Annotated in this window: 43 protein-coding genes; 28 read left to right on the top strand and 15 right to left on the bottom strand. The window is 68.8% G+C overall.

All coding sequences use genetic code 11. The annotated features are described in order from the left end of the window. Window positions 1-11: 11 nt before the first annotated feature. Genes VGI12_03770 through VGI12_03755 form a run of 4 tightly spaced genes read left to right on the top strand, consistent with a single transcriptional unit; the run spans window position 12 to window position 4616 of the window. Window positions 12-1403: a sodium:solute symporter family protein gene (locus VGI12_03770; protein ID HEY2431768.1), complete on the top strand. Its 1392-nt coding sequence runs from the start codon at window positions 12-14 to the stop codon at window positions 1401-1403. A gap of 5 nt (window positions 1404-1408) precedes the next feature. Next, complete coding sequence (locus tag VGI12_03765; protein ID HEY2431767.1) at window positions 1409-2146, top strand: SDR family oxidoreductase; 738 nt, start codon at window positions 1409-1411, stop codon at window positions 2144-2146. 31 nt (window positions 2147-2177) lie between these two features. Further along, window positions 2178-3230 (top strand): tartrate dehydrogenase, encoded by a 1053-nt coding sequence (locus VGI12_03760; protein HEY2431766.1) that lies wholly within the window; start codon window positions 2178-2180, stop codon window positions 3228-3230. Window positions 3231-3287: 57 nt separating this feature from the next. After that, the gene (locus tag VGI12_03755) at window positions 3288-4616 is read left to right on the top strand and encodes an aminotransferase class III-fold pyridoxal phosphate-dependent enzyme (protein ID HEY2431765.1); all 1329 of its coding nucleotides are present in this window, start codon (window positions 3288-3290) and stop codon (window positions 4614-4616) included. Window positions 4617-4703: 87 nt separating this feature from the next. Here the strand turns inward: VGI12_03755 and VGI12_03750 are convergent, their stop codons facing one another. From VGI12_03750 to VGI12_03715, 8 genes are all read right to left on the bottom strand, one after another. Then, a complete protein-coding gene (locus VGI12_03750) occupies window positions 4704-5885 on the bottom strand; it encodes a hypothetical protein (GenBank protein HEY2431764.1) in 1182 nt (393 codons plus the stop codon). Beyond that, window positions 5882-6826 carry a DUF2157 domain-containing protein gene (locus VGI12_03745; protein ID HEY2431763.1) on the bottom strand — a complete coding sequence of 315 codons (945 nt, stop codon included), beginning with the start codon at window positions 6824-6826 and terminating at the stop codon, window positions 5882-5884. Before VGI12_03745 ends, VGI12_03750 begins: the two co-directional genes overlap by 4 nt. Before the next feature lie 45 nt (window positions 6827-6871). After that, the gene (locus VGI12_03740; GenBank protein HEY2431762.1) at window positions 6872-7819 is read right to left on the bottom strand and encodes a GDSL-type esterase/lipase family protein; all 948 of its coding nucleotides are present in this window, start codon (window positions 7817-7819) and stop codon (window positions 6872-6874) included. A 17-nt stretch (window positions 7820-7836) separates the two neighbouring features. After that, window positions 7837-9798 carry an alpha-L-arabinofuranosidase C-terminal domain-containing protein gene (locus VGI12_03735; protein ID HEY2431761.1) on the bottom strand — a complete coding sequence of 654 codons (1962 nt, stop codon included), beginning with the start codon at window positions 9796-9798 and terminating at the stop codon, window positions 7837-7839. Window positions 9799-10026: 228 nt separating this feature from the next. Beyond that, the gene (locus VGI12_03730) at window positions 10027-11058 is read right to left on the bottom strand and encodes an aldo/keto reductase (GenBank protein ID HEY2431760.1); all 1032 of its coding nucleotides are present in this window, start codon (window positions 11056-11058) and stop codon (window positions 10027-10029) included. Window positions 11059-11106: 48 nt separating this feature from the next. Further along, the gene (locus tag VGI12_03725; GenBank protein ID HEY2431759.1) at window positions 11107-11598 is read right to left on the bottom strand and encodes a DinB family protein; all 492 of its coding nucleotides are present in this window, start codon (window positions 11596-11598) and stop codon (window positions 11107-11109) included. Window positions 11599-11618: 20 nt separating this feature from the next. Further along, window positions 11619-13070 (bottom strand): pitrilysin family protein, encoded by a 1452-nt coding sequence (locus tag VGI12_03720; GenBank protein HEY2431758.1) that lies wholly within the window; start codon window positions 13068-13070, stop codon window positions 11619-11621. Continuing rightward, window positions 13067-14413 carry a pitrilysin family protein gene (locus VGI12_03715; GenBank protein ID HEY2431757.1) on the bottom strand — a complete coding sequence of 449 codons (1347 nt, stop codon included), beginning with the start codon at window positions 14411-14413 and terminating at the stop codon, window positions 13067-13069. The genes VGI12_03720 and VGI12_03715 overlap by 4 nt, the downstream gene beginning before the upstream one ends. Before the next feature lie 84 nt (window positions 14414-14497). On the opposite strand from VGI12_03715, the gene VGI12_03710 reads away from it, so the two are divergent. From VGI12_03710 to VGI12_03695, 4 genes are all read left to right on the top strand, one after another. Then, entirely contained in the window at window positions 14498-15664 is a 1167-nt protein-coding gene (locus VGI12_03710) for a pyridoxal phosphate-dependent aminotransferase (protein ID HEY2431756.1), read from the top strand. After that, window positions 15654-17213, top strand: coding sequence for a 4-alpha-glucanotransferase (locus tag VGI12_03705; protein HEY2431755.1), 1560 nt, complete (start codon window positions 15654-15656; stop codon window positions 17211-17213). The genes VGI12_03710 and VGI12_03705 overlap by 11 nt, the downstream gene beginning before the upstream one ends. Window positions 17214-17380: 167 nt before the next feature. After that, window positions 17381-17599: a hypothetical protein gene (locus VGI12_03700; GenBank protein ID HEY2431754.1), complete on the top strand. Its 219-nt coding sequence runs from the start codon at window positions 17381-17383 to the stop codon at window positions 17597-17599. A gap of 10 nt (window positions 17600-17609) precedes the next feature. Further along, a complete protein-coding gene (locus VGI12_03695; GenBank protein HEY2431753.1) occupies window positions 17610-18941 on the top strand; it encodes a M20/M25/M40 family metallo-hydrolase in 1332 nt (443 codons plus the stop codon). Window positions 18942-18952: 11 nt separating this feature from the next. Here the strand turns inward: VGI12_03695 and VGI12_03690 are convergent, their stop codons facing one another. Next, entirely contained in the window at window positions 18953-20923 is a 1971-nt protein-coding gene (locus VGI12_03690; protein ID HEY2431752.1) for a discoidin domain-containing protein, read from the bottom strand. A 431-nt stretch (window positions 20924-21354) separates the two neighbouring features. On the opposite strand from VGI12_03690, the gene VGI12_03685 reads away from it, so the two are divergent. The 9 genes from VGI12_03685 (at window position 21355) to VGI12_03645 (ending at window position 32620) form a co-directional block, all read left to right on the top strand. Next, on the top strand, window positions 21355-23724 hold the full coding sequence (locus VGI12_03685; GenBank protein ID HEY2431751.1) for a PEGA domain-containing protein: 2370 nt from the start codon (window positions 21355-21357) through the stop codon (window positions 23722-23724). A 9-nt stretch (window positions 23725-23733) separates the two neighbouring features. After that, on the top strand, window positions 23734-24660 hold the full coding sequence (locus VGI12_03680) for an energy transducer TonB (GenBank protein ID HEY2431750.1): 927 nt from the start codon (window positions 23734-23736) through the stop codon (window positions 24658-24660). A gap of 46 nt (window positions 24661-24706) precedes the next feature. Beyond that, a complete protein-coding gene (locus VGI12_03675; GenBank protein HEY2431749.1) occupies window positions 24707-25873 on the top strand; it encodes a hypothetical protein in 1167 nt (388 codons plus the stop codon). Window positions 25874-25896: 23 nt separating this feature from the next. Beyond that, window positions 25897-27180 (top strand): M23 family metallopeptidase, encoded by a 1284-nt coding sequence (locus VGI12_03670; GenBank protein ID HEY2431748.1) that lies wholly within the window; start codon window positions 25897-25899, stop codon window positions 27178-27180. Window positions 27181-27308: 128 nt separating this feature from the next. After that, on the top strand, window positions 27309-28526 hold the full coding sequence (locus VGI12_03665; protein HEY2431747.1) for a DUF1015 family protein: 1218 nt from the start codon (window positions 27309-27311) through the stop codon (window positions 28524-28526). Next, complete coding sequence (locus VGI12_03660) at window positions 28523-29773, top strand: NAD(P)-dependent oxidoreductase (protein HEY2431746.1); 1251 nt, start codon at window positions 28523-28525, stop codon at window positions 29771-29773. The genes VGI12_03665 and VGI12_03660 overlap by 4 nt, the downstream gene beginning before the upstream one ends. A gap of 1 nt (window position 29774) precedes the next feature. Further along, complete coding sequence (gene serC / locus VGI12_03655; GenBank protein HEY2431745.1) at window positions 29775-30872, top strand: 3-phosphoserine/phosphohydroxythreonine transaminase; 1098 nt, start codon at window positions 29775-29777, stop codon at window positions 30870-30872. 26 nt (window positions 30873-30898) lie between these two features. Beyond that, window positions 30899-31615, top strand: coding sequence for a hypothetical protein (locus VGI12_03650; protein ID HEY2431744.1), 717 nt, complete (start codon window positions 30899-30901; stop codon window positions 31613-31615). A gap of 144 nt (window positions 31616-31759) precedes the next feature. Beyond that, window positions 31760-32620: a fatty acid desaturase gene (locus VGI12_03645; GenBank protein ID HEY2431743.1), complete on the top strand. Its 861-nt coding sequence runs from the start codon at window positions 31760-31762 to the stop codon at window positions 32618-32620. A 7-nt stretch (window positions 32621-32627) separates the two neighbouring features. Here the strand turns inward: VGI12_03645 and VGI12_03640 are convergent, their stop codons facing one another. Continuing rightward, window positions 32628-33527: a hypothetical protein gene (locus VGI12_03640; GenBank protein HEY2431742.1), complete on the bottom strand. Its 900-nt coding sequence runs from the start codon at window positions 33525-33527 to the stop codon at window positions 32628-32630. Between the two features lie 18 nt (window positions 33528-33545). On the opposite strand from VGI12_03640, the gene VGI12_03635 reads away from it, so the two are divergent. The 4 genes from VGI12_03635 (at window position 33546) to VGI12_03620 (ending at window position 40084) form a co-directional block, all read left to right on the top strand. Beyond that, window positions 33546-34664, top strand: coding sequence for a hypothetical protein (locus tag VGI12_03635; GenBank protein ID HEY2431741.1), 1119 nt, complete (start codon window positions 33546-33548; stop codon window positions 34662-34664). Window positions 34665-34749: 85 nt separating this feature from the next. Next, a complete protein-coding gene (locus VGI12_03630; GenBank protein HEY2431740.1) occupies window positions 34750-37983 on the top strand; it encodes a prolyl oligopeptidase family serine peptidase in 3234 nt (1077 codons plus the stop codon). 52 nt (window positions 37984-38035) lie between these two features. Further along, complete coding sequence (locus VGI12_03625; protein HEY2431739.1) at window positions 38036-39451, top strand: M20/M25/M40 family metallo-hydrolase; 1416 nt, start codon at window positions 38036-38038, stop codon at window positions 39449-39451. Between the two features lie 159 nt (window positions 39452-39610). Next, entirely contained in the window at window positions 39611-40084 is a 474-nt protein-coding gene (locus VGI12_03620) for a hypothetical protein (protein ID HEY2431738.1), read from the top strand. A gap of 248 nt (window positions 40085-40332) precedes the next feature. On the opposite strand, the gene VGI12_03615 is transcribed toward VGI12_03620, so the two are convergent. The 3 genes from VGI12_03615 to VGI12_03605 form a co-directional block, all read right to left on the bottom strand. Then, window positions 40333-42165: a TRAP transporter large permease subunit gene (locus VGI12_03615; protein HEY2431737.1), complete on the bottom strand. Its 1833-nt coding sequence runs from the start codon at window positions 42163-42165 to the stop codon at window positions 40333-40335. A 119-nt stretch (window positions 42166-42284) separates the two neighbouring features. Continuing rightward, a complete protein-coding gene (gene dctP / locus VGI12_03610; GenBank protein HEY2431736.1) occupies window positions 42285-43298 on the bottom strand; it encodes a TRAP transporter substrate-binding protein DctP in 1014 nt (337 codons plus the stop codon). A gap of 9 nt (window positions 43299-43307) precedes the next feature. Then, a complete protein-coding gene (locus tag VGI12_03605; protein ID HEY2431735.1) occupies window positions 43308-44213 on the bottom strand; it encodes a TRAP transporter TatT component family protein in 906 nt (301 codons plus the stop codon). A 101-nt stretch (window positions 44214-44314) separates the two neighbouring features. Between VGI12_03605 and VGI12_03600 the strand changes: the two genes are divergently transcribed. The 5 genes from VGI12_03600 (at window position 44315) to VGI12_03580 (ending at window position 51816) form a co-directional block, all read left to right on the top strand. After that, window positions 44315-45238, top strand: coding sequence for a HAMP domain-containing sensor histidine kinase (locus VGI12_03600; GenBank protein ID HEY2431734.1), 924 nt, complete (start codon window positions 44315-44317; stop codon window positions 45236-45238). 20 nt (window positions 45239-45258) lie between these two features. Next, window positions 45259-45987, top strand: coding sequence for a response regulator transcription factor (locus VGI12_03595; GenBank protein ID HEY2431733.1), 729 nt, complete (start codon window positions 45259-45261; stop codon window positions 45985-45987). Further along, entirely contained in the window at window positions 45984-48164 is a 2181-nt protein-coding gene (locus VGI12_03590; protein HEY2431732.1) for a TonB-dependent receptor, read from the top strand. The genes VGI12_03595 and VGI12_03590 overlap by 4 nt, the downstream gene beginning before the upstream one ends. A 271-nt stretch (window positions 48165-48435) precedes the next feature. Next, on the top strand, window positions 48436-49287 hold the full coding sequence (locus tag VGI12_03585; GenBank protein HEY2431731.1) for a TIM barrel protein: 852 nt from the start codon (window positions 48436-48438) through the stop codon (window positions 49285-49287). Between the two features lie 93 nt (window positions 49288-49380). Beyond that, window positions 49381-51816: an ABC transporter permease gene (locus tag VGI12_03580; GenBank protein HEY2431730.1), complete on the top strand. Its 2436-nt coding sequence runs from the start codon at window positions 49381-49383 to the stop codon at window positions 51814-51816. Window positions 51817-51846: 30 nt separating this feature from the next. Here VGI12_03580 and pcnB read toward each other — a convergent pair whose 3' ends face one another. Next, window positions 51847-53208 (bottom strand): polynucleotide adenylyltransferase PcnB, encoded by a 1362-nt coding sequence (gene pcnB, locus VGI12_03575; GenBank protein ID HEY2431729.1) that lies wholly within the window; start codon window positions 53206-53208, stop codon window positions 51847-51849. A gap of 27 nt (window positions 53209-53235) precedes the next feature. On the opposite strand from pcnB, the gene VGI12_03570 reads away from it, so the two are divergent. Further along, window positions 53236-54069 (top strand): hypothetical protein, encoded by an 834-nt coding sequence (locus VGI12_03570; protein HEY2431728.1) that lies wholly within the window; start codon window positions 53236-53238, stop codon window positions 54067-54069. A gap of 31 nt (window positions 54070-54100) precedes the next feature. Here the strand turns inward: VGI12_03570 and polA are convergent, their stop codons facing one another. Further along, entirely contained in the window at window positions 54101-56821 is a 2721-nt protein-coding gene (gene polA / locus VGI12_03565) for a DNA polymerase I (protein ID HEY2431727.1), read from the bottom strand. Window positions 56822-56841: 20 nt separating this feature from the next. Here polA and VGI12_03560 point away from each other — a divergent pair, with 20 nt between their 5' ends. After that, window positions 56842-57645, top strand: a complete 804-nt coding sequence (locus tag VGI12_03560) for a hypothetical protein (protein ID HEY2431726.1) — start codon at window positions 56842-56844, stop codon at window positions 57643-57645. Window positions 57646-57671 lie beyond the last annotated feature (26 nt).

Genomic DNA, 57671 nt, shown 5'->3' with positions numbered 1-57671 from the left:
ATGCCGCGAGCGTGGCCTACATCCTGGTCATCGTCGTCTATGCGGTCGCGCAGGTGGCACTCGGCGCCTGGATCGCCCGCCGGGTGCGGGGCGCCGGCGACTTTTTCGTGGCGGGACGAGCGCTCGGACCCGGCGTCCTGGCCGCGACGCTGCTTGCCGCCAACATCGGCGGCGGATCCACCGTCGGCGCGGCCGGCGCCGGATTTCGCAACGGGCTTGCCGCCTGGTGGTGGGTGGGGTCGGCGGCGATCGGGTCGGCGGTGCTGGCGATGGCGTTCGGGCCGCGGTTGCGGCGGATCGCCGCCGCTCACGACCTCCGGACGGTCGGCGACTTTCTCGAATGGCGCTACGACCAGCGGGTGCGCGCGGTCGTCGCCGTGCTGCTGTGGGCCGGCGCAGTGTTCATTCTCGCCGGGCAACTGCTGGCGATGGCGGCGGTGCTGGGCACGATCGCCGGGCTTGGCCGAATCACGTCCTGCGCGATCGGCGCGATCGTCGCGACGACGTATTTCGCCGCCGGCGGGCTGAAGTCGTCGGTGGCGGTCAACGTGCTGCAGCTCGGCGTCAAGCTGCTGGGGTTTGCGGTGGCGGTGCCGCTGGCGCTCGCCGCCGTCGGCGGCCTCGCCGGCCTGCACCAGGCGCTGCCCAGCGGTCCCTACTGGAGCGTCTGGCGCAACGGCGGGTCGGGATGGATCTACGTCGCGACGCTCGCGCCGGCCTTCGTCGTCTCGCCTGGAATCCTGCAGAAGGTCTACGCGGGCCGCGACGATCGCGCCGTGCGCATCGGCGTCGGCCTCAACGCGCTGGTGCTGCTCCTGTTCGCCCCGGTGCCGCCGATGCTGGGGATGATTGCCCGCGCTCTCCACCCCGGGCTGGCCGCCAGCGACAACGCGCTGCCGCTGCTGTTTGCCGCCGATCTGCCGTTCGCCGTCGGTGCGCTGGGGCTCGCCGCGATCTTCTCGGCGGAGGTGAGCGCAGCCGACGCCCTGCTGTTCATGCTGGCCACGTCGTTCTCGCAGGACATCTACCGGCGCTTCGTCAATCGCGCTGCCGGGGACGCCGATCTCGTCTGGTGGGCGCGCGCCGCCGCCGTGGCCGGCAGCGTGATGGCCTTTGTACTCGCCACGGCCGTCGCCAGGGACGTGATCGACGCGCTGAGCGTCTTCTACATGCTGCTCGGCGTCAGCCTGTTCGTGCCGATCGTCGCCGGCCTGGTGTCGGGGCGCGGCGACGGCGCGGCAGCGCTCTGCGCCGTGGCCGGCGGCGTCGCGACCGCGGCCGGCGTCCAGTGGCACAGCGGTTCGGGCCCCGTGCATGCGCTGACCCCGCCGATGTGGGGCATCGCGGTCGCGGCCATCGCCTATATGATCGCGGCAGCCGTCATGCCACGGAGGATCGCCTGAGCGCGATGTTCGACCTCAAGGGAAAGACCGCCGTGGTGATCGGCGCCGCCTCCGGTATCGGCGAGGCCATCGCCGCCGGCTTCGCGCGCCAGCGTGGCAACGTCGTCGCGCTCGACCTCCATCCCGATCCGTCGCGTGGCATCGGCGCGCTCGACATCACCGACGCCCGGGCGGTCGATCAGGTGCTGGCCGACCTCGATCGCCGGCACGGGATCGACGTGCTGGTGTGCATGCCGGCGGTGAACGTGCGCAAGCCGATCCTCGAGTACACGGACGAGGAGCTGTCTTTCGTGCTGGACGTCAACCTGAAAGGCACCTTTCGCGTCGTGCGCGCGGCGGGACGGGCGATGACGGCGCGGAAGAAGGGGAGCATCGTGCTCTTCTCGTCGATCCGCTCGCAGGTGGTCGAACCGGGACAGTCGGTCTACGCCGCGACGAAGGCCGGGGTGGTCCAGCTCGCGCGCACGGCCGCCGCCGAATTCGGACCGTTCGGCGTGCGCGTCAACGCGATTGCTCCCGGCGTGATCGAGACGCCGCTGACCGCGCCGATCAAGGCCAACCAAAGCTGGTACGACGCCTACGCGGCCCGCAGCATCCTCGGCCGTTGGGGACGCGCCGATGAAATCGTCGGGCCGGCGGTCTTCCTCGCGTCCGACGCCTCGAGTTACGTGACCGGCACCGTCCTGTTCGTGGACGGCGGCTGGCTCGCGATTGACGGGCGCTACACGCCGCCGGGGATGTAATCGGGAACTGACACGGGGGAGAAGAGTAGAGATGTCTCGAGTAGCAGTGATCGCCGGCGACGGCATCGGCCAGGAAGTGATCCCGGCCGGACTCGAAGTGGTCAAGAAGGCGGCCGCCGTGTGCGGTGTGACGGTGGAGTTCACCGAGGTCCCGTGGGGGTGCGACTTCTATCTGAAGCACGGGCGGATGATGCCCGAGGACGGCTTCGATCGCCTGCAGGATTTCGACGCGATCTACCTCGGCGCGATCGGCGATCCGTCCGTACCGGACCACGTCGCGGTGTGGCAGTTGCTGCTGCCGATCCGGCAGCGCTTCGATCAATACGTCAACCTCAGGCCGATGCGACTGGTGCGCGGGCTGAAGACTCCGCTTGCCGGGCGCGGCCCGGCCGACGTCGACATGATCTGCGTCCGCGAGAATTCGGAAGGGGAGTACGGCGGCATCGGCGGACGCGTCCATGTCGGACGGCCGAACGAGAGCGCGCAGCAGTTGAGCGTGTTCACCCGGCACGGCATCGAGCGCATCGCCCGCTACGCGTTCGAAACCGCGATGAAGCGGCCGCGCCGCCTGCTCGCGAGCGCCACCAAGTCGAACGCGCTCAACTACACGATGGTGCTGTGGGACGAGGTGGTCGATCGCGTGGCGAAGGACTATCCGCAGGTGGCGTGGCGCAAGTACCACGTCGACGCGCTGGCCGCGCGGATGGTCACCGATCCCGGCAGCATCGACGTCATGCTCGCCTCCAATCTGTTCGGGGATATCCTCACCGATCTGGGGGCGGCGGTGTCGGGCAGTCTCGGCATCGCGCCGAGCGGTAACATCAACCCGGAGCGGAAGCATCCGTCGATGTTCGAGCCGATCCACGGCTCGGCGCCGGACATCAAAGGGAAGGGGATCGCCAACCCGATCGGCGCGATCTGGGCCGGGGCGATGATGCTGGAACATCTCGGATCACGCGACGCCCACGATCTCGTCGTCCGCGCCATCGAGACCGTGCTCGGCGCCGGCGGGCCGCGCACGCCGGATCTCGGCGGCACCGCGACGACGAGAGACGTCGCCAAAGCGGTCGCCGACGCGCTGTAGGGCGGAGCCGCGCAGACGGCAGAAGGCCGGACCCTCGGGTCCGGCATGGGAGCACTCATGAACACCGTCGATACCGTGGCGGGCCTGAACGGCCAGCTCATCGTCGATCTGACGAAGAAGCACACGCTTTTCGAGTGGTCGGCCCAGGCGGGCGTCGACCCGATTCCGGTGGCCGGCGCAAAGGGCTGCTGGTTCTGGACGCCTGAAGGCAAGCGGTTCCTCGATTTCAACAGCCAGTTGATGTGCGTCAACATCGGCCACGGCGACGAGCGCGTGATCCGCGCCATCGCCCGCCAGGCCGAGACGCTCGCTTACGCGAACCCGTTCATGGCCACCGAGGCGCGGGCGCGCCTCGGGCGCAAGCTCGCCGAGATCTGCCCGGGAGACATCGACGTCTTTTTCTTCACCAACGGCGGCGCCGAGGCCAACGAGAACGCCGTCAAGCTGGCGCGGTTCTACACAGGACGCCACAAGCTCCTGTCGTTTTACCGCTCGTATCACGGCGGCACCGCAGGCGCCCAGACGCTGACCGGCGATCCGCGGCGCTGGCCGTCGGAGCCGGGGATGCCCGGCGTCGTGCACGTCCTCAACCCGTACCACGGCATCCAGCGCGGCTGGGAGCCGTGCGACGCGGCGCTGGCGCGGATCGAGGAAACGATTCAGCTCGAGGGAGCCGATCGGATCGCCGCCTTCATCCTCGAGCCCGTCGTCGGCACCAACGGCGTGCTGGTGCCGCCGGACGGGTTCATTCGCGGTATCCGCGACCTCTGCACGAAATACGGGATCCTGATGATCGCCGACGAGGTGATGTCCGGCTTCGGCCGGACGGGCGAGTGGTTCGCCGTCGATCACTGGCGCGTCGTGCCGGATCTGATGACGATGGCGAAGGGGCTGACGAGCGCGTACGTGCCGCTCGGGGCCGTCGGGATGCGCCGCGCGATCGCCGATCACTTCAAGGAGCGGGTCTTCTACGGCGGCTTGACCTACAACAGCCACCCGCTCGGGTGTGCCGCCGCCCTCGCGACGCTGCAGGTCTACGAAGACGATCGCCTGATCGAACAGGCGCGCCGCATGGGCCAGGTCATGGCGGAGCTGCTCGCGGCGCTGCGGGCCAGACACGCGATCGTCGGAGCGGTCCGCTCGATCGGCCTGTTCGGCATCGTCGAGCTGGTGAAGGATCGGGAGTCGATGGAGCCGCTGGCGCCGTTCAACGGGACGTCGGAGCCGATGAACCGGCTGCGCGCGATATTCCGCGACGAGGGTCTCTACACGTTCGTCCGCTTCAATACGTTCTTCACCAATCCACCGCTCTCGATCACCGAGGAGGAACTGCGCCACGGATTCGACGTCATCGATCGCGCGTTGACGCAGATCGGCGGCGCCTGAGAACGTCGCCATCCGAGACCCGGTGCGGCTTGCGAGGACGCTCGCCAGTGTCCGAGCGGCAGGAAGCCGATGCGCTTCAACCTGACATCAGAATGTCCCGCTGGCGCCGCCCCCGCCCGAGGCGCCGCCGCGACCGACGAAGTCCTCGGACTCCGGGTATGACGGCGCGCCCGGATGCAAGACTGCGGACGCGGTCCCGACGAGCGTCACCGCTCCGCTCTGGCTGCTGAGGATGCGCGCCGCCGTGAAACCCGCGCGTTGTCCGTCGCCGCCCGCCGCCAGCCAGCGTCGAACGACGATCGCGACCGCCATCAGGAAGACGCCAAGCAGCATCGGATCCCATTCGTGGCGCGGCCACCCGAGATACGGCTTGTTGGTCATCACCGTCACGAGCGCCATCGCGAGACCGACGGCCAGGAGCGAACGGTCCCGGCCGCGGATCGCGAGCACAACCGCGGCAAGCGGCAGCGCCCAGATCATCGCGTAGGTGAACCAGTAGAACGCTCCGGCGATGTCGGGCCGCGTCCACCAGAACCGGAACTGCAGGTTCAGCGTGAGATACAGGCCGGCAAGGGCGGCGGCCCGCATCAGCGCGTAGTCGTCGCCGGGGTAGTCGTCGCCGTGTCGTCCGCGCCGTCGATGCGCTATGACGACGGCGGCCGCGAAGACCGCCGCGGCGAGCGCATGCCGCGACGCCGCTGTGCCGCCCAGCTGAGCCGCCGCGCCGAGCTGAAAGGGAACCGCCGCGGCGCAGACGATGCCGCCGATCGCCGCGTAGACGTAGCCGAACCGCCAGTAGACGCAGAGGCCTCCTGCCGCACCGGCCAGCAGCGCGGCGATCATCGGAGCGTCGCCGGAGCTGTCGATGTGCTGCGCGTCGGTGAACATCCCGGCCGCGATCGCGAGGAGCGCCACGGACATGACCGCCAGCGCCTCTTCCACGCCGAACCGGTAGAAGCGTTGCGCGACGACGAGGTACTGCGCGAGCGCGATGCACGCGATCGCCGCGATCGACGACACGACGGCCGTGGGAATCGGATGATCGAGATTGAACATGACGACGGTCAACGACACCGAGGCGGCGACGATGAGCGTGGTGAACACGGCGAGGCCGGCGCGGAGGAAGACATTCGTGCGGCGGACGTCGACCCGAAGCTCGGCGTCGAGCGCGGCGCCTTGCGCGGCATCGAGCAGCATCGACTTCGTCCACTCGCGGACCCGCGCCTGCAGGCGGATCCGGTGCTCGTCGGCGGCAGCGTAGAGGCTCACTCTTCCCGTCCGAACCGCCTCGCGAGAGCGACCAGCGACACGATGACGATCGTGCTGGAAACGACCACGTAGGCCAGGGCGCCGCTGACGTCATTGACCCCGCGCAGCAGTCGCGCGCTGATCCCGACGTAGCCATAGAGGACACCGTAGACGACGAACGCAAAACGCCGCACCCGTATCCCGGCGGCGACGGCGAGCCCTGCCAGACCCAGCAGCGCCACCAGGTAGAGCACGTGCGCGTCGGACTCGAACAGCGCCGAGAGCAGCGTCACGAACAGCACGTTGGCCGCGACGTGCAGGTAGGCGTCGAGGAAGTGCCTCTTGATCCCGGCCCGGAAGAGGCCGGTGCCGACCGCCGCGACGAGCACGCCGTAGATCAACGCGCTGGCGCGCAGCGAGGCCTCCCCGACCATCGGGAAGTGGGACAGCCGCAGACCGAACCAGCCGGCCAGCGTCGAGAGGGCGAGCGACAGCACGAACCGGTTATCGAAGCGATAGGCGAGCAGGAAGTACACGCTGGCCGAGAGAAGCAGGTAGTGATCCCAGCTCTCCTGCAGCAGGTGGAACCGGAATTCGACGTAGCCGAGCTCGAGGCCAAGGACGAGACAGCCCAGGTAGAGGATGTAGTCGAAGGCGAATCCGGGGGCCTCGACGCGTCCGTTCGAGTAGGGACGCCCGCGCGAGAAGCCATGGTAGAGCGACCAGGCCAGCGTCAGCGTCAGCGCCGACAGGATGGCGGCGTCACCGAGCCCCTGAAAATGCGTCTGGATGGTCCAGCCCAGGCCCCCGATGAACGACACCACACCCAGGTAAAGAATCGTATGGAGTTCGACGAAGACCGAGAACCGCTCCTTGCCGACCAGCGCCGACAGCAGATCGTACTGTTCGGCCCGGATAGCGCCGGCCTGCCTCCACCGCTCGAGATCCGCGAGGGTGTTCACGCTGCCACCGAGAGGACGATCCACGCGCGCCATCGCCGCCTTGCTCTACCGCATCAACTCGGCCAGCTTGTCCTTCACCGCCGCGCCCCAGATGTCGTATCCCTTGGCGACGGGGTGCAGGAGGTCGGGGCGGAACGTGTCGGGCAGGAAGTGGCCGGTCTCGTCGAGGAACCTGTTGCCGATGTCCAGGTAGAACACGTGCTGCTCGTCGGCGAGCTTCTGGATGATCCGGTTCACCTCGGCGACGCGGTCGCGCACGGGATCTCCAGGGACGCTGCGAGGGAAGATGCCGAGCAGCAGGATCTTCGCATTGGGGAAGTCGTGGCGCATCTCGAGCACGATCGCTCCGATGCCTTCGGCGATCTCCGGGGCGCTGGAGTTGCCCGCGTTGTTCGTGCCGATCATCAGCATTACCGCCTTGGGCTGGAAGCCCTGGCCTTCGCCGTTGTGCAGCCCCCACAGCACGCCCTGCGTGGTATCGCCCGCAACGGCGAAGTTGGCCGTCTTCATGGCGCCGAAATACTTCTCGAACATCGCCCGGTTGTCGTCGTTCTGCACCCACCAGTCGGTGATCGAATCGCCGTGCAGGAGCAGGTCGATGCCGCCCTGCTGGGCGCGCTGCACGAAGCCCTCGTGGCGCGGACCGCGCCGCTGCACCGTCTGGGTGTAGGTGGCGGCGACGTTGAGCCGCTGCTCGCGCAGCAGCATCAGCGGCTCGTATTTCTTCAGCAGCGGCTGCGCCGCCGAGGCGTCGGCATCGATGAAGCGCTGGAACTCGGCGTTGACCTGCGACACCTCCGCGGCCGTCGGACGCGGGATGGCGACTTCCGGGGGCACCGGCGCCGGCGGTCCGATCACGACCGGCGCGGGCGGCGGGCCGCCGGGACCGGCCGGTACGGCCGGCGGCGATGCCGACGGCGGCTGCGCGTACAGGGAGCCGCCTTGGACCAACGCCGCGGTGAGCAACAGCGCGGCACGTAACGATCGCGACATCATCATCGGACCTTTCGTCAGCGAGCGGGCAGTTCCAGCACGACGATGCCGCGGGCCGGCACCGTGTAGGTGAATCCCGACTTCACGCCGGCGACGCGCGACGTCACCGGCACGACGCTGTTCGGCGCGTCGATCGAGTTGGTGGCGTCCGCCGCCCCGGAGAGGGTGATTGCGGTGGCCGCCGCTGCGAGCGCGCGCCCGCCGTTGACGTCGATCTGGACCGGTGCGTCGGCGTCACCAGGGTTTACCAGCTTGACGTGAAGCAGCCCCGATCGGCTGTCCCGGGTCACCGACACCAGCACCGCGGTGTCGCTCGCAGCCGCCTTCAGGATTTCGTCGCCAACGTGCGTGCTGAACAGCTTGATCGCGTGATAGCTCGGGGAGCCGTAGACGCGCAGCGCGTCGTAGCCGATCAGATTGGGCCGCCACTGCCGCGCACCCGGACTGACGTTGACCAGCAGCGGCGCGTAGCAGTGCATGACGATGATGTCGGAGTTCTTCTCCATCTGGGTCATCCACGCGGCGTCCCCGATCGCCGCGCGCATGTTCGGCGTCGGCGCTTCGCCGCGCGATTTCGCGTTCCACGGCTCGAACGGCGTCTCGTAGGCTCCCCACTCACCGACGAAGATTTTCGGACCCTTGCGGTCGTAGGTTTCGTACTGCGTGGCCGCCTTCTTCACGAACTGGTCGACCGGCAGGTAGTAGTGCTCGTCGAGCACGTCGGGAGTGAGGCTCCTGACGCGCTGGCCGACTGGGTGCTCGAACCCGACGGTCGAGATCACCTGGAGCTGCGGATGGCGCTTCTTGATCGCCTCGTTGAACTGCGCAAAACGCTTGTCGTACGAGCCGGACTTGTCGAACCAGTCCTCGTTGCCGATCTCGACGTAGGTCAGTTTGAAGGGCTGCGGATGTCCGGCTTTCGCGCGCGCGGCGCCCCACGTCGAGCTCGCCGGGCCCGACACGTATTCGATCTCGTCGAGGGCGTCCTCGATGTACGGCTGCAGGTCGGGACCGGGCTCGACGTGCGCACCTTTCAGCGAGTAGCCGGCGTAGACGGCGAGCACCGGCTCGGCACCCATGTCCTCGCACCAGAGCAGGAACTCGTAGAGTCCCAGGCCGTCGGTCGAGCGATAGCCCCAGGGCGCCTGATGCCCCGGACGTTCCGCCAGCGGCCCCAGCGTCTTCTTCCACTCGAATCGATCGGCGATCTGATCGCCTTCGAGGTAGTTGCCGCCCGGGAAGCGCAGGAACTTCGGATTCATGTCGACGAGCATCTGCATCAGGTCTGGACGAAACCCGTTCGCCTGGCCCTTGAACGTCGGCGGAAACAGCGAGACGAGACCGAACCAGATCGTTCCGGGCTGACTGGTCGTCAGCGTCAGGCGCGCGTTCGCCGTCGGCGTGACGACGGTTTCGGGGACGAGCGTGACCTCGTATCGCTTCCACGCGGTCGTCAGCGTGGATGTCGGGCCCTGGAGAGACGCGCTCGCGTAGCGTGCCGTCCCGTCAGCGTTCTGAAGCGAGACCACGATTGCGCCGGTGAAGTTGCCGGCCGATTTCGCAAAGAACGACACCTGATAACGCGCCTTGTTCCTGACCGGGATGCCCCAGTAGCCCTCGTTGGCGATGCCAGCCTCGTGCCCCGGCGACGCCTTGGTGACCTCGAGCCGCAGGCTGGTTCCGATCGCCTGGCTCAGCGGCTGCGCCGGATCGAGCGCCATCGACGCCGCGGCGCCGTCACCCTGGACGAGCGACCAGTGGGCCGGCGACGTCTTGTCGTCGAGGAACGCGCGGTTCCGCACCAACTCCGCATAGAGCCCGCCGTCGTAGCTGTGGTTGATCTCTTCGGTCATCAGTCCGTAGAGCGTCGGACTCACCTTGCCGGATGGCGATCCCGCGTCGATGACGATGGTCGGGTTGGCGTCGCGCATGGACGCGACGCCGAAAAGCAGGACGAGTGGTAGCAGCCGGATCTTCATGAGCAATTGACCTCGCGTGCCGCACATCCTACATTGAAGCCCCGCTGGAGGTCTGATGAAACGGCTGGCACCATGGGCGTGCGCCTCGGTTGCGCTTGGTCTCGTCACCGCCTCCCTGGCGGTGCAGCGTTCGACGCGGTCGTCCCGGCGCTGCGGGGCGGGCGCTGACGCGGCGTCAGCGCGGCGGCGGCAGGCGATCCTCGGCGTGGTGCGATCGGCCGATCGTTCCTATGTCACATCGGTCGGGAACGGATTGCGTTCGAATCCCGCCTGGTGCCAGTACGGATAGATCGGTGTCCGCCGCGACGCGTGATCCAGTGCGCCGATCTGCGCGGGCGTCAGCGTGGTCTCCGCCGCGCCGAGGTTCTGCGCGAGCTGGACCTCGTCGCGGGCGCCGACGATCACGCTCGACACGGTCGGTCGCGCGAGCAGCCACGCCAGGGCGATCTGCGGGATCGTCTTGCCGGTCTCCTTCGCGACCGCGTCGAGCGCCTCGACCACGTCGAAGAGGTAGTCGTCGGGAACGGGCGGTGAGAACTCTTTCGTCGCCGGCAGCCGGCTCACGGCCGGCGGCGGCTGGCCACGGCGGATCTTGCCGGTGAGCCGGCCCCAGCCGAGCGGGCTCCAGACGATCGTGCCGACGCCTTGATCGAGGGCGAGCGGCATCAGCTCCCACTCGAACTCGCGGCCGACCAGCGAGTAGTACGCCTGGTGCGCGACGTAGCGCGGCCAGCCGTGGCGATCGGCGATCGCCAGCGACTTCATCAGGTGCCAGCCGGAGAAGTTCGACGCGGCGATGTAACGGATCTTGCCGGCGCGGACGAGCGTGTCGAGCGTGCTCAGCACTTCCTCGACGGGCGTGCGCGCGTCGAAGCCGTGCAGGTGGTAGATGTCGATGACGTCGGTGCCGAGCCGCCGCAGGCTCGATTCGCACGCCTGGATCAGATGATGCCGCGACGAGCCGACGTCGTTCGGTCCGTCGCCGAAGCGGAAGGTCGCCTTCGTCGAGATCAGCAACCGCTCACGTCGTCCCTGGATTGCCTGGCCGACGATCTCCTCGGAGAGTCCTCTCGAGTAGACGTCGGCTGTGTCGATCAGAGTGACGCCGGCGTCGAGGCACATGTCGATCATCCGGCGCGCCTCGTTCACGTCGCTCTCGCCCCAGGCCTTGAAGAACGGCGTCGCGCCGCCGAAGGTCGCCGCGCCGAGCGACAGTGCCGACACGCGCAGCCCCGATTTGCCAAGATAGCGATATTCCATCTGTCGTTCGTCCTCTGATCCGTCAGTACGGGCGTGAGTGGCGCTGGCCTATTTGAGGGCCCGCGAATAGAACAGATCGTGGTTTCCGGGCGGCTCGAGGCCAGCGCGGCGGATAGCGAGTGCGATCTGTGCCCAGTGCCGCGTCTCGTGCAGCAGGATGTGGAACAGCAGCTTGCGCGGCGTCAGGAGGTAGTCGCCGCCGCTCTGGACCGTGAACGTCCGCGGCTCGTCGGCCGCGTCGTCTTCGAGCGGCACGGCGAAGTGCTCGAGCTCGCGCCGCACCGATCCGCCGTAGTCGAAGAGCGGTGGCGCGTGCCTGCCGCTGAGCCCCGTCTGCGTGTCGAGCGGCGCGTTGGTCAGCCGCTGCAGGTGCCGGCGCTCGACCAGGAAGATGTGATCGATGAGCGAGCCGACCGTCGGATGGCGGCCGCCCGGCTGCACCTCGATCTCCACCGCGTCGGGGTGCGCGGCAAACCACGTCCGCCACTTGTCCCGCTCTTCCTGCGTGTAGCGCAGCAACTCCAGGTAGCTCAGATTCATCGATCACCCCAGGGGCAAGGTCACTTCACGATCTCCGACGGCTCGACGACGGTCAAGGGGCCGAGGTTCAGGGATCGGACGCCAGCCTCGATCGCCTTCCGGTCGCCGACGATCACCACGGCAAACCTGTCCGGCTGAATGTACTTGTCCGCTGCTCGCTGGACCTCGTTCGCCGTCACCGCCTCGATGCGGCGCGAAAACGACTCCCAGTAATCGGCTGGGAGATCGTAGGTGAAGATCTGCGACAGTGCCGCCGCGGCGTCGCGCTCGGTCTCGAAGTAGCGCGGCACGAGACGCTCGGCGAAGTTCTTCGTCCTGGCCAGCTCGTCGGCCGGGATCGGCGGGTGGATGTTGGCCAGCTCGACGAAGAACTCCTTCAGGGCGTCGGCGGTCTTGTCGGTCTGCACGCCGGCGGACGCGTAGAACAGGCCGCCGACACGGCGCATGTCGAAGCGGGACCCGGCGCCGTAGGCGTAGCCGTGTACCTCGCGCAGGTTGTGATTGAGGCGCGAGGTGAACGATTCGCCGAGCACGCCGCTCAGCACCCGCAGCGCGAAATAGTCGGGCGTCGAGCGCTGCACGCCCACCCAGCCGATCCGGATCTGCGACTGCGCGGCGCCGGGCTTGTCGATCAGATACACGTGCCGCGCCGTGAGCTGCGGCGGGTCCGCGAGCGGAGGCGCCGGCGTCCCGGCGCCAGTCGGCTTCCATGTTCCGAGGCTGGACTCGAGCATCGGGACGAGGGAATCCGCGGTGACGTCGCCGACCACCACGAGCCGCGCGTTCGACGGACGGTAGTGCGCGTCGTGGAACGCAACGAGATCGGCCGGTGTGATCGCCTTGATCGCGGTTTCCGTTCCCATCACCGGCGCGCCATAGCGGTGCCGCGCGCCAAAGACCACGTGCGGGAATGCGAGCTGAATCAGCTCCTCGGGGTCGTCCTGCGCCTCGAGCAAACCGGCGAGACGCTCCTCGCGCAGCCGCTTCAGCTCCGACTCCGGAAACGTCGGACGCGCGACGACGTCGGCCATGACGGCGAGCGCCTCGCTGAGCCGCGCCACCGGCACGTGCAGATCGACGGTCGACGCGTCGATGCCGGCGGCGGCCGACAGATCCGCGCCGAGGAAGTCGATGGCGTCGGCGATCTCGAGGGCGCTGCGCTGGCCGGCCCCCTCGTCGAGCATCGCGGCGGTGAAGCTGGCGGCGCCGTAGCGGCCGGCGGGGTCGGCCGCTGCGCCGGCGCGGATTGTCAGCGCCAGGTGCACGGTCGGGACCTTGTGCTCGCCCATCACCCAGACCTGGAGGCCGTTCGAGAGCGTCCGCGTCTCGATCGGCGGGATGCGCAGCGCCGGCGGGGGGCCGACCGGCGGCGCCTGCGCGCGGTCCGGTCCCTGCTGCGCGTTCAGGACAGCCGAGGCAAATGCCGCGAGGGCGACCAGGATGATCCGGGCGGCGCGGTTGAAGCACCTCATTTCTTCGGCTCCACCACCAACTCGACCCGGCGGCTCGACGGCAGGAAGGCCAGCGCGGCGGCGGTGATGTCGTCGGGCGCGAGCGCCCGGTAGCGCGAAAGGTCCTCGTTGAAATACCCCGGGTTTCCGGTGTCGGCGTAGTAGGCGTTCATCTGGTCGCCGACGCCGCCGAACCCGCCGACCCGCTCCATGCGGTCGTAGAAGGACGACTCCACCTGGTTGATCGCTCGTTGGAACTCCCGCGCCGAGGGGTTCGCTCTCTGCAGGTTGGCGATTTCCTCGTCGACAATCGTCCTGATGCGATCGATCGGGACACCAGGCCGAGCGGTGACGACGATCTGATACTCCGAGTTGAGGGTCTTCGAGGACTGATAGGCCGCCACGTCCTGCGCGATCTGCAGGTCGTAGACGAGCCGCTTGTAGAGCCGCGAGTTCTTGCCGCCGGCCAGGATCAGCGAGAGCACGTCGAGCTCCGCGTCCCCGGGCGCCAGGTGCGGCGGCGTGATCCACGTCAGGTAAAGGCGCGGCAGCTGGACGCGGTCCTGAATCGTCTTCTTCTCGACGTGCTGCAGATCCGGGTGCGGGTAGTCGATCGGGCCGATGTGCGTCGTACCGACCGGCACGTCCGCGAACCATCGCTCCACCGACGCCCTGGCTTTCACCGGATCGATATCGCCGGCGATCACCAGGCTGGCGTTGGCCGGCTGATAGTAGGTCTTGAAGAACTGCACGACGTCTGCGTAGCTGGCGGCGCTGAGATCCTCCATGTAGCCGATCGTCGGCCACGAATAGGGATGCCCTTTCGGATAGAGCATCTGCGCGATCTCGATCGGCGCCATGCCGTAGGGCGCGTTCTCGTAACTCTCGCGACGCTCGTTCTTGACGACGTCGCGCTGCGCGTCGACTGTCTTCGGCGACATCGCGTCGAGCAGGAAGCCCATCCGGTCGGATTCGAGGAACAGCGCGAGGTCGAGCGCGTTCGACGGGATGTCGATGTAGTAGTTGGTGCGGTCCTCCGCGGTGGACGCGTTGTTGGTGCCTCCCACCGATTCGAGGAGCTGATCGAAGTTTCCGTAGGGCACGTCCTTCGATCCCATGAACATCAGATGTTCGAAGAGATGCGCGAAACCGGTGCGGCCGGGCTTCTCGCGCGCCGAGCCGACGTGATACCAGACGTTGACGGTGACCAGCGGTACCGTATGGTCCTCGTGCAGGATCACGTGTAATCCGTTGGCAAGGTCGAATTGCGTGTAGGAGACGTCGAGAGGGCGGGCGGCCGGCTGGGCCGCGGCGTGACCGGCGACGGCGAGGACGGCCAGCACGATCGGAAGCAGTCGCCGCATCGTTCAAGAATACGCCAGGGCGCCAGCGCCCGGCGGTGGCTGGCGCGACGTCCGCGGACGAACCGCTCGGATACCATGGATACGATGTTTTCGACGCGCGTGCCGGACGACCGCGTCCCGACGCGTCTGGCACGCGCGCTGGCGGCGGCGCGGGGCCGCGGCGGCTTCGTCGACCTGACGCTCTCGAATCCGACCTGTGCCGGGTTGCCCTATCCCGCGCAGCTGCTCGACGCGCTCGCCGATCCGGCCTCCCTGACCTACCGGCCGGCGCCGCTCGGACTCGAACCGGCTCGCGCCGCCGTCGCGGCCACCTACGCCGCGCGGGGCCTGCCGGCCGACCCGGAACGGATCGTGCTGACAGCGAGCAGCAGTGAGGCGTACTCGATCCTGTTCAAACTGCTGTGCGATCCCGGCCGGTCGACCGTGCTGACGCCGATTCCCAGCTATCCGCTCTTCGATCACCTGGCGCGGCTCGACGGCGTGGCCGTGCGCCGCTATCCGCTCGCGTATCACGGCGCCTGGACGGTGGACGCCGCTGGACTCGATGCGGCCTGGACGGCCGACACGCGCGCGGTGCTGGCGGTCAGTCCGAACAACCCGACCGGCTCGATCCTCCACGACGGCGACGCGGCCGAGCTGGCATCGCGCTGCACGGCGCGCGGCGCCGCGCTCGTCGTCGACGAGGTGTTCCACGACTATCCGTTCGGCGATCGGTTCGACGAACCGGCGGCGCTGCGGCGGCCCGACTGCCTGGTGGCGCGCCTCGGCGGACTCTCGAAGAGCGTCGGCCTGCCACAGGTCAAGCTCGGGTGGATCGCGATCGACGGCCCGGCCGCGCTCGTCGCCGAGGCGCTCGATCGGCTCGAGCTGATCGCCGATACCTATCTGTCGGTGTCGACGCCGGTCCAGGTGGCGGCCCCCTCGCTGCTGCGCGACGCCGCCCCGGTACGCGACGCCATCCGCGCGCGCGTTCGCGCCAACCACGCGGCGCTTCATCGTCTTGCCGCCGCCGCGCCGTCGGTCACCGCACTGCCGGGCGACGGCGGCTGGTCGGCGGTGCTGCGCGTGCCCGCGACCCGCCGTGAGGAGGATCTGGTGGTGGCGCTCGCCGAGCAGGACCACGTCGGCGTGTATCCGGGGTACTTCTTCGATTTTCCACACGAGGCGTTTCTCGTCGTGTCGCTGCTGGTCGAGCCGGAGATGTTCGCGCGCGGTGTGACGCGCGTGCTGGAGCGCGTCGATGCCGCGTGACTTCTTCCACGATCGTCATGCCGGCCTGCTGGTGCCGCTCTTCTCGATCCCATCGCGCACGAGCTGGGGGATCGGCGAGCTCTCGGACCTGCCGGCGCTCGGCGCGTGGCTGTCGGACGCCGGCTTCTCGTTCGTGCAGCTGCTGCCGCTCAACGAAATGGCCGGCGGACAGAATTCTCCCTACTCGGCGTTGAGCGCGATGGCGATCGATCCCATTTTCATTGCGCCGTCGGGGGTGCCGGACATCGAGGCGCTCGGCGGCGAGGCGGTGCTCGACGAGCGCGAGCGCCGGCAGCTCGAGGCGGCGCGGCGTGCGCCGACCATCGACTACGGCCAGGTGCGGGCGCTCAAGACCAAGGCATTTCGCGCCGGCTTCGCGCGCTTCCTCGAGGTCGAATGGCGCGCCACGACGCCGCGCGCGCGGCGGCTGCAGCGGTTCACCGAGCGCGCCCGCTGGTGGCTCGACGCCTACGCGATCTTTCGCGCCCTGCACGCCCGCTACGAAGGGCGCGCCTGGACCGAGTGGGAGCCGGCGCTGCGCGACCGCAGCCCCGCGGCGCTCGCGCAGGCGCAGGCCGAGCTCGGCGAGGAGGTTCTCTTCTACGCCTATCTGCAGTGGCTCGCCGCCGAACAGTGGGCGCAGGCGCGCGAGGCGGCCGAGGTCGGCGTCTTCGGCGACTTTCCGTTCATGGTCAGCGGTGACAGCGCGGACGTGTGGTCGCGTCAGGAGGACTTCCGGATGGATGCCTCGGTCGGTGCGCCGCCCGACGCCTTTTCCGAGACCGGCCAGGACTGGGGCTTCCCCGCGTATCGCTGGGACCGCGTCGCCGCCGGCGGGTTTCAATGGCTCGCCGCGCGCGCCCGCCGCAACGCGGAGCTGTACGACGCGTATCGCGTCGATCATCTCGTCGGCTTCTTCCGCACCTACGTTCGCGAAACAGACGGGCGCGCCGGCTTCGTTCCCGGCGACGAGCCCGCGCAGGTGCGCCAGGGCGAGCGCGTGCTCGAGGTGCTGAGCGCCGCCGGGGCGCGCCTCATCGCCGAGGATCTCGGCGTGATTCCAGGCTTCGTTCGCGACGCGCTGCTGCGCCTCGGGATTCCCGGCTTCAAGGTGCTTCGCTGGGAGCGCGACTGGGATCGGGAGGGCCAGCCGTTCAGGGATCCCGGGCGCTATCCGGCGGTCTCGGTCGCGACCAGCGGTACACACGACACCGAGCCGAATGCGCAATGGTGGGACGAGGCGCCGATCGAGGAGCGCCGCGCCGCCGTCGCCGTGCTCGGGGAGGGGCTGCGGGATCCGGACGCGCCGTTCGACGAACGCATCCGCGACGCGATCCTCGACACGCTGTTCCTGTCGGGCTCGGACATCGCGCTCGTGCCGATTCACGACGTCTTCGGCTGGCGCGAGCGGATCAACACGCCCGCGCTGGTGAGCGACGCCAACTGGACATGGCGCCTGCCGTGGCCCGTGGACGCCCTGCAGGCGCATCCGATGGCCGCCGAACGCGCCGTCTATCTGCGCGAGCTGATCGCTCGATCACGCCGCTAGGCCGGCGGCTGGAGGAGCCGACGCTCGCGTGCCGGGTCGGCGTTGCTCCGTATAATACGGTCGATGCCGCGCCGCCGCCGGCTGCTTGCCGTTCCAGGTATTTTGGTTCCCGTCACGGCACTCTTCGTGCCCGTGACGGGCGGTTCGGCTTCTGCAGGGATCCTCTTTTGAAGTCACGCGCGCGGACACTCCTGTGCTGTGTCGTGCTCGAGCTCGGAGCGCTGACCGGCGTGCCGATGCGGCCCGGCGAGATTCAGGCGCTGATGCATACGCTCGCCCAACCGAAGCTCGCGCGGACCAATCCGGACAAGCCCGACGAGGCGGATCCGCCCGTCTCGACTGACGGCGCGGTGGCGATCCGCCCCGGATGGAAACGATTGCCATAGAATTCCGCCCATGTTCCGCCCAGCCGCCGTCTTCGTCCTCCTGCTGATGTCGCGCGCCGCATTCGCCCAGGCGCCCGACTGGACCGCCGTCGAGCGCGAGGCGGTGAAGACCCTGCAGGACTACGTCCGCATCAACACGTCCAACCCGCCCGGCGACGTGACGAAGGCGGCCGACTACCTGCAGGCCCTGCTGAAGACAGAGGGGATCGAGGTCACGCGCTACGAGTCGGGCCCCGGACGCTCCATCCTGCTGGCGCGGCTCAAGGGGGACGGCACCGGCGGCAAGGCGATTCTCCTCGAAAGCCACATGGACGTCGTACCGACGGACCCGTCCCGATGGCAGGCGGACCCGTTCGGCGCGGCGATCGCCGACGGGAAGATGTGGGGGCGCGGCACGATCGACATGAAGGGGATCGGCACCAGCTACCTCTACGCCTTCCTCGAGCTGCATCGCCTGCACGTGCCGCTCACGCGCGACGTGCTGCTGATGTTCGTGCCCGATGAAGAGGTCGGGGGAGAGATGGGGGCGAAGTGGATGCTGGCCAACCACTACGCCGAGCTCGATCCCGAGTACGTGATCGACGAAGGCGGTTTCGGCAGCCGCGACATGTTCACTCCCGGCAAGCTGGTGTTCGGCATCTCGGTCGCCGAGAAGCGGATCATGTGGCTCCGCCTGCGGGCCGAAGGGGTCGCCGGACACGGGTCGCAGCCGCACGACAAGAACCCGAACGAACACCTGGTGGCCGCGCTGTCGCGTCTGTTCGCGCAGCCCCCGGCCGCGGCTCCCTTTCCGGTCGTCGACACGATGAAGCAGCGCATCGGCGCGCCGCTCACGGAGAACAAGTTCAATCGCGCGATCCAGACGTCGACCATCTCCCTGACCAGCCTGCGATCCGGCGTCGGCGATCCGCCGCGCGCCAACGTCATTCCGTCCGTCGCCGAGGCGACGATCGACTGCCGCGTGCTGCCGGGCATCAGCAAGGAAGACTGGCTGGCGAGCATCGAGGAGCGCCTCGCCGATCCGACGGTGAAGATCGAGATCATCAACGCGGGCGACGATCCGGTCGTCTCGACGCAGGATTCGCCGCTCTATCGCGCCCTCGAGGCCGCCGTGAAGCGGCAGCATCCCGACGCGATCGTCACGCCGATGACCGTCCCCTACGGGACCGACGGCAATGCCTACCGCCCGCGCGGCGTCAAGGCGTACGGATTCTTTCCGGGCATCATCCCGGCAGCGTCCATCCTCTCGATGCACGGAGACGCGGAGTTCATCCCGGCCGACGCGCTGGGGCCGGCGATTCAGATCCTCTTCGACGCGCTGAAGCAGACCGCGGCCCGGTGAACGGCCGCGCCTCAGGCGCCGAAGATCGTGACCGCCGCCGTTCCGAACATCGGCGCGTTGACCCGTACGAACCGCGCCGAGACGTCGGGCAGCAGCACCCGCACCGGCACGCCGAGCGGATCCCGCAGTGCGCCGGCCAGCGTCGCGCCGGCCGCCGGCTCCGCAGCCGCGGTCGTCCACGATCGTCCGTCTTCGGAGATCTGCACCTCCACCGTGGCGTGCAGCAGCGTGTAGTGCCCGCGCGTGCGGATCTCGACGGCCCGCATCCGGCGCGGCGCGCCGAGGTCGAACGTCAGCCATCCGTCGCGTTCGATCCCCTCGATGCCGCGCAACGCCGGGCCGGGCGTCACCTGCGGCGCGAACGGGGCTGCCGGCAGCAGGTACAGGCGACCCACGCTATTGATGCCGATCAAGCGTGACTCGCTCTGGGCATCCATGAAGCTCACCCACTGCGGTGCCGCGGCATGGTTCGCGACGACCGCCACGTAGAGCGGATGGCCGCGCCGCAGCTCGGTGAGGATCGACGGATCGCGGCGGATGAGCGCCCACTGGATGACCGACATCTGCGGCGGCACGTAGCCCGCGTATCCGTTGACGACCGGCAGGTGGTGCGAGGTGACGCGGTACATCGCCGCGATGTTCACCAGGTCGTCGTCGGCCGGCAGCTCCAGTACGTGGGCGCCGGCGGCGAGCGGCGTGCCAAACGGCGGCGGCGGCACGCCGAGCGGCATCGGCAGGATCCAGCCGTCGACCACGGCCAGCGCACACACCAGTGACGCGATCCCGAGCGAGCGGCGGCGATCGTCGGTCAGCGCCGCGACCGCAAGGCCGGCCGCTATCGAGAGACACAGCGTGGCCAGCATGAAAAAACGGGCTGGTACGCGCAGGGCGCTGAAGCCCGGCAGCCACGCGATCCAGTCGTATGCGTGCCATAGCGACCCGCTCGACCACTGGGTGGGCGAGGGGCCGGCCGACAGCCATGCGAAGAGCAGCGCGCTGCCCGCATAGAACAGGAACGTGCGGCTCAGGACGCGGCGCCGCCGGAAGATCAGCGCGGCGAGAACGGCGAGCAGGCCGGCAAGGCCGGGGAAGAGAAAGTCCTCCTGCGTCCGTGCCGCGTGGACGGGCCAGAACCGCACCAGCGGCGAGGCGTGCGTGAACGACGCCCAGGTGGAACCGAACATCTCCATCTCGGTTCGCGTTCGCGACAGGTTCAGCCGTTGCTGCACGCGGTAGTACTCGGAGAGCACCGGCAGCAACGGCAGCGACGAGACCACCCAGGCCCCCGTCACCGCCGCCGCCCGCCGCCACTCGCCGGCCCGGCAGGTGAAGACGGCGATCCAGAGCGCGACGAGCACCGCGAAGAAGAACAGGTAGTAGCCGTTCGACAGCGACTGCAGCAGCCACGCCACCGCAAACACCACCAGCCAGCGGCGCCGCCCGTCCGCGCGGTAGGCGTGCAGCGCAAGCAGCGCGACCGGCATCCACCAGGTGACCAGGACCTGCAGGTGCGACAGCTGCGAGGCTCGGTATGGGGCGAAGAGCCAGATCAGGCCGGCGCACCAGGCGGCGTCGCGCCGGCCGGTGAGACGCTGCACCAGCGCGTGCACCGCCAGCCCCGACCACCAGACCGAGGCGATCAGCAGCAGGTTGTAGGCGAGGAGCGGTGATCCGCCGAGCCACTGGATCGGCGACCCGAGGACGCCGATGCCGGCCTCGTGTTCGGTGAGCGCCAGCGCATCGGGCATCGGCCAGTAGAAAGGCGCGTTCCACATGGCGCGCGACAACGGCACCGTGTGCGCGTTCCACCAGAGGATGAACGTGTTGAGAAGCGGATCACCGGGGTCGGAGGGGAAACGGCTCGCAAGGTGGAGCGGCAGCGGCCACGACCAGGCGGCGGCGAGAAGGAGGTAGGCGGCGGCCAGTGCCGCAGCCGCCCGCGGTGCCGCCGCCGAAGGTGCTAAAGGGGCTAAAGGGGCCAAGGGGGCTAAGGGTGCTGGTGCTAAGGGTGCCAACGGTGCTGGTGCTAAGGGTGCCAACGGTGCTGGTGCCAAGGGTGCGACCGGACGGTCTGCATCGCCAGCCACCTACTGCACCGGCACCGCTACCCACCGCGTGCTCCGCACCTTTACCAGCCCCATTAGCACCAGCACCCTTAGCCCCCTTGGCCCCCTTAGCACCTGCGGCGTCACCTTCACGCGCGCCAGCCTCCCCTCCGCATCTGTTCTCAGCGCAGCAGAATAGGGGACTCGATTACAAAAACGCAAACGGGCCGACAGCATTGCAATCGCGGCGCGTCGGCGCGTCGGGGACCGCGGTCACTGATCTGTAGCGTTCGGTGCAGGTTGCGAGCATCCGCGGCAGCGCTGGTATCCGTGGTCCGGCCGTTGCACCGCCGCCGCACGACACCATTATGGCTATCGCACCCGCCACCGCCGAACGTCCGGAAGCGCCCTTGTTCGCCGACGGTCTCGGCGAGCGTGTTGTCGCCATCGACGCCCCCACGGGCGACCTGCTGCAGATTCTGCGCGTCCGTCCGCAGCTGCTGGCGGTCCCCTCGTTCGAGTTCGCGTTGCGCGAGCGCGCGGCGCGGCTGGCCAACTTCCGCCACGCCTACTACGCGCGTGTCCGCCGCATCGATCGTCATCCGGGCGGCCTGGCGATCGTGTCGGACCACGTCGAAGGCGTGCGACTCTCGGAGATGTTGCGGGTCGCGCACGCACGCGGACTGACCCTCGAGCTCAACGCCGCGCTGTGCCTGCTGCGCCAGCTCGTGCCGTCGCTGGCGCTCCTGCACGAGAACGCCCGCGACGTGGCGCACGCGATCGTCGGGCCCGAGCGCCTGATCGTCACCCCGCGCGCGCGGCTCGTGGTCGTCGAGCACGTGCTCGGATCGGCAGTCGAGCAGCTGCAGTTCAGCCGGGAGCGCCTCTGGCAGGAGCTGCGCGTCGCCGTGCCGGCCTCGGCCGGCCCGACCCGCTTCGATCATCGCGCCGACGTCACCGCGATCGGCCTGACGGCGCTCGCGCTCGTGCTCGGACGTCCGCTGACCGACGACGAATATCCGCATCGTGCGACGGCGCTGCTCGGCGACGCGCGGGCCCGTGGCGCCGACGGCGAGTCGCAGCCGCTGCCCGACTCCCTCCACACGTGGATCGCCCGCGCGCTGCAGCTCGATGGCCGCCAGGGCTTCACCTCCGCGACCGACGCGCAGATCGCGCTCGAGGACGCGCTTGCCGAGGACACGGGATTCATCGCGGCGCCGGTGGCGCTCGAGACGTTCCTGTCGCGCTACATCTCCGCGATCCTGGAGCCGTCGACGCCAGTCGCGCAGGCGCCGAAGCCGGCCGCCGCGCCGGTCGCGCCGGTCGAACCCGTGCCCGCGCCGAGGCCGCTCGCCAACGCCAATGTCGCGCCCATCGTGGTCGCGGCGCCGCTGCCGCAGGTCATTGTTGCGCCTCCGGCGGTTGCGCCTGCGGCGATTGCGCCTCCCGTGGCTATGCCTCGGGCCGCCGCGTCTTCGGCTGCCGCGCCGATCGCCTCTGCGACGATCGTACCCGTGGCGCCGGTCGCACCCGTCACGATCGCGCCTCCGGTTGCGCCGCCGCCGCCCGTCGCTGCGGCGCCGGCACCCGCGTCGGACGTCGAGCTCTACACGCCCGCGCCGGTCGCACCTTCAGTCGCGCTGCCATCATCGCCGGCGCCGTCGCCCGCGGTGCCGCCGCGCGACATCACCGATCTGCTCCGGGACCTCGACCTGCCGGGCGCCCCCGCCTCCGCGCAGGCGACGGAGCGCCAGACGGAGTCATCCACGCCGGTGCGTCGGGGCGGCGGCTCCGGAAACTGGCGCTGGATCGCCGCGGCTGCGCTCGGGCTCGTCGTGCTCGTCGGGGGCGGCATTGCCGCCACGCGCGTCTACCGGAAACCGGCCGCGCCGTTGCTCGGCACGCTCTCGGTGCAGACCAATCCTGCCGGTGTGCCCGTCTTCATCGACGGAGTGGCCCACGGCAGCACGCCGGCGCGAATCTCGCTCAGTTCCGGCTCGCACATTCTCGAACTGCGCGGCCACGGCGTGCCGCGCGTCATCCCGGTCACCATCACGAGCGGCGCGGAAGCATCGCAGTATCTGGAGCTGACCGAAGCTCCTTCGACCGGCAGCCTGCTCGTGCAGTCAGATCCGGCGGGCGCTCGTGTGACGATCGACGGCACCGACCACGGCCCCGCCCCGGTCAGCGTCACCGATCTCGCGCCGGGCGAGCACGAACTCCTGCTGCAGGCCGAGGGCGCGACGCCGGTGCGCCAGAAGGTGACCATCCAGGCAGGCGTCACCGCGTCGATTCTCGCGCCGGTCGCCACCGCGTCGGCGGGTCCGGTGTCGGGCTGGATCACCGTGAAGGCGCCGGTCACGATCGAGCTGCGTGAAGGCGGCCGCCTTGTCGGCACCTCCGACGCCGACAAGATCATGATGGCGGCCGGCCGCCACGACGTCGAACTGGCCAACCAGACGCTGGGCTACCACTCGACCCGCACCATTCAGGTGCCGCCCGGCAAAGTGACCGCGATCGCCGTCGATCTGCCGCAGGGGACGATCAACGTCAACGCCTCGCCGTGGGCGGAAGTGTTCATCGACGGCCGCCGCGTCGGCGAGACGCCGATCGGCAACCTGTCGCTGCCGATCGGTCCGCACGAGGTGCTGTTCCGTCATCCTCAGCTCGGGGAAAAACGCCAGGCCGTGTCGGTCACGCTGAATGCGCCGGCGCGGTTAGTCGTTGACATGAAATAGGGGAAGACCATGCACTCACCTTCACGCCTGATTCTGCCGTTCCTGCTGGCTGCCGCGATGACCCGTGTCGCGTTCGGCCAGGTGCCGTCGCGCGATGGCATCGGCGCCGCGCGCGATCTCTACGCGTCGGCGCGCTACGACGAAGCGCTCGCCGTGCTGAACGACCTGCGTCCCACCGAAGCGCCCGGATCGGGGGTCGATCTGAAGTCGGTCGAGCAGTATCGGTCGCTCTGCCTGCTCGCGCTCGGCCGCGGCAACGAGGCGGAAGCCGCGATCGGCGCGGTGGTCACCGCCGATCCCGCCTACCTGCCGGGCGACGCCGAGGCGTCGCCGCGGGTGCGCACCGCGTTCTCGGACGTTCGCAAGAAGCTGCTGCCCGACATCGCGGCCAAGCGCTACGGCGATGCGAAGGCCACCTTCGATCGCAAGGACTACCTGCGCGCCGCCGCGCAGTTCCAGCAGGTGATTGCGCTGCTCGACGATCCGGACATGGGCGGCCGGCTCGCCGACCTGCGGACGCTGGCGGCCGGTTTCCTCGATCTCGCGACCGCCGCGGCGACGCCGCCCGAGCCGCCGAAGCCGCCGGCCCCGGTCGCGGCTCCGACGGCGCCCGCGCCAGTCGTTCCGACGCCGGATCCGAATCGCATCTACACCGCGGCCGACGCCGACGTCGTGGCGCCGGTGATCGTGACACAGGACATGCCGCGACTCCTGCCGATCATGAAGCAGCAGGCGCGCTCGCGCGGCGTCGTCGAAGTGGTCATCGACGAGCAGGGGCGCGTCGCGGCGATTGCGGTGCGTGAGTCGATCCAGCCGATGTACGACGCGCAGCTGCTCGCCAAGGGGCGCGACTGGCACTATCAGCCGGCGACGATCAACGGCAAGCCGGTGAAGTACCGGAAGCTGATCCAGCTGAACATCGCCGGTCAGCTGTAGTCCGGCGCGCTGCCGGCTGGCAGGGAATTGGCAGCGGATCGCGGCCATGCAGAGCCGCATCTCGCTCGCCGAGCTCATCGATAGCGACCTCCCCCTGCGGACAGAGGAGGCCGTGACCATCCTCCGCGAAGTATGCCGGCAGTACAGCGCCGGCATTCTCCATGGCATTCCGAACGCGACCGTCATCAGGCTGACGCCGGAGGGTTCGGTCGTCGTCGAAGGACCGGTCAGCCGTGACCAAGATCCCGTTCACGCCGCGGCCGAGCTGCTGACAGATGTGCTGCCGGGCTTCGACGCGCCGGCTGGATACAGAGTGCCGGGCGGGCTGCGTCTCGTGCTCGCGCGTGCCTTGCGGCGCATCGATCTGCCGCCGTTCGCCGACGTTGCCGACTTCTGCGAAGCGCTCGCGCGCTTTGCGAGCCCGGATTCGCGCGAGACCGTGCGCGGGTTGTTTCACGGATGGTCCGCGCGGCGCGCGTTGGCGCCCGAGCGGATTGCTGCGCACGAGCTGACCATCTCCGACATCCGGCGCGCACGGCGCGCGACCGGTCTGACGCTCGAAGACATCGCGCGCGGCTGCGCGGTGCCGGCCTGGCGGCTGCGCGAGCTCGAATGGGGATATCTGTACAACTGGACCGCAGACGAGCGCGGACGCGCCGAGCTGGGCAGCTACGCTCGTGCCGCGGGACTCGACGCGGCGCTCGTCACGTCGGTCGCCTGGCCGCTCCTGGCAACCGCGGCCGTGCAGCCGGCCGCCGGCGCCACCTTGCCCGCTCTCGCTGGCGTCGAGTGGACAATCCTGCCGGAGCCGCCGGCGATTGCGGCGCCGATTCCGTGGCCGGTGAAGCCACTCGCGCCGCCGCAGCGGCCGGTGGTGACGCGCCATCGCTGGGCTCTCGCCGTAGCGGCCGCGATCCTGATCGTCTCGGCGTCGATCGGGCTGCGCCCTGACCCCCCGGCGGCCACCCTCGCGGCGGCAGAGCCCCGCGCGGAGGCGATACCGGCGGAATCGACCGCCGCTTCCCCGACCTCGGAGCTGACTCCACCGATCGCGGCGCCGAAACCGGCGCGGGCCCGCGCGCGCCCCGTGGCCTACGAGCGTCCGTCCGAGACCACGCGCGCGCGCGCAGCGAAGAGCCGCCCTCGGCCGGCACCGCCGCCGCAGCACAAGTCGTTCCTCAAGCGCGAACTCTTTCGCATCGTCTTCCGCTGATCATCGGGTAAACTGGCCGTAAGTTGATCAGTCTGAGGCAGTTGCTGTGCGCCGCCGCCGGCGTGGCCGGAATGATGTGTGTGGCCTGCGCCGCCGCCGTTCCAGCCGACGCTCCACCCAGGCTCGCGCGCGCCGACGTGCGGCTGGCCGCCGAAACGGAGACGATCGAGGCGCTCGTGCCGCGCAACGCCACGCTCGACAGCCTGCTGCGCGCGCAGCATATCCAGCAGTCGCTCGTCGTGGGCGTCGTCGGCGCCGCGCGTACCGTTTTCGATCCGCGACAGATCCGATCGGGGCGTCCGTACCGGCTCGTCCGCTCGCTCGACGGCCTGCTCAGTGAGTTCGTCTATGAGATCGACGCGGATCGGTTTCTCCGCGTCGCGGCGCCGGATCGCGAGCATCCCGATGCGCTCGACGCGAAGGTGCTGCCGTTCGACAAACAGATCGACGTCGCCCTCGTCGACGCTCGAATCGAGAAGGGGGCGCCCTCGCTGATCGCCGCCATCGAACGAGCCGGCGAGAACATCCAGCTCGCGCTGGGGCTGGCCGACGTGTTCAGCGGGCAGGTCGACTTCAACACCGAGCTGCAGCCGGGCGATCGCTTCCGGGTGCTAGTCGAGAAGAGCACCCGGGACGGCCAGTTCTCGAGCTACGGCGCCATCGTCGGCGCATCGCTGGTGGTCGACGGGCATACCGTGCAGGGCTTCCGCTGGGTCGATCCGGCTACCGGGAAGGCGGGCTATTACGACGAGCACGGGCGCTCGCTGCAGCGTTTTTTCCTCAAGTCGCCGCTGAAATTCGAGCCGCGAATCACCTCGCGTTTCAGCCAGCATCGGTTGCATCCGATCGACAACGTCGTCAAGCCGCACCTCGGCGTCGATTTCGCGGCCCCGGCCGGGTCGTCGGTGGTGGCCGTGGCGGCCGGGACCGTCGTGTCGGCGAGCTTCAGCGGCGGCAGCGGCAACATGGTGCATCTGAAGCACGCCGGCGGCTTCGAGACCTTCTATCTGCACCTCTCGTCGTTCGGACCCGGCGTTCGCGCGGGCACGCACGTGGCGCAGGGGCAGATCGTCGGCCGCGTCGGCATGACCGGATCGGCGACCGGCCCGCATCTCGACTACCGTTTGAAGCGCGAGGGGGTGTTCGTCAACCCCGTGTCGTTCCACGCGCGGCAGGCGCCGGGCGAGCCGATTTCGGCCGCGTTGCTGCCGGTGTTCGCCACCGCCCGCGATGCGTCGCTGTCCCGCTTGAATCCGACGCTGCTCGCCGCCGCCGGGCCTTCGCCTAAGCCTGACGCCATCCACTGAATCGCAGCGGAGAGTTGGAAGCTGCGCTCTGGAGATTGATCTCCTGAGTCGTGCGCGTCTCTGCGTCGGCCGGTGATGGAGATCGGCTGGAGAACCCCAGCCTCCAGCCTCCGCGCTAAGATACACGGATGTCTCTGCTCCGCCCATTCCGAGCCGTCCGTCCGGTACGGGAGCGCGCGGCCGCGGTGTCCTCCGTTCCCTATGACGTCGTCAGCACCGACGAGGCGCGGCGGCTCGTCGAAGGCAATCCGCTCAGCTTCCTTCACGTCACCCGTTCGGAGATCGATCTGCCCGGCGGCACCGATCCGTACACCGCGCAGGTGTACGCGCGGGCGCAGGCGAACTTCGCGGCGCTCCGCCGCGATGCGCCGCTCGTCGAAGAGGACGCGCCGTCGATCTATTTGTACCGACTCCGCATGGGCGGCCACGAGCAGACGGGCGTCGCGGCGTGCTTCTCGCTCGACGAGTACGACCAGGATCTGATCAAGAAGCACGAGCGGACGCGGCGGGACAAGGAAGACGATCGCACCCGGCACATCGTCGAGCTGCGGGCGCAGACGGGCGTGGTCTTCCTCACCTACAAGGCGAGCGACGAGCTCGATCATCTGTGCCGCCTGGTGACCGCCGACGAGCCGATCTACGACTTCCGCGCCGACGACGGAATCCACCACACGATCTGGAGGGTGCCGGCGCGGGAGACCAAGGCGATCGTGGACGCTTTTGCGGCGATTCCGGCGTTGTACATTGCCGATGGCCACCATCGGGCGGCGAGCGCCGCGCGGGCGCGGGCCGAGCTCACGGCGCGCGGGGAGGCGGGCGAGGCGAACGCGTTCATCGCGGTGGCCTTTCCGGACAACCAGATGCAGATTCTTCCCTACAACCGCATCGTCAAGGACCTTGCCGGCCAGACGCCGGCGCAGTTCCTCGCGGCGCTCCGCGAGCGGGTGCCGGTGCAGCCGGGCGTGGCGACTCCGGCGGGGAAGGGACAGGCGTCGATGTACCTCGACGGCGCGTGGTACGGGCTCGATTTGTCGGCGCTCCAGCCGGCCGACGGCTCGCGTGCCGCTGCGCTCGACGTGGCGCTGCTGCAGCAGCACGTGCTCGAGCCGCTGCTGAAGACTGGCGACATCCGCACCGACAAGCGGATCGACTTCGTCGGCGGGGCGCGCGGCACCGCCGCGCTCGAAGCCGCGGTCGAGGACGGACGCGCCGCCGTCGCCTTCTCGATGCATCCGGTGACCATCGCCGACCTGATGTCGATCTCCGACGAGGGGGGCATCATGCCGCCGAAGTCGACCTGGTTCGAGCCGAAGCTCCGCGACGGGCTGCTGATCCACACGCTATGAAGGTGCTCATCGCCGACCCGTTCGAGAAGAGCGGTCTGGAGGGGCTGCAGACGGCAGGCTGCGAGATCGTCTACGAGCCGGACCTGAAGGACGAGTCGCTGACGCGGGCGATCGGCGCGCACGGCGCCGAGGTCCTGGTCGTGCGCGGCACGAAAGTGACGGCGCCGATGCTCGACGCCGGACGGCTGTCGCTCATCGTGCGGGCCGGCGCCGGCTACAACACGATCGACGTGGCCGAAGCTTCCCGCCGCGGCATCTACGTCTCGAACTGCCCGGGCAAGAACGCGATTGCGGTGGCGGAGCTGGCGTTCGGCTTGATGCTCGCGCTCGATCGCCGCATTCCCGACAACGTGGCGGAGCTGCGCGCGGGCTCCTGGAACAAGAAGGAATACTCCCGAGCGCAGGGCCTCTACGGGAGAACGCTTGCCCTGATCGGCGTCGGCAGCATCGGCCGGGAGATGATCCGCCGCGCCGCCGGCTTCGGGATGCCGGTGGTGGTCTGGAGCCGCCGCTTCGACGGCGAGCGGCGGCCGATGACTGACCTCGAAGCGCGCGAGCTCGGCGTCGAGCCCGCGCTGCGGGCGATCCCGATCGACCTCGTCCCGACGCCCGCCGACGCCGCCGCGTGCGGCGACGTCGTCAGCCTGCACGTCGCGCTCGCTCCCGAGACGAAGCACCTCGTCGATGCCGGCCTGCTGGCGCGGATGAAGCCGCGCGCGATGCTGATCAACACGGCGCGCGGCGAGGTGATCGACTACGCGGCGCTCGCCAGCGCCGTCCGGGAGCGCGGTCTGAGAGTGGGCCTCGACGTCTACGCCAGCGAGCCGGCGGCGGCGGCCGCGCCATTCGCCGACCCGCTCGTGTCGCTGCCCGGCGTCTACGGCACGCATCACATCGGCGCCTCGACCGAGCAGGCGCAGGAGGCGATCGCCGGCGAGACCGTGCGGATCGTCAGAAGCTACAAGGAAACGGGACGGGTGCCCAACGTGGTCAACCTGGCGAGGCGCACGCCGGCCACCCACATGCTCGTCGTCCGCCATCGCGACCGCCCCGGCGTGCTGGCGCACGTCTTCACCCACCTGCGCCAGGCCGACTTGAACGTGCAGGAAACCGAGAACATCGTCTTCGAAGGCGCCGAGGCGGCGGTGGCGCGGATCAATCTCGACGGGGCACCGTCGGACGATCTGTGCCGGACGATCAAGTCCGCCAATGCGGACGTGCTGGATTTGCAACTAGTGAGGCTGTGACATGACGACCGCGACGACGCATCGGATTTTCAATTTTTCCGCCGGCCCGGCAGTGTTGCCGCTCGAGGTGCTCGAGGAGGCGCAGCGCGACCTGCTGTCGCTGCCCGGCGTCGGCATGTCGATTCTCGAGGTCAGCCACCGATCGAAGGCGTTCGACGAGGTGATCCAGGGGTGCGAGGCCGACATGCGGACGCTGGCCGGCATCCCCGCGAACTACAAGATCCTCTTCCTGCAGGGCGGCGCGAGCCTGCAGTTCTCGATGGTGCCGATGAACCTGCTGCCGAGCGGCGGCTCGGCCGATTACATCGTGACCGGCGTGTGGGGGCAGAAGGCGGTCAAGGAAGCGAAGAAGGTCGGCGGCGTCAAGATCGCCGGCAGCACCGAGACGGGTCACTTCACGCGGGTGCCGAAGCAGGACGAGCTGACGCTCGATCCGAGCGCCGCCTACGTGCACATGACGTCCAACAACACGATCTACGGCACCGAATGGAAATGGCTGCCGGAGACCGGGAGCGTGGCGCTCGTCTCCGATATGTCGTCGGACATCTTCAGCGGTCCGGTGGACATCAAGAAGCACGCGCTCATCTACGCCGGTGCGCAGAAGAACCTGGCGCCCGCCGGCGTCACGCTCGTCATCGTCCGCGACGATCTGCTCGAACGCTCGCCGGCGTCCCTGCACACCATGCTCAGCTACAAGGTGCAGGCCGAGAACCAGTCGCTCTACAACACGCCGCCGGTCTTCGCGATATACGTGATGCGGCTGGTGATGGCGTGGCTGCTGAAGAACGGCGGCCTCGCGGCGGTCGACGCGATCAACCAGCGCAAGGCCGACACGCTCTACGCCGAGATCGATCGCAGCGGCTTCTACCGCGGCCACGCCGCGAACGACGCGCGGTCGCGCATGAACGTGACCTTCCGCCTTGGCAGCGAGGAGCTGGAGAAGAAGTTTGCCAAGGAGGCGACGGCCGCGGGCCTCGACGGCCTCAAGGGACACCGCTCGGTCGGCGGCATGCGCGCCTCGATCTACAACGCGTTCCCCGCGGCGGGCGTCGACGCGCTCGTGCAGTTCATGCAGGAGTTCGAGAAGAAGAACGGGTAGCGCCGGGAGGCCCCGCCCGAGCAGCGATGCAGACCTGCCCGAACTGCGGTACGGCGCTTCAGGTCGAATCGTCGGCCGAGTGTCCGCGCTGCGGCGTGGTGTTCGCCAAGCTGCACGGCCAGGAAGTGTGGCCGGTCGCTGGGCGCGTCGACGCGCCGCCGGCGGCGGACGTCGCGACGCCGGCGGCGAATCAGGCCTCGGACCTGGTGCGCATCGTGCGGTTCGCGACGCTCGTGGCGCTTGCCGTCTGGAGCGTCAGCCTCGCCCGAGTGGGGATCACCCCGAACGTGGACGGGTCGTTCCTGCACCTGCCGGATCTCGTCTTCCACGAAGCGGGCCACGTCATCTTCGGCTTCTTCGGCCGCTTCATGACCGTGCTCGGCGGCAGTCTGTTCCAGTGCCTCGTGCCCGTGCTCTGCGCGGTCGCATTCCTGCGGCAGCGAAACATGTTCGCGGCAGCGCTTTGCGTGTGGTGGCTCGGTCAGAACCTCCTCGATCTGGCCCCTTACATCGCCGACGCGCGTGCGCTGCAGCTGATCCTGCTTGGCGGTCACACCGGCGCCGAGGTCGAAGGGCACGACTGGGAGTACCTGCTCACCGAGCTGGGCTGGCTGCATCGCGACGTCACGTTCGGGCTCGCCGCCTACCGCGCCGGGCTGGTCACGATGGCGGCAGCCCTGCTGTGGGGAGCCGTCGCCGCCTGGCGCGAGGCTTCGACCCAGGCCACCGGCATCGACGCGTAGACCGCTGGGGGACGGGCCGACCCGAGCGACTGAACCGTTTAGCTCAATGTTTGCAACTGGTTACGATGGTACGAAAGTCTTACAATCGCCCTGGCTCAGGCTTGCTATCGTGAGGGCTCCCGGAACCGATTTCAGGAGCCAACATTGACGACACTCCGTAAGGCCGTGCGGACGGCCTACACGCTCTCGACCGTGAACTGGATCACCGCGTTTTTCATGATCGCCTTCCACGCTCTGGCGATCGTGGCGCTCTTTTTCTTCTCCTGGACCAATTTGCTCGTCGCGCTGGCGCTGCACTGGATGGCGGTCGGCTTCGGCATCAGCCTCGGCTATCACCGTCTGCATACGCACCGCGGCTTCAAGACGTCGAAGGCCTTCGAGTATTTCCTGGCCGTCTGCGGGACGATGACTCTCGAAGGCGGGCCGATCTTCTGGGTCGCCACGCATCGTCAGCATCATCAGCTCTCGGACCACGAAGGCGATCCGCATAGCCCGCGCGACGGCGCCTTCTGGGCGCACATGGGCTGGATCCTCTTCGGCGACACGCACCACAACAATACCGAGCTGATGGGGAAGTACGCGCCGGATCTCGGGCGCGACCCGTTCTACCGCTGGCTCAACTCGTATCACTGGATTCCGCTGACCGCGACCGGCCTGATCCTGCTCGCCATCGGCGGCTGGTCGATGGTCCTCTGGGGCATCTTTCTCCGCGTCGTCGTCGGGCTGCACGGTACCTGGCTCGTGAATTCCGCGACGCACATGTGGGGCACGCGCCGCTTCGAGACGCGCGACGACTCGCGCAACAGCTGGTGGGTGGCGCTCCTGACGTTCGGCGAGGGCTGGCACAACAACCACCATGCCCATCCCGTCTCGGCCCGCCATGGCCTCGCCTGGTGGGAGTTCGACATCTCGTGGATCACCCTGAAGGTGTTCAACGCGATCGGCCTGGTCAGCGATCTGAAGATGGCGAAGCTTCGCGAAGCCGCGATGGAAGAAGCGGCGTAGGCGAACCCTACAGACTTCCGGGAATGGCGTGGCGGGCACGAACCGTGACGCCTTTTCTTTTTGATTGCACATCCAGCGGACGCAGATCCGCCCTGGCGCCCACTGGCGGATCGGGCACGTTCACCACGTAGTAGTGCGCCGCCTCGCGCATGACGCTATCGGCGGCGGCGTCCAGATCGTTGACGTTGAGAAAGGCGTGGCCGCCCGTCTCGCGCGCAAAACCGATGTCCCCGGTGTCGACCTGTGTCGATCCAATGCCCTGCGGGTCGATGACGTAGTAGTTCACGTTGGAGAACGCCAGCTGTCGCAGGGCGTGGATCCACTCCGGCAGCAGGTCGGCGCCGTTGGCCGGCGGCGGCAGCGGCTTGTCGAGCCACGCAGGACCGACGGCGACGATCGTCTTGCGGCGGCCGGGAGCCTCGACGAGCTGCTGCGACAGCGAGGCGAGCGTGTCGAGCAGATGGCTGCCCTGGACGTCGTTGCGCATCGCGCCCGAGGCGCGCACCGAGTAAGCGTCGATGGCCTGCAGCAACCGGCCGCGGTCGCCCGTGCTCTCGGTGTGCGAACCGCTCAACGTCACCACCGCCATGCGATCGGCCGGCCCCATCCGGCTCACCAGCCGGCGTCCCGCTTCGTGGACACGGCCCATCATCTCGGGCCGCAGCGTCACGTCGTCGAGCAGCAGCACGACGAGGCGTCCGGCATAGTCGTCGGATTCAGGGTTCACCAGGGTCAGCGTCTCGACGGGGGCGCGGAACTGGCCAATCCGGACTTCCACGTCGGACGGCTTCAGATCCGTTACCGGCATGCCATTCCGATCCAGGGCCACGAAGTCGATCGTGAGCGTGCGAGGGGATGTCTGCGCCAGGACGGCCGCCGTGACGAGCGTCAACGCAATCCGCAGCATCTCTGGTAGTCTACGACCATGCGCGCCCGGCGCGTCCTTCCGGTTCTGCTTTTCGCCGCCATCGCGACGGCGGTCGCCGCCGCGGCTGTGCCGCAGACGCCAGCCCCCTTCACCGTTCACGAATGGGGCACTTTCACCTCGGTCGCCGGCGCCGACGGCCAGGCGGTGCGCTGGCTGCCGCAGAACGGTCCTGTCGATCTGCCCTGCTTCGTCGAGCACAACCCGCTGCAATTCAAGGGGTCTCTGTCGGGGACCGTGCGCATGGAAACGCCGGTCCTTTATTTCTACGCCCAGCAGCCGCTCGAGACTTCGGTACGCGTCGGCTTCCCGCAGGGCTACCTCAGCGAGTGGTATCCGCACGCCACCGTGACGACGGGGGCGACGGGAGTGACGACAAACGGAACGATCGCATGGCCGTCCGTCCAGGTTGCGCCAGGGACGGCCGGCGCCTATCCGCGCGAGAGCGGCGCCAGCCACTACTACGCCGCGCGCGCGACCGACGCCAGTCCGCTGCTCGTCGCCGCGCAGCCGGAGAAGTTCCTGTTCTATCGCGGCGTCGGCCAGTTCCAGCCGCCGCTGACAGCAATCGCGCGTGACGACGGCAGCGTCGCGGTACGATCGACCGCCGGCGCTCCCATCGGGGACGTCATCTATTTCGAGCGCCGCGGCGGTGCGCTGACCTTCACGTCGCGCCACGCCGCCTCCGCCGAGGTCCTCCTGGCGCGGCCCTCGCTCGACGATGCGTCGGGGGCGCCGCTTGCGGAGCTGAAGAAGATCCTCGTCGCCAACGGGCTCTACCCGCGCGAGGCGCAGGCGATGGTCGACACGTGGAAGGACTCCTGGTTCGAGGAGGGCGCTCGGCTGCTCTACGTCGTGCCGCGCGCCGACGTCGACGCGATCCTGCCGCTGTCGATGTCGCCAGGGCCGGCGGCCCTCGCGCGCGTGTTCGTCGGACGCATCGAGCTGATGACGCCCGCGACACTGCGCGACGTGAAGGCGGCCGTGACGTCGCGCGATCGCCGGATGCTCACGCGATACGGCCGATTCCTGCTGCCCATCGCCGGCCGGGCCGGGCTCACGCTGCCCGTCGATCTGGCGGCGACACTGGCCGACACGCCCGTCCCGACGTGCCGTTGATCTGCGCGCGCGCGGCCTCCGGTCGGACCGAGTAGCCGCGCGGCTCGTGGTCTCCGCTTCGGCGGTTCCGCGGTAATATCCGCGCGTGAAACACTCCACGCTCCGCTATAGCGCGCTCGTTGTCCTCGTCGCCTGTGCCTGCGCGCTGCCGCGTGCGCAGCAGCCGGCCGCCTCCGGCAAGAAGGTCCTCACAGCCGAGGACTACACCAGGTGGCGGACCATCGCGAGCCAGGAAATCTCCGGCGACGGGAACTGGGCCGCCTACGTGCTGTCGTTGACCAACGTAGTGCAGGCGGAGGCGAAACCGGTGCTGCAGCTGGTGCGGCTCGAATCCGGACAGCAGACGGAAGTCGCCAACGCGACGGCGCCGGCGTTCTCGGCCGACTCGAAGTGGATCGCCTATCAGGTCGACCCGTCGGGTGGGCGCGGCGGACGCGGACGCCGGGGCGGCGGCGCAGCCGCCAATCAGCCGGGCGCCGGCGGCGACACCGCGGTGCCGCCGGGATCTCCCACCGCTCAGCCGCCGGCCAATCCCGCTCAGGTAACGACGCCGCCGGGACAGAATCCGGCGACGCAGGCGACGCCGCCAGCGCAGCCCGCGACGTCGACGCCGCCTGCCGCCGCACCGCCCGTGCCGGTGCCGCCGGCGCCGGCCGACGCGCTGCCGCAGGGCGAGCGCGGCCGCGGTGCGGCGCAGGAGCAGCCGACCCGCGTCGAGCTGCGCAATCTCGCGACCGGCGCCGTGAAATCGTGGCAGGACATGCAGGGCTTCGTGTTCTCGCCAGCCTCGACCTTCCTCGCCATGAAGCGCCGTCCGGCGAACGCCAACGGCGGCCGCGGCGGCGGCGCGAACGCGAGCGGTGGCGATCAGAACAGCGGCGGCTCTGGAGGCGCGGCGGCGAACGCGGCGCCGGCGGGTCCGCGCGGCACCGACGTCATCCTGCACAATCTCGCGACCGGCCGCGATCAGCTGCTCGGCAGCGTCGGCGACATCGCGTTCAACAAGACTGGCGACCTGCTCGCCTACACCGTCGACGCCGCCGTCAAGGACGGCAACGGCCTCTTCGTCCTCGATCTACAGAGCGGCCGCATCCACGCGCTCGACAACGACGCGAAGGTCTACAACCGCCTGACCTGGAGCGACGATGGCAAGGCGCTCGCCGTCCTGAAGGGCGTCGACGTCGACAAGATGCGCGAGCGCGACAACGTCGTCCTCGCCTTCGCCGACGTCAAGACTTCGCTCGGCGATGCCGAGGCGCAGCCGTCGCTGCTCGATCGGACGAAGGCGAGCGGCTTTCCCAAGGGATGGATCGTGAGCGATCGCGCGGCGCTCGACTGGAGCGACGACGACAAGCGCGTGTTCTTCGGCGCCAAGTCGCAACTGTCCTCGCCTGAGAGCGGGCCGCGAAAGGGCACCGACGAGGAAGCCAATGTCGACGTGTGGAACACGTCCGATGAACGCGTCCAGTCGCTGCAGATGGCGCGCGCCGAACAGGATCGCAACTTCACGTTCCGCCAGGCGTTCGACGTCCCGGCTTCAAAGTTCGTCAAGCTCGCCGACGAGACGCTGCGCGACGTCGACGTGGCGCCGGACGGCCGCTGGGCGGTCGGACGCGACACGCGCGGCTACATCTCCGACTACAAGCGTCCTGCCGCCGACCTCTACCGCGTCGACACGACGACCGGCGAACGGACGCTGATGCTGAAGAACCAGATCATCAACACGTCCACCGGCAGCCACACCTTCGGCGTGTCGCCCGACGGTCGCTTCTTTCTCTATTGGAAGGATGCCAGATTCCAGGCCTACGACCTCGACGCCGGCACCTCGAAGACGCTCGGCGGCTCGATCACGGCGAGCTTCGTCGATCCGGAATTCGATCACCCCGGACCCAAACCCGCAGCCGGCATTGCTGGCTATACCGCCGACAAGAAGTCGGTGATCGTCGAGCAGCGCTACGACCTGTGGGAGCTGCCGCTCGACGGCTCGAACGGACGGAGCCTGACCAACGGCATCGGGACGAAGGGTGAAATCCGGCTGCGCTACGTGCGCACGCTGCCGCTCGATCCCAATCTCGGCAACATCGCTGGCGGCGGCGCCGGCGGTCCTGGCGGCGGATTCGGCGGCGGCGGCGGCCGCGGTGGAAACACTCTTGGGCGCGCGACGATCGATCTGACGAAACCCGTCCTCCTGTCAGCCTATGGAGAGTGGACGAAGAAGGCCGGCTTCTACGAGCTCGCCGGCGGCCAATTGAAGGATCTCGTCTACGAAGACGCCGCGTTCAGCAATCCCGTCAAGGCAGCGAACGCCGACAAGTACCTGTTCACGCGGCAGACCTTCGTCGACTTCCCCGATCTCCAGGTGTCTGGTCCGTCGCTGAAGGACGCCAAGAAAATCAGCGACGCGAATCCGCAGCAGAAGGAGTACGCGTGGGGCCACCGGCTGCTCTTCGACTACAAGCTGAAGGACGGCCAGCGCGCCCAGGGCATCCTCGCGATCCCCGATGACTACAAGCCGGGCGAGAAGCGGCCGATGCTGGTCACCTTCTACGAGAAGAACTCGCAGAACATGCACCGCTACAACGCGCCGTCGTATCTGACCGGCATGGGTTCGTCGCCGATGCAGGCGGTGAGCGAGGGCTACGTCACGATGATGCCCGACGTGTACTTCCACACCGGCGCGTCGCACAGCGACATGCTCGACGCGGTGGAAGCGGCGACGCGCCGCGTCATCGAGATGGGCTACGCCGATCCGAAGCGCATCGGCGTCAACGGCCACAGCTACGGTGGGGAAGGCGCGGCGTTCGTCGGCACGCGCTCGCGGCTCTTCGCCGCGGTCGGCATGGGCGCCGGCGTCGTCGATCTCTTCTTCGACTTCAACCAGAACTGGGGCTGGTCCTACAGCGTGCAGCAGCAGGGATCGGGCGGCGGCAACAACGCCTTCGACTACTACCTCTATTCGCAGGGACGCGAGGCGGTGTCGCCGTGGTCGAATCCCGAGCTGTACAACTTCGAGTCGGCGCTGATGCACGCGCCGGAAGTGACGGCGCCGTTTCTCATCGAGCACGGCGGCGCCGATCCGACCGTGCCCTTCACCAACGGGCTCGCGATGTACAACGCGCTGCGCTTCAACAACAAGAAGGCGGTGCTGCTGGCATATCCGGGCGAGGGCCATGGCTTGCGCGGCATGGCCAACCGCAAGGACCTGACGATCCGTTTCTTCCAGTTCTTCGATCACTACCTGAAGGGGGCGCCGGCCCCGAAATGGCTGACCGACGGCGTGCCGTTCTTGGACAAAGACAGCACGAAGGAATCGAAGTAGACGAAGGACACGAAGGACACGAAGGGACGAAGGGCACGAAGGAGCTGTGCATGTGAGGAACGTCTGGGTCGGCTGCGCGATTGCCATTGTCGGTTCGCTCGCGATGGCGGCGGCGCAGACGGCGTCGCCGGACTGGCGCGCGGTCGAGGACGAGACGATGCGGCATTACCAGGCGCTGCTGCGGCTCGACACGCGCAATCCGCCTGGCAACGAGCACCTCGCGGCTGAGTACCTGAAAGGCGTGCTCGACGGCGAGGGAATTCCCGCCGAGATCCTGGGTAGCGATCCCAATCGTCCGAACCTCGTCGCGCGGCTGAAGGGCAACGGCACGAAGAAGCCGCTGCTCATCATGGGACACACCGATGTCGTCACGGTGGACCCGGCGAAGTGGAAGTACCCGCCGTTCAGCGCGACGCGCGACGGCGGCTACGTCTACGGCCGCGGCACGGTCGACGACAAGGACAACGCCACCGCCGCGCTGATGACGATGATTCTGCTGAAGCGGATGAACGTGCCGCTCGACCGCGACGTCATCTTCGTCGCCGAGGCCGGCGAAGAGGGCGGCGATCCCGTCGGCATCGACTATCTGGTCACGGATCAGTTTGCGAAGATCGAGGCCGAGTACTGCCTGGCAGAAGGCGGCGGCGTCACGCGCAAGGACGGCAAGGTCGCCTACGCAACCATCCAGACGCTCGAGAAGATTCCGCGCCGCATCGAACTGGTCGCCGGCGGCATCTCGGGCCACGGCTCGGTCCCGCTCAAGACCAATCCCGTCGTTCATCTCGCCGGTGCGGTGGCGCGCGTCGGCGACTGGCGTCCGCCGATCCGCCTGAACGAGACGACGGCGGCCTATTTCCAGCGGCTCGCCGAGATCTCGCCGCCCGACGTGGCGCAGCACTACCGCGACGTGCTGTCGAAGGATCCGGCGGTGCAGAGAGCGGCCGACGACTGGCTCTTCGAGCACGAGCCGCGCCATTCGTCGATGCTGAGGACGTCGGCGTCGCCGAACATCATCACCGGCGGATACCGTTTCAACGTGATCCCCTCGCAGGCGACGGCGACGATCGACGTGCGGCTGCTCCCGGACGAGGACCAGGAGGCGTTCCTCGAGCAGGTGAAGAAGGTCGTCGATGATCCGGCCGTCGACGTGAAATACCCGACCGCCGCGATCCGGCCGCCTGGCCGCGAGGCGCGGCTCGACTCCGAGGCCTTCAAGGCGATCGAGGCCGCGGTGACGCGCGTCTACGACACCGTGACGATTCCGACGATGGGGACGGGCGCGACCGATATGGCGCAGCTTCGCGGCAAGGGCGTGCAGTGCTTCGGCATCGGTCCGGCGGTCGACATGGAGGACGGACCGAAGGGTTTCGGCGCCCACAGCGATCAAGAGCGGCTGCTCGAGAGCGAGCTGCATCGCTTCGTCCGCTTCAACTGGGAGATCGTGACCAGCCTGGCGCGGGCGCGCTAGGATCGTCCGTGGCGAGTGCGCACGTCGACAGAGCAGCACTGCGGTTTCCGCCCGGGGCGTTCGTCGCGGCCGGCGGGCTGATTTGTCCGCCGGTGTCGCCACCGGTCTGCTCCGGCGCTTCTTATTCGCGCCGATGACGGCAGCCGCGCAGCCGTTCATATGCCATCAGCGCCCATTGCTCCAGAGACCAACCAGTTTCCGAAGAAGTGTCCGCACTGCGGACGCAAGGCGGAGGGCACCTACGCCGTCGCCGCGGTTCGCGGCCTCGACGCGTACATTGGCGGCTATGCCGTGCCGGTGCTGTTCGACGTGCCGGTCTGCCGCGAGGCGTTCGAGCGCCGGCGCACCGCCGCGGTCGTCGCACTGGCCGTCGTGCTCGTGTCGATCGTCGGCGGAGCGGGACTGGCGATCTGGTTCGCCTTCCACGGTGCCTGGCTGGCGGCGGCGCTCCCGGCGGCCGTCGCCGTGGCGCTTGCGGCCGGCGGCCGCACTGGGTGGGACGCCGCCCTTCTCGACCGGCACATCCTCGGGCTCAGTGCGCGGAGTGTCTCGTCGAGCCAAGCGCGCTTGCGTTTCAGCCGCGGCGAGTACTACGAACAGTGGGCGAAGCTGAATCACGTGAAGCGAACCTAGGCGATCGTGTCGTCGCGGGGACGGAATACGGCGTTGACCTGGTTCGATGGCTCGCCGGCAGAGGTGCGCTCGGCTCGTACGCCCGCACGTCGTGGATACGCGGGTATCGGATTCGCGATCGCAGGCGTTCTCGTGCTGGTGGCCTTCGGAGGCGGTCTGGCGCTCTCTCGATGACCACCGCCCGACGTGTCCGACCGACTATCTCGCCTTCACATACTGACAGCCGACAGCTGCCAATGGCAATGCGCTCAGACTCTCCCCATCCAGTGGAGAATCCCCAGCGTGAGCCATGGCCAATAAGTGATCAGCAGGACACCGATGGCGAGAATGCCAAGCATCGGCAGCGTCGCCCAGGTCACCTCCAGCACCGGCTTCTTGAACCGCACCGACGCGAGCAGCAGGTTCAGCCCGAGTGGCGGGTGCAGGAACCCCAGTTCGAGATTGGCGACGAAGATGATCCCGAGGTGCACGTAGTTGATGCCGTAGATGTCGGCGAGCGGAAGGATCAGCGGCACGACCACGACAATGGCCGAAAAGATGTCCATCAGCGTGCCGACCAGCAGCAGGAACACGTTGAGGAAGAGCAGGAAGACCAGCTTCGAGTGCACGTGCGCCTGCGTCCAGTCGACCAGCGCGCTGGGAATCTGGGCGAAGACGAGATAGTCGGTCAGCCCCGCCGCCACCGCGAGGATCAGCAGCACGCCGCCGACCAGCGCGATGCAGTCCGCCGCGACTCTGAACACGTCCTTCCACGTCGGCAGGTCGCGCGTGACGTAGCGCTGCACGAGCACCGTGTAGAGCGCGGCGATGGGCGCCGTTTCGACCAGCGTGGCGACGCCGCCGACGAACGTGCCGATGACGAAGACCGGCAGGAACAGCTCCCATTTCGCCGTCCAGAGGGCCGCCGTCGCCTCGCGCAGCTGGAACGGCGTCCGCGCGGCGCCGCTGCGGATGCCTTCACGCACCCCGAGCGTGGCGAGGAGTCCCAGCATCAGGAATCCCGGCACCAGCCCGCCGAGGAACAGGTCGTCGATCGGCGCCTTCTGCGAGACGATGCCGTAGAGCATCAGCGGCAGGGACAGCGGAAAGAGCAGGCCCAGCGAACCCGACGCCGTCAGCAGGCCGATCGAGAACCGTTCGCGGTAGCCGCTGGCGACGAGCGCCGGCAGCAGCAGGCCGCCGAGGACGAGAATCGTGATGCCGGAGCCGCCGGTAAAAAGCGTGAAGAACGCACAGAGCGCCGCCGCGGCGATCGCCGTGCCACCAGGCAGCCACCCGACCCAGGCGCGGAACACCCGCAGCAGACGCTCCGACGATTTTCCTTCGGCGAGAAGGAATCCCGAGACCGTGAACAACGGGATGGCGGCGATGCCGGTCGACGTCGTCAGTTCCTGGTAGGCCATCATCGGCAGCGCGATGGGCGGGTTGCCGAGTGTCATCGAGGCGAAGAGAGCGATGCCGCCGAGCAGCGCGAAAATCGGCGCGCCGAGTACGCCGGCGGCCAGGACGAGGATCAGCCATGGCGCCAGCGGGTGGCCTACCAGGCTCGCGCGGCCGTAGTTGAGGGCGAGGCCGGCAACGATCCCGAGCGCCGCGATGGCGCGGCCGGTGACGGTGGGCGAAGCGCGCCAGGCCAGCCGGATCGCGATCAGCGCGAAGCCGACCGGCAGCACGAGGTCCGCAATCCACTCCGGGATCTGCGGTGTGAGCATGTCGCCGGCGGCGCGGTCGCTGGCAACGAGCGCCGCCGCGCCCATCGCGAGCACGGTGCAGATCAGGGCGCCGATCGCCCCTGCGAAGACGTGCGCGATGTCGCCGAGGCGCCCTTTCGGCAGGAATTCGCCGGTGGCCAGCGTCAGGAGCTTGCCGTCGCGCGCGGCGATGGCGGCGCCGAGCATCCCGAGCCACAGGGTCATGGTCGAGACGATGGCGGCTTCGCCCGGGATGGCGGCGTGGAGGAACTTGCGAGCCGCGATCTGGGCGAGCGGCAGCACCATCAGGCCGCCCAGCGCGGCGGCCGCGATACGATTCTCGATCTTTATCCGAAGGGCTTCGCTCCCCGGACTCTCCTGCACGCTCACTCGCGCCCCTCGACTGTCGCTCGGGGTGCCCTGAGCGACGTCGAAGGGCGCGGGCCCCTGGCCCCGCGCCGGCCGCGTGGCTTACTTGCTGCGCTCGCTCCCGTCGCCAGTTTCACTCGCTACTTGCCCTTTGACTTGCGGAACGCGTCGCGCTCCTGGACGGCGATGTCGTAGATGTCGGCCGGCACCATCGAGCCGCGCATCGTCTTGACGAGCTGATCGGCCGCGCCTTGAAACTCGCCGATCGTCTTGGGGTCCAGCGTCGTCACCTGCAGGCCGCGGCTGGTCATGACCTTCACCGACTCAGCGTCCTGCGCCGGCGCCTCGCTGCGCACGCGCGTCTCGAGCGCCTGGGCATCGGTGGTCAGCTTGGCGCGGTCGTCGGCGCTGATTCGGTTCCAGGCGGCCTGCGAGACGAGGAGCGCACCGGTCAGCGGCGCGATCTTCAGATCGAGCATGTACTTCGCGTCGTCGAAAACGCGCAGCGTCATGGCGAGATACGGCGGATAAGGCGCGGTGTCGATCAGGCCGGTGCCCAGCTTGAGCTGCGTCGGCACGTCGGACGGCAGCAGCGGCACCGGGTGGAAGCCGTTGCTGACGTACCACTGGTACCATTTGTCGGCGCCCTTGGTCGTATAGAGCTTGGCGTTCTTGACGTCGGCCAGCGATTTCAGCGGCTTCTTCGAGAAGACCTGCAGCCACCCGGCGGAGCCCCAGCAGACCAGGTGGAACCCCTTGGCGTTCAGCCGCTGCTCGATGACCGGCGTCAGGCGCTTCTCGATCGCCGCTTCCTCGTCGGGCGAGTCGATGAAGAACGGCATCGAGAAAACATTGAACGCCTCGTCGAGCTCGGCCAGACCGACGTTCGACAGGAACGAGGCCTGCAGGATGTCGGCCCGCATCTTCTTGATCGCGGTCGCTTCGTCCCCTTGCTGGCCGCCGGGAAACACGGTCAGCGTCACGCGGCCCGCGGTGTCCTTGTTCCAGGCGTTGCCCATGTCGAGCAAGGCCTTGTGCCAGCTCGTGCCGGCCGGCACGAGGGTCGAGAGCTTGATGTTTTCGGCGCCGGCCGACAGCGTCACGGTGGCGGCGGCGAGCGAGGTCCAGATCAGGAAGCGTTTGACTGCGAACATAGCCTCATTCTATTTGGTGAAGAGCGTGTCGATGTGATCGAGCATCGCCTGCGCGCGGCGCTGCTGCACCAGCGTGATCAGGCGGGTCGACGGGCTTTTCTCAGGGTCGATCGCCAGCGCCTGTTTCAGCAGCGATTCGAACTCCGCGCGATCCTGCGCCGGCATCGAGACGCCGATCGCCAGCGAGACGTAAGGGCCTGGCGCCGCCCCGTTCTGGAGCTCTACGGCCCGTTTGAAATGGACGCGCGCCCGCTCGACCGAGCCGCCGAGCGCCTCGGGCTGGCTGTCGAGCGCGATGAACATCTCGTGGAGCGCACCCTGGTTCCACGTCTCGTCGAGCGCGATCGCCCGTTCGGCCAGCGCGCGGACGGTCGGCAGGTCGATCACCAGCTCCGGCTTGTCGACGCCGAGCGCGATCGCCGAGCCCCACGACGCCGCCATCCAGTACAGGAGCGGGACGTCCGCCTTCTTCGCCGGCTTGAGCGCAGCGACCGGGTCCTTGAGCAGCGCCGGCGTGATCCCGGGGAAGCGCACCTCCATCGCGCGCAGGCAGTAGCCCTTGGCGCGAAGATACAGTTTGAGGGCGCGCGTGTTGAGGTGCGCCACCTCGTCGTGGTGGTTCGTCTCGCCGAGCACGAGCGCCTCGGTTTCGAGATAGGCGACCCCGTATTGCGTGAAATTGCTGCAGGTGGCGATCAGCAGGTCCTTGTTCTTCGGCGCGGAGTCGAGCAGCGATTCGTACAGCTTCAGCCCGAACGGGATGGCCTGGCCGACCAGTTCCGGGTCGTCGTCACGGGTGAACACGTCGCCGCTCGACGCGAGCGTGTTCGCGACCATGCCCACCGCCTTGCGCTGCAACATACCGCAGCCGCCGAGCGCCGCCGCCACCGCCGCGAGGGCCGCAACCCGCCACACCCGTGCCAATTCAGTCCTCCTGCCCGTCCCACCCGGAAAGGCGCAAATCGCGTCCAAAAGGGCGCACGCTATTATGCCTGTCGAACGAGCCAGGAGTGGAAATGACTTATCCTCGGAGCCGGCACGCGATGATCTCGGGACGGCAGCGCAAAGCCATTTTCTTCACAGTCTTCGGGATCTGCCTGGTCGCGGTGGCGGTGACGCTGAACGTCAGCTGGCTGCTCATCAACTGGCGCGAGGGCATGCTGATCGTCTTCGGGTCGATCTTTTTCCTGGTGATCATCGCCGGCATGGTGATCAACACCATCTTCCTGGTCCGCGAGATCCGCCGCAACGAGCAGCACGATTCCTTCATCAACGCCGTGACCCACGAGCTCAAGACGCCGGTCGCCTCGATCCGGCTCCATCTCCAGACGCTGCAGATGCGCGAGCTCGAGGAGGCGAAGCGGCGCGAGTTCTACCGCGTCATGCTCGAAGACAGCGATCGGCTGCTTCACACGATCGATCAGGTGCTGATGGCGGGATCGACCGGATCCATCCTGCGCCGCCGCGGCAGAACAGTCCTCGACCTTGCGCCGATCGCGCGCGAGTGTGTCGCCCTGGCGCGCACGCGTTTTCAGCTCGACCAGCAGGCGCTGCACTACGTGGAGGAGACGCCCAGCGCGATGGTGCTGGGGGACGCCGACGAGCTGAAGGCCGCGGTGTGGAACCTGATCGACAATGCCGTGAAGTACTCGCAGGGCCAGCCGCAGATCAGGGTCGAGCTCGCCGCCGCCGCGCACCTGCGCTACGCCGTTCGGGTCAGCGACCACGGCGTCGGCATCTCGCCGGCCGAGCTGAAGCGTATCTTCAAGCGCTTCTACCGCGTCCCGGCCAGCGTCGCGGTGCGGACGAAAGGCAGCGGCCTCGGACTGTTCATCGTCCGTTCGGTCGCCCGCAACCACGGCGGTCGCGCCTTTGCCGAGAGCGCCGGCCAGGGGCACGGCAGCACGTTCACGATTCTGCTGCCGGGTGCGCCCGCCTAGCCGTCCGGCTGCCCACTGCCATGCGCCATCGCGTCCTCATCGTCGAAGACGAGCAGCACCTCGCCGAAGGGCTGCGCTTCAACCTCGAGGCCGAGGGCTATGACGCGGAAGTCGTCGACACCGGCGAGCGGGCGCTCAGGCGCCTCGAAAGCGCCTCGGTGCCGGTCGACCTGGTCGTGCTGGACGTCATGCTGCCCGACAAAGACGGGTTCGCCGTCGTTTCGGAGCTGCGCGCGGCGCGCAATTTCGTCCCAGTCCTCATCCTGACCGCGCGCGGCCGCCCCGACGACGTGCTGAACGGGTTCGCAGCAGGGGCGGACGACTACCTGCCGAAGCCGACGGAGCTGGCCATCCTGCTGGCGCGGGTCGGCGGCCTGCTCCGCCGCAGCTCCTGGGCGCGCGCCCAGGCGCCAGCCGCGGCCGGGGAGAAGCGGCCCGACCGGTATTCGTTCGGCGGACGTACCATCGATTTCGACCGCCTCGAGCTCACGGTCGGCGAGCGCGTCCTCAACCTGACCCTGATGGAGGCGAATCTTCTGCGGTATCTTATCGAGCATCAGGGCAAGCCAGTCTCGCGGAGAGCCATGCTCGAGCACGTCTGGGGACTTCACGAGGATACCGACACGCGCGCGATCGATAATTTTGTCGTGCGGTTGCGGCGCTACATCGAGGACGAACCCTCCCGGCCGCGCCATCTGCTGACCGTGCGCGGCGTCGGTTACCGATTCAACACCAATCCTGAACCATGATTGCACTCGTTCTGGCACTTGCCGCCGCGCTGCTTCAGCCGGCCGCCACTATCTCCGGGACCGTCAAGGATCCGAGCGGCGCCCCGATGCAGGCCGTTGTCGTGACCGTGACCGCGGCCGGCGTGCGCGCCACCGCCACGACGGCGAGCGACGGCACGTGGTCGGCGACGCTGCCCGCCGGGGCCGCCACCGCGACCATCGCCATCGACGTCCAGGGCTTCGCCCCGGTCCGGCGCGAGGTCGCGCCGTCGGCAACGCCGATCGACATTGCGCTGCGGACCGCCACGATCGCCGAGCAGATCTCGGTGAGCAGCGAGGCCGGGGCCACCCGGCTGTCGGTGCAGAGCAGCGTCACCTCGCTCGATCGATCGACCATCGTCGAGACGCCGGCGCTGCGCCTCGACGACCAGCTGCGCAGCGTACCCGGGTTCAGCCTGTTCCGCCGCACGACGTCGGCAGTCGCCAACCCCACCACGCAGGGCGTCACGCTGCGCGGCATGTCTGCGTCTGGGGCCAGCCGGACCCTCGTGATGGCCGACGACGTGCCGTTGAACGACGCCTTCGGCTCCTGGGTTTACTGGGATCGCGTTCCGATGGCCGCCCTGCAGCGCGTCGAGGTCATCCGCGGCGCGTCCGGGGACCTTCACGGCAACGACGCGCTCGGCGGGGTGATCCAGGTGACGACGCGCACCAGCCAGGGAGGGGAGGCGTGGCTCGAGGGGGGCAACCTCGGCACGTTCCGCGGCTCGTTCTACGGAGCGGTCAACCGGAAGACGTGGATGGCGGGCGCCGCCGCCGAGTCCGGCACCACCGACGGGTTCGTCGTCGTCGCGCCCGAGGCGCGCGGTCCGATCGACGTCAAGGCGGATTCCGATTCGACTTCCGCAACGGGATGGATCGGCGGCGGCCGCGCGGTCCAGGCCACGGTCCGCGGCGGCTACTTCGATGAGAATCGCAACAACGGCACGCCGCTCCAGGTGAACGGTACGATCACGCGCTGGGGCAGCGCCAACGCGCACGGTTTCGTCGGCGGCGGGCTGTGGGAGGCGCGCGGCGACTTCAGCGCCAACAACTACAACCAGAGCTTCAGCGCGGTCACGACCGTCAACGGCGTGGCGCGCGCCGGCGAGCGGCTGACCAATCTGCAATGGGTCGGCTCCAACGCCGGCGGCGGCGCCGTCGACTGGATCCGCCAGGGGAGCCGCGCGCAGGGGATGGTCTCGTTCTCGGAACGCGCGGCACACGCGAACCTCGACGAACAGGCGTTCAGCACGGCGGGCGTCGGCGCCGCGGTCGTGCACACGCCCGCCACCCAGCACGACACCGGGCTCGCGGCGAACGGGCAGCTCACGCTGACGCCGCGGATCGTGCTGAGCGCCGGCGCGCGCGCCGCCTGGTGGACGCTCACCAATCCCGGCGGCCTCGGCACCGTGCAGGATCGTTTCTTCTTCCAGCCTCGTGTCGCGGCGACGATCGACGCCGGCAGCGGCCAGACCGTCCGCCTCTCGTGGCTGAGCGGCTTCCGCACGCCGACGATCAACGAGCTGTTCCGATCGTTCCGCGTCGGCAACACGCTGACGCAGGCCAACAGCGCGCTGAAGCCCGAGGAGTCGTGGGGCCCGGAGGCGGCTTACACGATCACCCATGCGGACTGGACGGCGCGGGCGATCTTCTACGCGACCCGCCTCGACAACGCCATCTACAACCGCACGATCACGGCCACGGCGTCGGCGATCACCCGTCAGCGCGACAACGCCAGCGCACGGGCGATCGGCTCCGAGATCGAGTTCGAATGGCGACTCGGAGGCCTGCTGAGCGCCACCTCGTCGTGGGCGTTCAACGATTCGCAGTTCACCCAGGCCGAGCTCGACGGCAACCGCGTGCCGCAGGTGCCCAAGGCGGCGGGCTCGGTCGGCCTTCGCGCGGCGCACCAGGCGTGGAGCGCGTCGCTCAGCGTCAGGGTCTTCGGCCAGCAGTTCGACGACGATCAAAACCAGTTCATCCTCAGGTCGGGCTCGCTGACCGATGCGCGTGCCGCGCTGCGTCTCTCGCGTCACGGCGAACTGTTCTTTGCGATCGAGAACGCCTTCGACAACGAGATCGACACCGGGCTGACGCCCATCCGCACGATCGGCGCACCGCGGCAGGCTCGCGGTGGGCTCATTGTTCATTTCTGAGGGGCCTTCGTTATTGTCTGAGGGGCTTCGCCCCTCAGACTCCCCGGCACGCTCTATAGCGCGCCGCTTCGCCGGCGCGCTACGTTCGCGTGGCTCGCTTCGCTGCGCTCGCTCGCGTAGGTCGCATCGGGCTCCGGCTCGCTCGCGTAGGTCGCATCGGGCTCCGGCTCGCTCGTGTAGGTCGCATCGCTCCGGGCTCGCTCGGCGCGAGTTCGCCTGACTCATTTGCGGTACAGTGCCGCCGCGGGGAGGCTCATCTATGGAACGACGGATGTTTCTCGGAACGCTGGCCGCTTCACTGGTGGCCGGTGCGATCACCGATGCGCAGCCGCAGCCGGCGCCCAGGCGCTCGGGACGGTTGAGGCAGGGCGTCACGCGCGGCGTCTTCGGCCGCAATAACTGGACGCTGGACGACTGCTGCCGCGAGGCGGCGAAGCTCGGGATCGAGGGGTTCGATCTGATCGGACCTGCTGACTGGCCGACGCTGAAGAAGCACGGTCTCGTTCCGTCGATGTACCCGGGTGGCCCCGGCGGCACGATCCCGATCGGGCCCAGCCACAAGGACACGCATGCCGAGTTGATTCCGAAGATGCACGCGGCCATCGACGAGGCCGCCGCCAACGGCGTGCCCAACATCATCGTCCTCGGCGGCGAGAAGCGCGGCATCTCCTACGAAGAGGGAGCCGACAACTGCGCCACGTACCTCGATGCGGTGAAAGCGCACGCCGAGGACAAGGGCGTGACCCTGTGCTTCGAGTACCTGAACAGTAAAGTGAATCACAAGGACTACGTCTTCGACCACATCGCCTGGGGCGTCGACGTGATGACGCGCGTGAACTCGCCGCGCGTCAAGATCCTCTACGACATCTACCACGCCCAGATCATGGACGGCGACATTGCCAGGAACGTCCGGGATCACATCCAGTGGATCGGCCATTTCCACACCGGCGGCAACCCCGGACGGCACGAGATCGACGACACGCAGGAGCTGAACTACCGCTTCGTGATGACGGCGATCGCGGATCTGGGTTACACCGGCTTCGTCTCACACGAGTACTCGCCGACGCAGGGGCACGATCCGCTTGTCGAACTCCAGCGCGCGATGGCGATCTGCACCGTCTAGCAGCAGGGACGAGGGCCGGGACGAAAGATCGATTGCCAATCCGGCGGTGGCGGCGTATATCTCTGTTGTCGACATTCTACAAGAGAGCTGCCAATGTTGAACGATATTCGCCTGGCGCTGCGCACCCTGCCGCGGACGCCCGCCTACACCGCGGCCTTCGTCCTGACCCTCGGTCTCGGCATCGGCGCCAACGCCGCCATTTTCAGTGTCATCAACGGCGTGCTGCTACGGCCGCTGCCGTACCCCGACGCCGACCGCATCATGCACCTGCGCCAGCCGCAGCTCGCCGCCGGCGTCGACGACACGAGCTTTTCGTTCACCGAGGTCGCGGACTATCGCCGCGAGTCGCGCACCATCGACCAGTTCGTCGAGTTCGGCGACTGGACGTTCAACGTGATCGGCCGCGGCGACGCGCAGCGCGCCACCGGTGGGCTGGTGACGTCGAACTTCTTTCCGATGCTCGGCGCCCGCCCGCAGCTCGGCCGCCTGCTGCTGGCCGCCGACGACGCCCGTTCCGCGCCGCCGGTGGTCGTGCTGACCGACGCCTACTGGCGCCGCGTCTTTGGCGCGGATCCGGCCGTGATCGGGCAGATGCTCGATCTCACGGTCAAGAAGGCGCAGATCGTCGGCGTGCTCGCGCCGGGCGCGCACTACGCGACGCAGCGCCGCCAGGACTTCTACGTCAACTACTCGGCGAACGATCACTACCAGAGCGCGTCGATGGAGAAGCAGCGCTCGCACCGGATGACCGACGTTTTCGCGCGGCTCGCGCCGGGGGCGTCACCGGCGGCGGCGCAGGCCGAACTGCGGCAAATCGCCCTGCGGATGCACGAGACTTATCCTGACGAGTACCCGAAGTCGAGCGGCTTCGACACCGTCGTGACGCCGTGGAAGGACGAGCTGACCGCGAAGGCGAGGCCGACGCTCGTCGCGCTGCTCGTCACGACCGTCTTCGTCCTGATCATCGCCTGCGCCAACGTTGCCAACCTGACGTTGACACGGCTCCTGCAGCGCGATCGCGAGCTGGCGGTGCGCACCGCGCTCGGCGCCGGCGGGTGGGTGCTGCGGCGGCAGCTGCTCGCCGAGCACCTCGTCCTGTCGGTCCTCGGCGGTGCGCTGGGACTCGGCCTGGCGATCGCCTGCCTGAACCTGCTCGTCCGCTACACGGCGCGCTTCACCAGCCGCACCGGCGAGATCGCGCTCGACGGCCGTGTCCTCGGCTTCACGTTCCTCGTGTCGATCGGGACGGCGCTGCTCTTCGCGGCGGCGCCGCGCCTGTCGTTTCTGAGCGATCCGGCGCGGATGATGGCGGGTGCCGGCGGACGTGTCGCCGGAAGCCGCGGCCGGCGGCGCACCCAGCGGGTGCTCGTGGTCAGCCAGCTGGCCGTCTCATTCATGCTGCTCGTCGGCGCGGGCCTGCTGACGCGCAGTCTCTCTCGCCTCTACGCGATCGATCCGGGGTTCAACCTGTCGAACGTGCTCAGCCTGCAGGCGCCCGACTTCCGTCAGCCGAACCGCGACCGGCGCCAGCAGTTTTCGCGCGACGTCATCGAGCGGGTCGGCGCCGAACCAGGCGTGCAGGGGGCGGCGATGACCTCGGCGGCGCCACTCGCCGGGTCGTTTCCCCAGCAGCAGACGTTTCGCATCGACGGCGCCGACGCCGATGCGCTGGCGGCCCCGCCCCGCACCGTCAGCCGCGTGGTCAGCGCCGCCTACTTCTCGACGGTGGGCACACCGATCAAGCTGGGCCGGGCCTTCGCGGCATCGGACCGTGCCGCATCGACACCGGTGGTCGTCCTCAGCGAGTCGATGGCGAAGTACTACCTGAAGGACGTCAATCCCGTCGGCCGGCACATCAGCTGGCAGGGCCTCAACGGCGCGTGGACGACGCCCGCCGAGATCGTCGGCGTGGCGGCCGACACGCGTGCCGACGGTCTCACGTCGGCGCCGCTGCAGACGCTCTACCAGCTCGACACGCAGTCGCCGTTCGCACCGACGACAATCCTGGTGCGCTCGGCTGGCGCGTTCGATCGCCTCGCGCCGCGCCTGGTCGAGATGATCCGACAGCTCGACCCCGACCGGCCCATCGATCACGTGCAGACGCTGGAGGAGATTCGCGACGAGACGATCGCTCCCGAGCGGTTGAACGCGACGCTCGTCGACCTGTTCGCGCTGCTCGCGCTGGCGATCGCGACGGTTGGCGTCGCCGGCGTGCTCGGGTTCTCGGTCAGTCAGCGCACCAACGAGCTCGGCATCCGCCTCGCGCTCGGCGCGCATCGGCGCTCCATCCTGGTCATGATCCTTGGCGAAGGCGTCGCGATGGCGATCGTCGGACTCGTGGTGGGAGGGCTCGCGGCGATCCCGCTGTCGCGTCTCCTCGCGGGCCTGCTCTACGGCGTCGAGCCGGCGGATCCGGCGACGATGGCCGCCGCCGCGGTTCTGCTTCTGAGCGTTGCGATCGTGGCCGCCTGGATTCCGGCGCGGGCCGCCACCGCGGTCGATCCCTTGACGGCGCTGCGAAGCATGTGAGGCAGACCCGCAACGTCTGCGCGGCGACGCCTACGTCCGGCCAGCGGACGGAAACCGCCGCCGCCGTCGCCGCCGCTTCCGTGGGAGCGGCCGGTCGGTCGACGCCTCGCGGTTGCCGTCCGTGTCGGCCGGCGGGGACGCCGACGGCTCGGCCTGCAGCGATCGCCAGTGCTGCAGCAGATCCGGACGGCCGCCGTGGATCTCCAGCCAGGTGAGCGCGTCTTCCAGCACGTGTCGGTGCAGCACGGCGCGCTGCGCGCGGTAGGGAGCACGCAGGTCGTGCAGCCGGGGCTGGATCGCCAGGATCTGGTGGAGCCGCTCGATGTCGCGGCGCGGCATCGGCAGCACGCCGAGTTCGATGCGGCGCTCGAGCGCGTCGGCGTGAAAGCCGCGCGGACCCGCGAGGCCGAGCGGCACCAGCAGCGTGCCGGCGAGGATGGCGTTGGTCAGCGTGTCGGGCGCCGCCGCGAAACGACGGCGATACTGATCCAGCCGCGCCACCGATTCCCACAGCGCCTCGTTCGCCGCGTCGAGCTCGGGCGTGACCGCGCCGAGCAGCTTCGTCGCCTTCAGCATGCGGAGGCTGTTCTCGGCGAAGCCGGATCGCAGGATTTTGAAGTATTCCTCCACCAATCGTGCCGACGCGGCTCGCGCAATCTCGTGGCGGTGGACCTCGATCGCTTCCAGAATCGGCTCGTCGATGCGGAAGTCGAGACGGGCGGCAAACACCACCGCCCGCATCATGCGGACCGGATCCTCGAGAAAGCGGACGCCGGGATCGCCGATCGACCGGATCAGCCGCCGCTCGAGGTCCTCGAGGCCGCCGACGTAGTCGATCAGGGAGAACGTGGCGATGTCGTAGAACAGCGCGTTGATCGTGAAATCGCGCCGGAAGGCGTCCTCCTCCGCGGTCCCGAACGTGTTGTCGCGGTGGATCAGCCGGTCGTGGGCGCGGACGTGCGCCAGGTGGGTGCCCTCGGCCTGCACCTGCTCCTCGAACGGGGCGTCGGCGGGGACCGGCGCGTCCGGCGCGGCCTCGAGCGCCTGGTCCGACTCGGCTCCGTCAGCTGGCAGCTCCAACGGGTCGACCTGACGGCGGAATGTGGCCACCTCGATCGTCTTGGGTCCGAATTTGACGTGGGCGAGGCGGAAGCGCCGGCCGATGATCCAGCAGTTTCGGAAGAGTTTCTTGATTTGGTGCGGATGCGCCGAGGTGCCGACGTCGAAGTCCTTGGGGCGCCGGCCGAGCAGCAGGTCACGAACGCTACCGCCGACGAGATAGGCCGCAAAGCCGTGCTCGTGCAGGCGGTAAAGGACCTTGAGCGCGTCCTGGTCGATGTCGCGGCGGGAAACCGAGTGCTCGGTTCGCGCGACGATGGTCGGTTCCACCATCCGCCGACGATTATAATGCGAAGGATCGTGGCGACAGTTGCGCGCCCCTCCGTGCTCTTCGCCTTCCTGCTGGTGGTGGCGCTTCTGGTGGTTGCCGGACCGGCCGCCGCGGCGTCCAGCCGCAAGCAGGATCCGCTCGCCGCAGCCCGCCAGTTCTACAATCTCGGCCAGTACGAGCAGGCCATCGCCGCCGCCCAGGAGGCGGCCACCCATCCCGCCGCAGCCGGGTCGGCCCGCCTGATCATGGCGAGAAGCCGCCTGGAACGCTACCGGACCACCGCCGCGCCGGGCGATCTCGACGACGCGCGGGCCGACTTGCGGGCCGTCGACCCGTTACAGCTCGAGGCGCGCGAGCGCATCGAGCTGCAGGTCGGCCTGGGCGAGCTGTTCTATCTGGAAGAGCGGTTTGGCGCGGCCGCGGAGCTGCTCGCGCCGGTGATCGAGCGGACGGCGTCGCAGGCCCCCGACGCCCACGTCCGGGCCCTCGATTGGTGGGCTAGTGCCGTAGATCGCCAGGCGCAGGCGTTGCCGGCGTCCGACCGGGCGCCCATGTATACGCGGCTCATCGCGCGCATGGAGGAGGAGCTGCGTCGCGAGCCGGGATCGCCGGCGGCGGCGTACTGGATCGCCGCCGCGGCACGCGCGTCGGGCGACCTCGATCGCGCCTGGTCGGCGGCAATGGCCGGCTGGGTGAGCGCGACGCTCGCGCGCGACCGGGGCGTCGCGCTGCGCGCCGATCTCGACAAGCTGGTGACCGAGGGGATCATTCCCGATCGCGCCGGCCGGGCGCCGGCGCAGGAGCGCCGTCAGACCGTCGCCGCGCTCGCGGCGGAATGGGAGACCTTCAAGAGCGGCTGGTAGCTGAGTAGCTACCGACTGCGGCGGATGGCGGCTACGTCTTCGCTTCCTTCCAGTTGTCTCCGGCGCCGACGTCGACGGTCAGCGGCACGTTCAGCTTGACCGCGCCTTCCATCAGCTCGCGGACCGCGGCCGACGTTTCGTCGAGCGCTTCGCGCGGCGTCTCGAACAGCAGCTCGTCGTGGACGGTGAGGATCATGCGCGCGCGTCCGCCGGCGACCTTCGGTAGACCGGCGTGCACGTCGATCATGGCCTTCTTCAGGATGTCGGCGGCCGAGCCCTGGATCGGCATGTTGACCGCCATGCGCTCGGCGGCGGAGCGGACCTGGAAATTGCGGCTGGTCAGTTCCGGCACCAGTCGCCGGCGGCCGAACATCGTCTTGACGACGCCGGACTGGCGGCCGTCGTCGAGCGTGCGATCGATGAAGGCGCGGACGTTGGGGAATCCGGCGAAATAGGAATCGATGAACTTCTGCGCCTCGTCCGTCGTCACGCCGATGTCTTTCGAGAGCGTGAAGGCCGACTTGCCGTAGAGCAGCGCGTAGTTGACCATCTTGGCGATGCTGCGCAGCTGGTGCGGATCCCTGCCGGAGCCGGCGCCGAAGATCTTGAGAGCGGTGCGTTCGTGGAAGTCGGCCCCCTCACGGAACGCGGCGACGAGCACCGGATCCTCGGAGAGGTGCGCCAGCACCCGGAACTCGATCTGGGAGTAGTCGGCGGAGACGAGCACGTAGCCCGGGTCGGCAATGAAGGCGCCGCGGATCTCGCGTCCGAGCTCGGTCTTGATCGGGATGTTCTGCAGGTTGGGGTCGCTGCTCGACAGGCGCCCGGTGGCGGCGACGGCCTGGTTGAAGCAGGTGTGGACGCGGCCGGTCTCGGGGTTGACGAGCTGCGGCAACGCGTCGATGTAGGTCCCCTTCAATTTCATCAGCGACCGCCACTCGAGGATCAGCCGCGGCAGATCGTGCGCGAGCGCCAGCTCCTCGAGCACTTCCACCGCGGTGGAGGGCGCCTTCGACGCGCCGGTCCGCTTCAACACCGGCAGCTGCAGCTTGTCGAACAGCACCTCGGCGAGCTGCTTCGGCGAGTTGATGTTGAACTCGCCGCCGGCGACCGCGTAAATCTCGCGCGATCGACGCGCGATGTCCTGATCGAGGCGCTGCGACTGCGCCGCCAGTTTGGGGCCGTCGATGCGGACGCCGGCGCGCTCGACGTCGACGAGGACGGGGATGAGGGGCCGTTCCAGCTCGGTGTAGACGCGCAGCAGGTCTTCCTTGGCGAGCAGGGCGCCGAAGATCGGCGCGAGCTGTCCGACCAGATCGGCCCGCTCGGCCGCGAAGGTCAGCAGGACGTCGGGCGGCACGTCGGCGTAGGAGATCGCCTTGGCGCCGCGCCCGCACACGTCCTCCTCCGCCAGCGCCTTGTAGCTGACGTGCTCCAGCGAAAGCTCCTCGAGTCTGTGCTCGGCGCGCGTCGCGTCGACCAGATAGCTCGTCAGCATGGTGTCCGTATCGAGGCCGCGCAGCGTGACGCCGTGGCGCAGCAGCATGATCGCGTCGAACTTCAGGTCGTGCCCCTGCTTGCGGATCGCCGGATCCTCGAGGAGGGGCCGCAGGATCCCGAGCGCGCTCCGGATCGCGATCGACGGCACGGCCGCCGGCGTGTCGACCAGATTCGGGGCCGGGGTGTGGTGACCGGTCGGCACGTAGTCGGCGTCGCGCGGCGCCGCCGAGAACGCCAGCCCGACGATGCCGGCCCGCATCGCGGAGGGGGCGTCGGGAAGGATCGCCATCGAGAAGGCGCCGGCGGCGCGCAGGCGATCGGCGAGTTCGCGGACATCGTCCTCGGTCGCGGCGATGCGATAGCGTTTGACGATCGTGTCGGCAGTCGGCGCGTACTCGCCGACGAAGGCGCGGAAGCCGAGTTCGTTGAAGATCTGGAAGCAGCGCTCGCGGGTGGCGCCGCGATAGCGGGCCGCGTCGGCGTCGAAGGTCACCGGCACGTCGGTTCGGATGCGTGCGAGCACCTGGCTCTGACGCGCGTCATCGGCGTGCCCCTGCAGCCCTTCGCGGTAACGCTTGTTCTTGATCTCGCCGGCGTGCGCGAGCAGGTTCTCGAGCGTGCCGTACTGGGCGATCAGCTCGCGCGCCCCCTTGTCGCCGATGCCGGGGACCCCCTTGATGTTGTCGATGGTGTCGCCCATCAGCGCCAGCACGTCGACGACCTGGTGCGGCGCGACGCCGAACTTCTCCTGGACGCCGGCCGCGTCGTACCAGGTCCCTTCCTCTTTCGGGTTGTAGACCTGGATGCCGGGGCGCACGAGCTGAAAGAAGTCCTTGTCGCCGGTGACGATCACCACCTCGAAACCGGCGGCGGCCGCCTGCTCCGCCAGCGTCCCGATCACGTCGTCGGCCTCGTAGCGCTCCGAGGTGAGGATCGGCACGCCGAGCGCTTCACACGCGGCGTGCACCATCGGAATCTGCTCGGCGAGCTCGTCCGGCATCGGCGCGCGGTTCGCCTTGTAGTCCGAGACCAGATCGTCGCGGAAGGTGCGGCCCGGCAGGTCGAACGACGCCGCGATGTAGTCGGGGCGCTGCTCGTTGAGCAGCTTTCGCAGCATCGTCACGAAGATGTAGACGGCGTTGGTCGGCCGTCCCTGCGCGTTGCGGAGGAATCCGCCTTCGGCCGTGCGCACCGGCGCGTGATAGGCGCGGTACATCTGGGAACTGCCGTCGATCAGGAAGAGACGCAACATTTAATTGTATCATTCGCGTGATGCATTCACGGACGCGCGCGGCCCTGCTCGCCATCGTGTTGGCGGCAGCAGCCGCCGCGGCGTGCGGCATGCCCAGCCCGCTCGGCCCCGACTACGAATACGAGGAAGATCTGACGCTGAGCATGGACGGCTCGGCGACGCTGGACGTCAACGCTTCGGTGCTCGCGCTCGACGCCCTCAAGGGACTGACGCTGCCGCCCGACGTCAACGCGCGGACCGACGACCTGCGCGATCGGGTGCGCGCACTCTACGAGTCGCCGTACGCCGGCGTCGGCCGCATCAGTACCTGGACGCGCCGCGGCCACCGCTTCGTCGGCATCCGGCTCACCGTGCCCGACATTCGCGCGCTGCCGAAGGCGCCGCAGTTCGCGTGGGCGAAGTACGCACTGAGTCCCGATGGCGAACTGGTCGCCTTCCGGGAGACGCTTTCGAAGCCGCCGCCGCCCGGCGTCACGCTGCCGCCGTGGCGCGGCGACGAGCTCGTCGCGTTCCGCGTGCACCTGCCGGCGCGCATCCGTTTCCAGAACTCGCGCTATCTCGACGGCGGCGGCACGCGTCCCGCCTCGCGCGGCAACATCGTCACCTGGGAGCAGCGGCTGCAGCAGCGGATCGAGGGCAAGCCGATCGCCTACGCCGAGGACCGGACGCCCGACGTGATGGAAGTGCGGATGGACCGCGAGTCGATCCTCTACCGCACGCTCTGGCTCTTCGGCATCGCCTTCGCCGCCGCGCTGCTCGTCCTCGCCGGCCTCATCTGGCTGACGATGCGGCGAGGGCGTGACGAAGTCTCTAGGCCGCAATAGGCCTGCGGCGGCGGTCACGCACGTAC

The sequence above is a fragment of the Vicinamibacterales bacterium genome, from assembly GCA_036496585.1.
In the GTDB taxonomy this organism is placed as follows: Bacteria; Acidobacteriota; Vicinamibacteria; order Vicinamibacterales; family 2-12-FULL-66-21; genus JAICSD01.
This window is presented reverse-complemented; position numbering and strand designations above follow the sequence as displayed.

Excerpts from the sequence above, each read along its gene's own strand:
- VGI12_03660 (HEY2431746.1), top strand. The coding sequence starts at position 28,523 with ATGAAGGTGCTCATCGCCGACCCGTTCGAGAAGAGCGGTCTGGAGGGG.
- polA (HEY2431727.1), bottom strand. The coding sequence starts at position 56,821 with ATGTTGCGTCTCTTCCTGATCGACGGCAGTTCCCAGATGTACCGCGCC.
- VGI12_03740 (HEY2431762.1), bottom strand. The coding sequence starts at position 7,819 with ATGTCGCGATCGTTACGTGCCGCGCTGTTGCTCACCGCGGCGTTGGTC.
- VGI12_03695 (HEY2431753.1), top strand. The coding sequence starts at position 17,610 with ATGTTCCGCCCAGCCGCCGTCTTCGTCCTCCTGCTGATGTCGCGCGCC.
- VGI12_03590 (HEY2431732.1), top strand. The coding sequence starts at position 45,984 with ATGATTGCACTCGTTCTGGCACTTGCCGCCGCGCTGCTTCAGCCGGCC.
- VGI12_03620 (HEY2431738.1), top strand. The coding sequence starts at position 39,611 with ATGCCATCAGCGCCCATTGCTCCAGAGACCAACCAGTTTCCGAAGAAG.
- VGI12_03680 (HEY2431750.1), top strand. The coding sequence starts at position 23,734 with ATGCACTCACCTTCACGCCTGATTCTGCCGTTCCTGCTGGCTGCCGCG.
- VGI12_03595 (HEY2431733.1), top strand. The coding sequence starts at position 45,259 with ATGCGCCATCGCGTCCTCATCGTCGAAGACGAGCAGCACCTCGCCGAA.
- VGI12_03560 (HEY2431726.1), top strand. The coding sequence starts at position 56,842 with ATGCATTCACGGACGCGCGCGGCCCTGCTCGCCATCGTGTTGGCGGCA.
- VGI12_03640 (HEY2431742.1), bottom strand. The coding sequence starts at position 33,527 with ATGCTGCGGATTGCGTTGACGCTCGTCACGGCGGCCGTCCTGGCGCAG.
- VGI12_03650 (HEY2431744.1), top strand. The coding sequence starts at position 30,899 with ATGCAGACCTGCCCGAACTGCGGTACGGCGCTTCAGGTCGAATCGTCG.
- VGI12_03635 (HEY2431741.1), top strand. The coding sequence starts at position 33,546 with ATGCGCGCCCGGCGCGTCCTTCCGGTTCTGCTTTTCGCCGCCATCGCG.
- serC (HEY2431745.1), top strand. The coding sequence starts at position 29,775 with ATGACGACCGCGACGACGCATCGGATTTTCAATTTTTCCGCCGGCCCG.
- VGI12_03710 (HEY2431756.1), top strand. The coding sequence starts at position 14,498 with ATGTTTTCGACGCGCGTGCCGGACGACCGCGTCCCGACGCGTCTGGCA.
- VGI12_03580 (HEY2431730.1), top strand. The coding sequence starts at position 49,381 with ATGTTGAACGATATTCGCCTGGCGCTGCGCACCCTGCCGCGGACGCCC.
- VGI12_03735 (HEY2431761.1), bottom strand. The coding sequence starts at position 9,798 with ATGAAGATCCGGCTGCTACCACTCGTCCTGCTTTTCGGCGTCGCGTCC.
- VGI12_03665 (HEY2431747.1), top strand. The coding sequence starts at position 27,309 with ATGTCTCTGCTCCGCCCATTCCGAGCCGTCCGTCCGGTACGGGAGCGC.
- dctP (HEY2431736.1), bottom strand. The coding sequence starts at position 43,298 with ATGTTCGCAGTCAAACGCTTCCTGATCTGGACCTCGCTCGCCGCCGCC.
- VGI12_03765 (HEY2431767.1), top strand. The coding sequence starts at position 1,409 with ATGTTCGACCTCAAGGGAAAGACCGCCGTGGTGATCGGCGCCGCCTCC.
- pcnB (HEY2431729.1), bottom strand. The coding sequence starts at position 53,208 with ATGGTGGAACCGACCATCGTCGCGCGAACCGAGCACTCGGTTTCCCGC.
- VGI12_03585 (HEY2431731.1), top strand. The coding sequence starts at position 48,436 with ATGTTTCTCGGAACGCTGGCCGCTTCACTGGTGGCCGGTGCGATCACC.
- VGI12_03675 (HEY2431749.1), top strand. The coding sequence starts at position 24,707 with ATGCAGAGCCGCATCTCGCTCGCCGAGCTCATCGATAGCGACCTCCCC.
- VGI12_03715 (HEY2431757.1), bottom strand. The coding sequence starts at position 14,413 with ATGCGGCGACTGCTTCCGATCGTGCTGGCCGTCCTCGCCGTCGCCGGT.
- VGI12_03600 (HEY2431734.1), top strand. The coding sequence starts at position 44,315 with ATGACTTATCCTCGGAGCCGGCACGCGATGATCTCGGGACGGCAGCGC.
- VGI12_03755 (HEY2431765.1), top strand. The coding sequence starts at position 3,288 with ATGAACACCGTCGATACCGTGGCGGGCCTGAACGGCCAGCTCATCGTC.
- VGI12_03720 (HEY2431758.1), bottom strand. The coding sequence starts at position 13,070 with ATGAGGTGCTTCAACCGCGCCGCCCGGATCATCCTGGTCGCCCTCGCG.
- VGI12_03685 (HEY2431751.1), top strand. The coding sequence starts at position 21,355 with ATGGCTATCGCACCCGCCACCGCCGAACGTCCGGAAGCGCCCTTGTTC.
- VGI12_03730 (HEY2431760.1), bottom strand. The coding sequence starts at position 11,058 with ATGGAATATCGCTATCTTGGCAAATCGGGGCTGCGCGTGTCGGCACTG.
- VGI12_03760 (HEY2431766.1), top strand. The coding sequence starts at position 2,178 with ATGTCTCGAGTAGCAGTGATCGCCGGCGACGGCATCGGCCAGGAAGTG.
- VGI12_03725 (HEY2431759.1), bottom strand. The coding sequence starts at position 11,598 with ATGAATCTGAGCTACCTGGAGTTGCTGCGCTACACGCAGGAAGAGCGG.
- VGI12_03705 (HEY2431755.1), top strand. The coding sequence starts at position 15,654 with ATGCCGCGTGACTTCTTCCACGATCGTCATGCCGGCCTGCTGGTGCCG.